The following is a 54,277-nucleotide window of genomic DNA, read 5'->3' on the forward strand; positions in this document are numbered from 1 at the left end:
CAAATGCCAGAACGGGCGCGAGGCTATCCGCGCCATCAAGACGCATAAGCCCGACCTCGTCTTCCTCGACATCCAGATGCCCGGCTTCGACGGCTTCTCGGTGGTGCAGGGGCTGATGGAGGTCGAACCGCCTTTGTTCGTGTTCGTCACCGCCTATTCCGACCATGCGCTGAAGGCCTTCGAGGCGCAGGCGGTTGATTATCTTATGAAGCCGGTCGAGGAATCCCGGCTGGCCGACACGCTCGACCGGGTGCGGCAGCGGCTGGCCGAGAAGCGCGGCATCGAGGAGGTCGACCGGCTGAAGGAAGTGCTGGCCGAGGTGGCGCCGGATTCAGTCGAGAACCTTGCCGACGGCGGCGACCAGGTTTCCGCCAACCGTTTCGAGAAGCTGATCAACATCAAGGATCGCGGCCAGATCTTCCGGGTCGATGTCGACACGATCGAGCGGATCGACGCGGCTGGCGATTACATGTGCATCTATACCGGCGACAACACGCTGATCCTGCGCGAGACGATGAAGGACCTGGAGAAGCGGCTCGACCCGCGCCGTTTCCAGCGCGTGCACCGGTCGACCATCGTCAATCTCGACCTGGTCAAGGAAGTGAAGCCGCACACCAATGGCGAATGCTTCCTGGTGCTTGGATCGGGCGCGCAGGTGAAGGTGTCGCGCTCCTATCGTGACGTGGTCGCGCGCTTCGTGCATTAAGCCGCGACGTCGCGCCCCGGGCCCGACGAAACCGGGGGGCACGCACGATGACGACGGATGAGCTTGGGGCGGAGATTCGCCGCCTTGGGCCGTGGCACCATGATATCGAGATTGCGCCGGGCATCCGCACCGGGGACCCGGCCTATTGCCCCGAACCGGACCCAGCGCTAGGCACGCCCAGCATCGTCGATCCCTACGCCAAATTTGCACGCGCGTTCGGCGACCTCTTTCCAGAGGGGCTGCAGGGCCGGTCATTTCTCGACTGCGCGTGCAATGCCGGCGGCTATCTGTTCGCGGCCAGGCAGATGGGGGCCGGGCGCTGCTTTGGCTTCGACGTGCGCGAGCACTGGATCCGCCAGGCGCATTTCCTGGCCGAACGCCTGCCGAGCGACGATATCGATGCGGGCGTATGCGCGCTGGCGGACGTGCCGGAGCTTGGCCTGAAACCGTTCGACGTGACGCTGTTCAGCGGCATCCTGTATCATCTGCCCGATCCGGTCGCCGGGCTGAAGATCGCGGCCGACCTGACCCGGGAATTGCTGATCGTCAACACCGAGACGTTTCCGGCGAAGCAGGACGGGCTGATCCTGAATCCGGAAAGCCGAACGCTGCTGATGTCCGGCGTCGACGGCCTCGCCTGGTATCCGACGGGAGAGACCGTCGTGCGCCAGATGCTCGCCTCGTGCGGCTTTCCTCACACCCGGCTGCGCTTCAACCATGCCACCGAGGGCAAGCGGAGGCGGATTGAAATCTGGGCCGCGCGCGATTCGGGAGTGTTCGCCCATTATGACGGCCTGTATCCGCGGACAGCGCCCAGCCGCCTGCGTCGATTGACGGCGAGGCTGCTCGGTCGCAGATAGGATAAAATAAAGACGGGTCGGGACGAGAGATGCAGGACAAGTTCAGAACCTTCGCGGCGTTGCATGTGCCTGGCGACCCGCTGATCCTCTACAATGCCTGGGACGCGGGCAGCGCGCGCGCGGTGGCGAGCGCCGGGGCCAAGGCGATCGCGACCGGTAGCTGGTCAGTCGCGGCGGCGCAGGCCTATGGCGACGGCGAGGGCTTGCCGCTCGAGATCGCGCTGGCCGGCGCGACCCGGATCGCGGGCGCGGTCGACCTGCCGGTCTCGATCGATTTCGAGGGAGGCTATGCCGTCGAACCCGAGGCGGTGGCGGCCAATGCCTCCAGGCTGGCGGCGACCGGCGCGATCGGGTGCAATTTCGAGGATCAGGTGGTCGGCGGCGAAGGCCTGCACCCGGTCGAATTCCAGGCCGCACGGATCGCGGCGATGCGTGCCGCGACCGGCCCGTCCTTCTTCATCAACGCCCGTACCGACATTTTCCTGCAGAACGCCCCGGCGACTCATGACGAGGAAATGGCCGACACCGCGATCGCGCGGGGCAAGGCTTATGCCGAGGCTGGCGCCAGCGGTTTCTTCGTGCCCGGCCTGGTCGACCTGACGTTGCTGGGCAGGGTCTGCCGCGAGGTGCCGCTGCCGGTCAATTTCATGGCCTTTCCAGGCGCACCGGGTGCCCGGGAGGTGGCTGGCGCTGGCGTCGCGCGGATCAGCCATGGGCCGAACCCCTATCGCACCGCTATGGCAGCGCTGACCGCGGCGGCGCAGGCGGCGTTCGACTGGCGCTGAGCGCGAGCCTTACGCTTCCGCCCCGTCCTCTTCGGCGGCATCATCAGCGCCGGGGGCGGGATTCTCGAACCAGGCCTCGACCGGGCCGCTGAGCTTGAGCGTGAGCGGCTGGCCGTGGCGATCGACCTTCTTGCCGAGCGCGACACGGATCCAGCCTTCGGAGATCGAATATTCCTCGACGTCGCGGCGTTCGGCACCCTTGAAGCGGATGCCGATCCCGCGCGACAGCGTCGCTTCGTCGAAATGCGGGCTGCGCGGGTTGGAGGACAGGCGGTCTGGCGGTGTATCGGTCATGAGGCGGGCTCATGACGCAAAATCGCGCGCGATGCCAGAGCGGCGATACGAAAACGGCGTGGACCGGGCCCACGCCGTCTCCTTCAGGCCGGTGCCGCGATCAATTGCAGACCCGGACCCGGACCGGGTATCCATAATAGCGGTCGTAGCGACGCTCGATCCAGCAGCGCTGGTAATTCGGCCGGTAGCGATAGGCGTAGTAACCGTCATTCGGGTAATAGCCGTGGCTGCGATAATAGCCGTCGTCATAATAGGGATCGTAACCGCGCTCACGATAATAGCGGTCGCGATCGCGGCCGTTGGACGCGATGGCCGCGCCGATCGCGAGACCGGCGATGCCGGCGACGATCGCGGTGCCAGCACCGTCGTCATGCCGATAATGGCGATAGCGTTGCGCGTCCGCGGGGACCGCGGTGGTCAGCGCTGTCGCGGCGAGCGCCACGCCGAGGCCGGCCTTCTTCACAAAATCGTTCATCTCGAACCTCCTCTTGTCAGCAAGCCCGTAGCCGCGCCGGGGGGATAACGCGGCAACGCTCCAGCTTGTTGCATCATGATCGAGTCGGTCTGAACTCGTGCGGAATGCGGCGTTTAACCGCCGTTCAGCGTGGCCCGGCTCAAGGGCGGCCGCTCAAGGTCGGGCGTTGAAACGTCCTTCGCACGAAGTAAAGTCGGGCTCACCCAAGGAGGCGATGATGGCGTACTGGCTGCTGAAATCCGAACCCGAAAGCTATAGCTGGGACGACCTGATCCGCGAGGGCGAGACCGAATGGACCGGCGTGCGCAATCCGGCCGCTGCGCTTCACCTGAAGGCAATGGCAGTGGGCGACCGCGGGCTGTTCTACCATTCAGGCAAGGAAAAGGCCGCAGTGGGCGTGATGGAGATCATCCGCACGGCGCAACAGGACGGCGACGAGCCGCGCTGGGTGTCGGTCGCGGTAAAGCCGGTCGAGGCGCTGGCGAAGCCAGTGACGCTGGCGGCCATGAAGGCGGAACCGAAGCTGGCGGGCATGGAAATGCTGCGTCAGTCCCGGCTGTCGGTCAGTCCCGTCAGCGATGCGCAATGGGCCGTGCTGATCGGGATGGGGAAGGCTTAACTGCTCTCGAGCGACGTCGGGGAGACAGTCCCTCTCCCCGACCCTCTCCCGCAAGCGGGAGAGGGGAGAAGAAGGATCAGGCCGCCTGCTTGGCGCGCGAGGCCTTCTTGCGCTCGTGCGGATCGAGATAGCGCTTGCGCAGCCGGATCGACTTGGGCGTCACCTCGACCATCTCGTCGTCGTCGATATAGGCGATGGCCTGCTCAAGCGTCATCTTCTTCGGCGGGGTCAGGCGGATCGCGTCGTCCTTGCCGCCCGAGGCGCGGAAGTTGGTGAGCTGCTTCGCCTTCATCGGATTGACCTCGAGGTCATCCGTCTTGGCGTTCTCGCCGACGATCATGCCCTCGTACAGCGCCTCGCCGTGGCCGACGAACAGGATACCGCGCTCCTCGAGCGGGCCGAGCGCGTAGCTGTTGGCTTCGCCCGAACCGTTCGAGATCAGCACGCCGTTCTTGCGGCCTTCGATATTGCCCTTGTGCGGGCCATATTTCTCGAACAGCCGGTTCATGATGCCCGTGCCGCGCGTATCCGACAGGAATTCGCCGTGATAGCCGATCATGCCGCGCGAGGGCGCGGAGAAGGTGATGCGGGTCTTGCCGCCGCCCGAGGGACGCATGTCGGTCATCTCGGCCTTGCGCAGGTTCATCTTCTCGACGACCGTGCCCGAATATTCCTCGTCAACGTCGATGATGACGGTTTCGTACGGCTCGGTCTTCTTGCCGTCCTCATCCTCGCCGAACAGCACGCGCGGGCGGCTGATACCAAGCTCGAAGCCCTCGCGGCGCATCGTCTCGATCAGCACGCCGAGCTGAAGCTCGCCGCGCCCGGCGACTTCATAGCTGTCGCGATCGGCGGCTTCGGTCACCTTGACCGCGACGTTGGATTCGGCCTCGCGGAACAGGCGGTCGCGGATCATGCGCGACGTTACCTTGGTGCCCTCGCGGCCCGCCATCGGCGAATCGTTCACCGCGAAACGCATCGACAGCGTCGGCGGATCGATCGGCTGGGCGTGGAGCGGCTCGCTGACCGTGATGTCGGCGATGGTGTCGGACACGGTCGCGACTGTCAGGCCGGCCAGCGAGATGATGTCGCCTGCCTTGGCTTCCTCGGCCGGGACACGCTCGAGCCCGCGGAAGGTCATGATCTTCGACGCGCGGCCCGCTTCGACGATCTTGCCGTCATTGTTCAGCGCGTGGATCGGCTGGTTGAGCTTCACCGTGCCGGAATTGACGCGGCCGGTGAGGATGCGGCCCAGGAAGTTGTCGCGATCGAGCAGGGTCACCAGGAAGGTGAAGGGCGCGTCGACATCGACGCTCGGTGCCGGGATGTGGCTGACGATCGTCTCGAACATCGGGGTCAGCGTGCCTTCGCGCGCATTCTCGTCAGTCGAGGCATAGCCGTTGCGGCCCGAGGCGTAGAGCACCGGGAAATCGAGCTGCTCGTCAGTCGCCTCGAGCGAGACGAACAGGTCGAACACTTCGTCGAGCACTTCCTGGATGCGCGCGTCGCTGCGGTCGACCTTGTTGACGACGACGATCGGGCGAAGGCCGAGCGCGAGCGCCTTGCCGGTGACGAACTTGGTCTGCGGCATCGCGCCTTCGGCCGAATCGACCAGCAGGATCACGCCATCGACCATCGAGAGGATGCGTTCCACCTCGCCGCCGAAATCGGCGTGACCGGGCGTGTCGACGATGTTGATGCGGGTCGCGACGCCGGCGCCGTCGATCCACTCGATCGAGGTCGGCTTGGCGAGGATGGTGATGCCGCGTTCTTTTTCGAGGTCGTTCGAATCCATCGCGCGCTCTTCGACACGCTGGTTATCGCGGAAGGTGCCGGACTGGCGGAAGAGCTGATCGACCAGGGTCGTCTTGCCGTGATCGACATGGGCGATGATCGCCACGTTGCGGAGGCTCATTGGGTCACTCGATATTTTATAGGGAATAGGTTGCGGGCGCCGATAGCGCAATTGCTGCGCCGCGGAAAGGGCGGATGTCACGCGAAGCAACAGACTGATCGCCACATCTGATGTCCAGGGCGCGCAGATTCGAGACAATCGCTGCAGATTCCTGCTTTCCGGCTGATTTCAGTGCCCCTATCGTCATCGCCGGACACATGCGGGGGCATGATGACATTACGGGGCCTGTTCCACCATTTGCTGGATGCGCGCGCGCGGGCCAGGGGATCCGTCCGGCCGCGACGGCTCGATGACCCGTCGGGGTGGCGGATGCTGGGCAAGGTGGCCAGGATCATGCTCGAGACGCGGGATGCCGACCATTCGCCGACCGATCCCTGCTGGCTGCTGGCGGATGCCGAGGACCGCATCCTGTTCGTGCTGCCGGCCGGCGTGATACCCGGGCACGAGCTGCTCCGCCAGATCGGCGACGGCCATGGTTTCGACAAGGCGGCAATCCGCCGTGCCATGCGATCGAAGCGCAACGCACGCTTCACCATATGGCAGCGCGACCGGATCACCGACAGGGCGGCGCCCGCCGGCTGAGACCGGCTTTGCATTTCGGGATTGTACGATGCGCCGTCACCGGGCAGATTGACAACGTTCGACAAACAGCAGCGCCCATCAAGGCGCGGTATCGGGAGAGATTCAATGAAGCGAAGCCTGATGGTCGCCTGCGCACTGGGACTGTCCATCGCCGGTTGCGGCAGCGACGCCACCGCAACGGCTGCCCCAACTCCCTCACCATCCCCTTCTTCGACACCGGCTCCGACACCTGCCGCATCCTATACACCCGTCGCGGCAGCAATTCCCACCGTCGGCATCGCGCTGCCGCTGGGCAAATGCGTCAACATGGGCAATCATCTCGAAGCACCGAACGAAGGTGACTGGGGTCGAGCGATCGCCGACGACGATTTCACCATCATCAAGGCAGCGGGATTCGCCAGCGTACGCCTGCCGGTCCGTTTCTCCGGTCATGCCGCCATCGCCGCGCCCTACACGATCGATGCAGCGTTCATGGCCCGGGTGCGGCATGTCGTCGGTCTCGCCACGACAGCGGGACTCAACGTGATCGTCGACCTGCACAATTACGACGAACTGATGGCTGCGCCCGACGCCAATGCGGCGCGCTTCGCCGGGCTATGGAAACAGATCGCCGCCGAATTCGCCACCGCACCGGCGACCGTCTGGTTCGAGCTGATCAACGAGCCGAATACCAACCTGACCAATGCGAAGCTGCCCGCGATCATCGGGCCTGCGCTTGCCCAGATCCGCGCGACCAACCCGGTCCGGCCGGTCATCATCGGCGGCGAAGGCTGGAGCAATATCAATTCGCTCGCAACCTTGCCGATGCCGGCCGACCCGAATGTCGTCCCGACCTTCCACTATTACGATCCGTTCGCCTTTACCCATCAGGGTGCCACATGGGTGACGCCGGCCCCGCCACTCGGGCGGGCCTTCGGCACCGCCGCCGACATTGCCGAGATCAATCGCAACCTGCAGACGGTGCGCGACTATATCGCGCGGACCGGGCGAGTGCCGTTCGTCGGTGAATATGGCGCGAATGACGTGGCCGGTGTGCCCGTGAACGAGCGGATCAACTATTACGGCACAATCTCAGCCGCCTATGCCTCGGTCGGCGTGCAGAGCTGCGCCTGGGGTTATGCCAATACGTTCCGGCTGCGCAACGGGGATCGCTGGATTCCAGGCGTGCTCGCGGCGATCCATACGACCACCACGCCGCGATAGAGGATCACACCGGTGCGAAATATCGCGCCGGCGTGATCCCGAACTGCGCCCGGAAGGCAGCGATGAAGGCGCTTGGCGCGGCATAGCCGGCGATGGCGGCAGCCTATTTGACGCTGGCCCCTGCGCCGAGACGTTCGAGCGAGGCGAGCAGCGCTCCCTGACGGCGCCAGCGGCCGAGGCTCATGCCCGTCTCGGCGACGAAGCGCCGCTCCAGCGCGCGGACGCTTAGGCCGATGGCGCGGGCGATCCCGGGGATTCGCGCCTCTGCCCCGCCCAGGAAGAGCCATTCAGCGGCCCGGCGAGTCGCGTCGGAACGCGGCTCCGGCAGGCTGAAGGGCGGGACCGGCGCACGACGCAGTTCATCGAGCAGCAGGATGGCGAGCGCGGATTCGATGGTGTCACGCCGGTCGGCCATGCCGATCGCGACGATACGCAGGATCAGCTCGCGCAACAGCGGAGAGACGGTGACGGCGGTGCACGCCTCCGGCAGATCCGGCATGCATCCCGGTGCGACATAGACCGTCCGGAACGCGCTGTGCCCGGACGCGCGGATCGCGTGGCGCACCCCGGCTGGCACCCAGACACCCCAGCTCGGCGGCACCACCCAGGAGCCGCCACCGGTCGCGATCATCAGGACGCCGCTGGTCGCGTGGATGAGTTGATGCCAGTCATGCGCATGCTCGCGGATCACCTGGCCAGGCGCGAGATCGGAGGCGCTGCTACGCACCACCAGATAGGGCTCGTCGGCCGCGGTACGACGCTTTTGCGACATTCATTGGCAGAATAGCGCTATTGCGGCTCACGCGCCAGCGACCCAGGATATGTGCATGCCAGCCAACCTCGCCTCCTTCGCCATCCATGTCGACGATCTGGATCATGCCCGCGCTTTCTACGAGGCCGTGTTCGGCTGGGAATTCGAACCCTGGGGTCCGCCGGACTTCTATCTGATCCATACCGGCAGCGAGGCGTCGCCTGGTGTCCAAGGACTGATGCATGCCCGGCATACGCCATGTACCGGCGAGGGCCTGAACGGGGTCGAGCCCACCTTCGCGGTCGACGATGTCGACGCGGTCGCCGCGCTGGTCGAGGCCAATGGCGGGACGATCACCTATGCCAAGGGCATCATTCCGACCGTCGGCGCGTTGATCCGGTTCCTTGATACCGAGGGTAACGATATCGGCGCGATGCAGTATCTGACGGTACCGCACACCTGATCCAGAGGTATCTGCCGGTCAGGCGGCAGTCCAATCCTCGATCGCCAGCCCTTCCACACGTTCGAATTCGCGACGGTTCGCCGTCACGACGATCAGATCGCGCGCGCGCGCTTGCCCTGCGATCAGGGTGTCGAGCGTTCCGATCGGCGTGCCCAGCCGCTTCAACGCCGCTCGAATATCGCCGGCGGCACGAGCGTCCGCCTCGTCGAACAGGAGAAGTGGAAAAGCGAGCCGTTCAAGCCTTTCCAGATTCGCCTCGACCCGCTGGCTGTTGAACGCCCCGAACATCAATTCGTGAAGGACGATGCTCGATATGAAGATCAAGCCTGGCTCCTGCGCCACGATCCGCGATCGCACCGCAGGGTCGCGCGCCATCAGCGCGATGACGATATTGCTGTCGAGCGAATAGCCCATCAGTCTAAGCGGACGTCATCGTCCAGCAGGTCCGCCTCCGATCCGGGGCGCGCCAATGCCGCCGTGACCGCGTCCTGATCGAGCGGTTCGAGTCGATCAAGCCACGCCCATCCATCCTCCTCGATCGGCTCGAGGATCAGCTTGCGACCCTCGCGACTGATATGGACCATCTTGCCCTCCAGACGGTATTCCTTGGGCAAGCGCACTGCCTGGCTGCGCCCGCTCCAGAAGATTTTCGCCATATCGGTCATCGGGCGTCGCCTCAGCCTGCTATATATCAATGATATATATCACACCCGCTCCAGCAACAAGTCTTCGGCGCGTGGCGCCCGAAAACGAGCTTTGCCACTTGTCGGCTCCATCCAGCATCAGTCACTCGACTCACCCGGGATCGATCGCGCACCATTTTTCCGCTACCCTGTCGCATCGTGACAAGTGTTATAGTTGAATGATACACTTGAAGCGCGTTCGAATCGCCGTCATCTAGGGCGGAGATTGCGTGGAGAGAGTGATGGCGACCCAGACTGAGACCGCGACCACCGATCTGGTGCTGACCCCGCCCGACCCGGTCCCCGCGGTCGCGCCGGAAAAGGCCGTGGGCCTGGTACCGGTCGACGATACCAAGCGCACCCAGCTTCAGGCACGGGTCGAGACCTTCATCGACGACCTAGTCGCGCAGGACGTGAATTCGCCCGAATTCGGCAAGCGGGTCGATGCGATCAGCGCCATGGGCCAGAAGGAGATCCGCGAGGCGGCCGGGCAATCGAACCGCTTCCTCGACCGGCCGGTCAAGGCGATGGACCAGGAATCAGGCGTGGGCGCCGACCTGGCCGAGTTACGGCGGACGATCGAGGATCTCGATCCGGGCAAGAAGGGCAACCTCCTCGCGCCCAAGAAGCTGTTCGGGATCATCCCGTTCGGCAATTCGATGCGCAATTATTTCGACGGCTATAAAAGCTCGCAGAACCATATCGCGTCGATCCTGAAGAGCCTTGGCAGCGGCAAGGACGAGCTGCTGATGGACAATGCGGCGATCGACGTCGAGCGTTCGAACCTGTGGACCGCGATGGGCCGGCTCGAACAGATGATCGTGCTGTCGAAGACGATGGACGAGCGGCTCGAGGAGAAAGCCAACGAGCTGGATCACACCGATCCGGCCAAGGCGAAGGCAATCCGCGAGACAGCGCTTTTCTATGTACGCCAGCGCACCCAGGACCTGCTGACCCAGATGGCGGTGACAGTGCAGGGCTATCTCGCGCTCGACCTCGTCAAGAAGAACAATGTCGAGCTGGTGAAGGGCGTCGACCGTGCCTCGACCACCACGGTCACCGCACTGCGCACCGCGGTGACGGTGGCGCAGGCGCTGACCAACCAGAAGCTGGTGCTCGAGCAGATCACCGCGCTGAACACCACGACCGCCAACATCATCGATTCGACCGGAAAGCTGCTGAAGAGCCAGACCGCGACGATCCACGAGCAGGCGGCAAGCGCCACCATCCCGATCGAAACGCTGCAGCGCGCCTTCCAGAATATCTATGATACGATGGACGCGATCGACACCTTCAAGCTGAAGGCGCTCGATTCGATGAAGACAACGGTCAACGTGCTGGGCAACGAGGTCGAGAAGTCGAAAGGCTATATCGCCCGGGCCGAGGGCGCGGCGCAGAATGCGGGCAGTGGGGGCGAAACCTTCAAGCTGGAAGCCGTGTAAATGACCGACGTCGATCGCCAGATCGCCAGGACGACGCAGTTCCTCAACGAACGGCGCGACCAGGCTATGATGCAGCGCAAGCGTCGGCGGCGCGGCACTGGCCTGGCCAAGCGGGCCGGGCTGATCGTCACCGCCGATCTGGCGATCATCATCGCAACGATCGTGTTCGGCTGGTTCACGCCGATCGGCATGGGCGGTGCCCTGCTGGTCTTCGCGCTGCTGGCGGCGGTGACGCTGCTGATCGCCTTCGTTTCGCTCGAGGCCCCGGTCAAGGCGGAGAAGCTGGTCGAGGTGCCGCTGAAGGCCTTGCCGCTCAAGACCGAGCAATGGCTCGAAACCCAGCGCCCCGCCCTTCCCGCACCGGCGCAGACGTTGGTCGACGGCATCGGCGTCCAGCTCGAAACGCTTGCGCCGCAACTCGCCGCGCTTGACGAACGCGAACCGGCGGCGGCGGAAATCCGCAAGCTGGTCGGCGAGCAGCTGCCCGAGCTGATCCGCGACTATGCCAAGGTGCCCCAACCTTTGCGCGGCGTGGAACGCAACGGCAAGACCCCCGACGCGCAACTCGCCGAAGGGCTGAAGGTGATCGAGCAGGAGATCGGCCAGATGTCGGCGCAACTCGCCGAAGGGGATCTCAACCTGCTCGCGACGCGGGGCCGATTCCTCGAGATCAAATATCGGGATGACGGGCTTCAAGGATAGCGGCCGACGGCGGCGACCGCATTCGACGATCCCCAGGCGTCGTCCGGCATGCATCCTTTGATAACCACCATCGTGCCATCATCGTCAGGGCGAAAGCCAGACGGGATGCGTAATGGAGACGCCGTCATACACCACCGGAGCCGCGAGGAGCAGCGCCATCGTCGAACCCGGTGCAGCGATGCGCAGGATCGGTGTCGTCTTCCCGCTGCTCTTCCTCGTCGCCCACGCCCTGTCGATCGCATTGGCCGGCAATCGCGCACAGCTATTTTCCCTCGTCTTCCTCATCCTGGCGCCGTTGCTGGCGGGGGCTGCCTGCCTGTACCGTGCGCGACGTGACCGCGCGACCGGCGGCTGGACGGCGCTCGGGTTCGCGATGCTGCTCTGGGCCGGCGGGATGGGCGCGAACATGGCGAGCGCGTTGCTGCTGCAGAACACGAGCGGGATCACCTTGCTGAGCATGCTCCTGTTCGTCCTGTACGGCGTGCCGATCCTCTTCACCGTCGCGAGCCCGGACCAGGAATCGTGGCATGTCCGCCTGGTCGACGGGGCGCTCGCGCTCACGCTCGGCTATCTGTTCTTCGTGTATACGCTCGAATTCGCAGGCCCGACCGGGGCGAACACCAACGGCGTGCTCAACCTGCGCCTGATGTTCGACATCGAGAATCTGTTCATCGCGGCCTTCGCCCTGATCCGCTTCCTGGCCTGCAGCGATCCGCCGCGACGCGCCTTCTTCCGGGCCGCGGCCCTGTTCGCCTGGGCATATCTCGCGGCCGCATTCTACATCAATCATTTCCAGATGGAGTCGGACTATGGGAGTCTGGTCGATCCGCTGATCGATCTGCCCTTCCTCCTGCTCATCGCGCTTGCCCTTCGGCACCATGCCCCGGATACGAGGCCAATGGCCGTCATGCGTACGCTCGAGCGGACCGTTCGCGCGGGCAGCCCCCTGATGCTCCCGGCGACGCTGCTCATGGTGTCGGCGCTGCTCGTCCCTGACCATCCGGCTCTGGCGATCGCGGGCTTCGTCGCAGCAACGCTTGGCTATGGCCTTCGCAACATACTGGTCCAGATGCGCGGCTTCGACGAGCGCGATGCGCTCGAGCGCCTGTCCAGACTTGACGCGCTGACCGGCCTGTCGAACCGGCGCGAATTCGACGAACGCCTTCGCCTCGAATGGGCACGCGCCGGGCGGGGCGGCACGGGACTGGCCCTGCTGATGATAGACATCGACCATTTCAAGCTGCTCAACGACAGCTTCGGCCATCCGGTCGGAGACCAGAGGCTCCGTGCTGTAGCGCAGGCGCTGGCCGGCTGCGCCATGCGCGGTTCCGACATGGTCGCCCGGTTCGGCGGGGAGGAGTTCGCCGTCATCCTTCCGTCGACCGACCCGTCAGAGGCGGCCGTGCTGGCGGAAAGGATGCGTATGGCGATAGAACAGCTCGATCTTGCCTCCCCGGCGCCGGGCGGCCGGGTTACCGTCAGCATCGGCATCGGTCATATCGGGAAGCTTCGCGGCGATGCCGCCGAGCGGCTGCTCGCGGCAGCCGATGCCGCGCTCTACGATGCGAAGCAGGGCGGGCGCAATCGCGTCATGGCCCGCCGCGCCGGCCCGGCAATACTGGCAACGGTCAATGGTCACGACGCTGATGTGTCAGCGTCGCGGTCCTCGACAAGGCTTACCGGTGGACCGGCCATGCGCGGCTGACATCCGTGCCCCTACCTGCCCGCCGGGCTTCGGCGTGCCCGGAAATGCCGTTCCGCCGAATGCAGGATGCCGATATCATGGCAGCCCGGCGCAACCGCGCTATATGCCCCGGCATGCTGGAACGCCGAACGGGGGGCAAATAGTGCGATGACAAGCGAGACGCCCCCGCTCCTCAAGGACATACTCGGACCGCAGGCGCTCGCCACGATCGCCGACGCCGGCGCGCTGGTTTCGCGGCGTTTCGATCGCGCCGCCTTTTTGCAGGCGGCATCGGACGGGCTCGATACCCTGTCGATCATGGAACGGGTGCGCCACATCGCCGACGCCCTCTCCACGGCGCTACCCGCCGACTATGGGCGTGCGATCGAGATCGTCCGTGCGATGGCACCACGGCTGACCCATGGTTTCCAGGCGGTCGCCGTGACCGAATTCGTCGCCCGGCATGGCCTGGCCGACGTCGAAACGTCGATGGATGCGCTGGCCGACCTGACCCGCTTCGGCACCGCCGAATTCGCGATCCGCCCCTTCCTGGCGCAGGACAGCGCGCGCACCCTCGCCGTCATGGCCCAATGGAGCCGCCATGACGACGAGCATGTCCGGCGGCTCGCCAGCGAAGGCAGCCGGCCGCGCCTGCCCTGGGCGGCGCCGGTGCCGGTACTCAAGGCCGATCCCACGCTGGCGGCGCCCATCCTGGAAGCGTTGAAGCGCGATCCGAGCGCCTATGTCCGCAAATCGGTCGCCAACCATCTGAACGACATCGCCAAGGATCGGCCGGACTGGCTGGTCGACCGGCTCACGCAGTGGCCGCGGGACGACGGCCGAACGGCATGGATCATCCGCCATGCGCTGCGCACGCTGATCAAGCAGGGAGACGCGCGCGCTCTGGCACTGATCGGCGTGGGACACGGCGCCGCGGCAGAGGTGCGGCGCTTTTCGGTCGTACCCCAGGCAGTGAAACTCGGCGATGCGATCGCGATCTCGGCGGACATTGTCTCGAACGCGCCCGGCACCGAGCGCCTGGTGGTCGATTACCGAATCCATTACGCGCGGGCCGCGAGAAAGAGCGCCGCCAAGGTATTCAAGCTCAGGACCTTCGATCTCGGGGCAGGCGAGGCAGTTACACTCGGCATCCGACAGACGATCAAGGATTTCAGCACGCGCCGGCATTACCCGGGCACCCATGCGGTGGAGCTGATCGTCAACGGGCAGACGATGGCGCGCGCGGCGTTCGATCTGCTGGAAGGCTGAGGCACGCGTGGCGAAGAAGAAATACCTGCTGACCGCGACCTTGCCGGACGGCTATGTCAAGACGATCGGGCCGACCGCGGTCGAGTTCACACATTACTGGCGGATCGTCGCTCATCTCGGCGGCGGCAGGACCGAGGTGTTCTGGGGCCATACCAAGTCGCTTGCCGAGGCGAGGAAGAAACGGACCGCAGCCCTCGACGCCGGGGTCAATCGCGGATGGGAGAGCCATGATTTCGACATCGTCGAGCTGATCAGAACGTCGCAATAGGGCTGCTGTCCCGACGATCGGTCCAGGGTAGAATTATTTTATCGCAAGCGCTCGTGCACGGTCGGCCAGGCGATCGACCGCGGCCGCGTGAATACCGGGAGTCGTTGCCAGCACGCCGAAGGCCTGGGCGCTGGGTGTGTTGAAGAAGAGCGGCTTGCCGAAGGCGTCGCTGACCGTCGCACCCGCCTCCGCCGCGATCAGGATCGCGGCGGCGATATCCCATTCATAGCCCCAGCGTAGCGTCGCGACCAGATCGGCCTCGCCGGCGGCGACCATCGCGATGCGCAGCGCGATCGAATTGGGCTTGGCGACCGCGACCAGGTCGCTGTCGACCCTGGGCAGGCTGTCGGTCGGCACGCGCGCACCGGCAAAGAGCGCGCGGTCTCCGGCATGGATCGGCAGGTCGTTGAGCGTCGCGCCCTCGCCTGCCACTGTCCGCCAGACTTCACCGCGCGCGGGCGCGTCGAGCACGCCGATCGACGGCTGGCCATTCTCGACCAGAGCGATCGAGACGGCCCAGCCCTCGCGCCCACGGATATAGTCACGGGTGCCGTCGATCGGATCGACCACCCAGAGCCGCGGCTGCGACAGCCGATCGGCATTGTCGACCGTTTCCTCCGACAGCCAGCCGGCATCGGGTAGCAATGCGGAGAGGCGCTGGTGGAGCAGCGCGTCGACCTCGAGATCGACGTCGCATACCGGGTTGCCTGGGCTCTTTTCCCATCGCCTGAAGTCAGTACGCCATTTGGCGAGGGCCAGCGCGCCCGCTTCGGCGGCGATCCCCGCGACTGCGTCGGCGAGGGTTTCAGCCACTCGCCACCGTCATGCCCTCGACGCGGAGCGTGGGCACGTTGGTACCGTAGCGGAAGATAAGGTCATTGGCCGGGGTGAGGTTGAGGAACATGTCCTTCAGATTGCCCGCGATGGTGAATTCGGCGACCGGCGTGGTGATCTCACCATCCTCGATCAGAAAACCGGCCGCACCGCGGCTATAGTCGCCGGTCACGCCGTTGACGCCCATGCCGATCAACTCAGTGACGAACACGCCGCGTTTGATATCGGCGATCAGCGTTTCGGGCGGCATCGCGCCGGCGCAGAGATGCATGTTGCTGGTCGAGACGCCGGGGCTGCCCCCCGCCCCGCGCGTTGCGTGACCGGTCGGCTCGAGGCCAAGCTGGCGCGCCGAAGCGCTGTCGAGCAGCCAGTTCTCCAGCATGCCGTGCGAAACGATCTCTACCGGCGAAACGGGCAGCCCCTCGCCATCGAACGGCCGCGAGCGCAGTCCCTGCGGACGATGCGGATCGTCGCAGACCGTGACGCCGCTCGGGAAGATCTGCGTGCCGAGCGATTCGAGGAGGAAGCTGGTCTTGCGCGAAATGGCCTGGCCCGAGATGGCACCGATCAGATGGCCGAGCAGGCTCGATCCGACGCGCGGGTCGAACACCACCGGCATCGCGCCGCTGGCGAGCCGGCCGGGGTTGAGCCGGGCGACAGCCCGTTCGCCGGCGCGTGTGCCGATCGTGACGGCATCCTCGAGCTTGTGACGGTGACGCGCTGAATGATGCGCATAGTCGCGGACCATGTCGCCGCCCGATCCGGCCAGCACGCTGGCCGACAGGCCATAGCCGGTCGCGGCATAGGCACCGGCAAACCCGTGGCTGGTGGCAAGCGCCCAGACGGCGCGGGACGCGCTGGCGCCGCCACCTTCGCTGTTGGAGACTCCGGCGACCGCGCGCGCCGCATCCTCGGCGGCCAGGGCAGCTTCCTTCAGCGCCTCGGGCGACACCACACCGCCATCGTCGAGATCGAGCTGCGGCGGCGCTCCATGGAGCAGGCGGCTTTCCGGGGCGAGCCCGGCCCAGGCATCCTCGGGCGCCTCGCGCGCCATCGCGACGGCGCGCTCGGCAAGCGTGGTGATCGCGGCGAGTGACAGGTCCGAGGTGGAGACGCTGGCCGAACGGCGGCCGACAAACACGCGCAGGCCAAGCTCGGCATTTTCCGAACGTCCGACATCCTCGAGCGCGCCGAGGCGGACCGACACATCGAGCGAGGTATCGTCAGCGAAGACGGCATCGGCGGCATCAGCTCCCGCGGCCTTGGCGCGGGCGACGATATCCTGAGCGCGGTCTCGCGCCTGATCTACGGTAAGCATGGCGCGGACTTAGGCACGCCGGGGCCGAACGTCAAAGCGCCGACGAGACTCCCACGACAAAACAGGCGCAGAACATCAGGAAGCCGGCGAAACGGTTCGAGCGGAACCGGGCCAGCGCGTTGTCGCCATCGTCCGGACCGAGCGTCGCGACCTGCCAGGCGAAGTGAAGCGCGACCGGGAAAAGCGCGACGAGCGCGAGCGGATCGGGGCGGACCTGCCAGAAGGCGGCGGCCCAGAAACCCAGCGCGACCAGATAAAGGATCGCAACCCCCTCGCGCACGCGGCTGCCCATCCGGCGCGCGGAGGAACGGATGCCGACCAGCGCGTCGCCCTCCTTGTCCTGAATGGCATAGATGGTGTCGTAGCCGACCACCCAGGCGATGGCGCCAGCATAGAGCAGGACCATCGCCAGGATGAGATTCCACCAGCGCATCTCGAACATCACGGCCTCGGCCGCCGCGAAGCCGACCACCGCACCCGAGCCAAACACAAGCCCGAGCCAGAGCTGAGGCCACCAGGTGATGCGCTTCATGAAAGGATAGATCGCGACCAGCGGCAGGGTGAGCAGCGCGAGGCCCTTGGCGTAGATGTTGATGTGCCACCACACCGCGAAGCCGATCGCCACCAGCGCGAACAGCCAGAGCCACGCAGCATGCACCGACACCTGGCCGCTGGCGAGAGGACGGTTGCGCGTGCGCTCGACGCTGGCGTCGAGCTTGCGGTCGGCGATGTCGTTATAGACGCAGCCCGCACCGCGCATCGCGATCGCCCCGGCCAGCAGCCAGAGCAGCAGCCACCAGTCGCCTTGCGCATTGCCCGACAGCGCCACGCCCCAGGCACAGGGCCAGTAGAGCAGCCACCAGCCGATCGGGCGGTCGAAGCGGGCGAGCAGCGCGTACGGGCGCGCAGCGGCCGGCAACAGGCCGACCAAGCCGCGATGCTCGGTGTCGGGGACGATCTCTGGCGCGGGGGTCATGGCCTTTCTGTAGCCTGACCGGCGGCGGCGGCAATGTCTGTCAGTGGCATTGTTGCGTGCTGCCAGTGACGATCTCCGCATCTTTGGACGAAAGCGGCTAGCTGACCGTCATGCCGGATTTATTCCGGCATCCACCGTTCCGCAAAAGAGATGCTGGCCGGTAACGCGGCACGGTGGTCCCCGGAACAAGTCCGGGGTGACGGAAGGACGCTCGAAGGCTAGGGATGCACCATGCCCGCTACCCCCGCCTGGCCGCCGCAATCGACCCCCCGGCTCTTCGTCGAGACGCCGCTGCACAAAGGCGTGCAGCTTCGCGTCGAGGGCGCGCCGGCTCATTATCTCCTGTCGGTGATGCGCACGAAGCCGGGCGATCCGGTGAAGCTGTTCGACGGCGAGAGCGGCGAATGGCTCGGCATCGCCACCGCGGTCAACAAGCGTGACCTGATGCTCGATGTAACCGAGCTCTTGCGCGAGCGCGAGGCAATTCCCGACCTGTGGCTATGCGCCGCGCCGCTGAAAAAGGGACGGATCGACTGGATGGCGGAAAAAGCCTGCGAGCTGGGCGTCGCACGGCTGGTGCCGGTCGTTACACGGCGCTCGGTAGTCGAGCGACCCAAGACCGAACGGCTGCGCGCCCATATGATCGAGGCGGCCGAGCAATGCGGGCGGACCGCGGTGCCCGAGCTGGCGGAGACGGTGAAGCTGCCGGCCTTGCTACGCGACTGGCCGGCGGAGCGGACACTGTTCTTTGCAGACGAGACGGGCGGCGTGCCCGCGCTTGAGGCGATGCGCGCGGCCAGAAGGCCGGCGGCGATCCTCATCGGCCCCGAGGGCGGCTTCGATGCGGAAGAACGCGAGGCGATTCGAGCGCTGCCCGGCGCGGTGGGGATCGGGCTGGGACCGCGAATCCTGCGGGCGGACACGGCTGCTGCGGCGGCGGTGAGCCTATGGATGGCGGCGGCGGGGGATTGGTGACTCGTTCGCCTTCTCCCCTATGGGGAGAGGGAGTGTCAGGCCCCTCTAGCGTCGCTCCCTTCCGCTCGCTACATGCGCGGCATGAGCACGAAGACCGTTTCGAAAAGCAACGCAGCGGTCATCGAGCACCGCGACCAACTCATCCAGAGCTTCGCCAAGGGCGAGAAGCCCGTCGACCGCTGGCGGATCGGCACCGAACATGAGAAGTTCGTCTATTCCCTCTCCGATCATCATGCGCCGAGCTATGACGAACCGGGCGGCATCCGCGATCTGCTCGGCGGGCTGACCGAGTTCGGCTGGCATCCGGTCGAGGAGGGCGGCAAGGTGATCGCGCTCGCCGGTGCCGATGGCGCGATCAGCCTGGAGCCGGCGGGCCAGTTCGAGCTGTCGGGTGCGCCGCTCGACAATCTGCACGAGACCTGCGCCGAAACCGGGCGGCACCTGGAACAGGTCAAGGCGATCGGCGACAAGTTCGGCATCGGTTTCCTCGGCCTCGGCATGTGGCCCGACAAAACACGCGCCGAGTTGCCGATCATGCCGAAGGGCCGGTACGCCATCATGCTGCGCCACATGCCGCGCGTCGGCACGATGGGCCTCGACATGATGCTCCGCACCTGCACGATCCAGGTCAATCTCGATTACGAGACCGAAGCCGACATGGCGAAGAAGTTCCGTGTCGGGCTCGCGCTTCAGCCGCTGGCGACCGCGCTGTTCGCCAACTCGCCCTTCACCGAGGGCAAGCCCAACGGCATGCTGAGCTATCGCAGCCATATCTGGTCCGACACCGATCCGGCGCGCACGGGCATGCTGCCCTTCGTGTTCGAGGACGGATTCGGCTATGATCGCTATGCCGACTATGCGCTCGATGTGCCGATGTACTTCGTCTATCGCGACGGCCGCTATATCGACGCGGCGGGCCTCAGCTTCCGCGATTTCCTGAAGGGCGAGCTGTCGGTGCTGCCCGGCGAGCTGCCAACGCTCGACGACTGGAATGATCACCTTTCGACCGCCTTTCCCGAGGTACGGCTGAAGACCTTCCTCGAGATGCGCGGCGCTGATGGCGGGCCATGGGGCCGGATCTGCGCCCTGCCTGCGCTCTGGGTCGGGCTCCTCTACGACGGAACGGCGCTCGATGCCGCATGGGACGTGGTGAAGCGCTGGACCATCGAGGAGCGACAGGCGCTGCGCGATTCGGTCCCCAGGCTGGCGCTCGACGCGCCGATCCCGGGCGGCGGCACGCTGCGCGATATCGCGGGCGAGGTGCTCGACATCGCCAATGCCGGGCTTGCCGCACGGGCGCGCTTCGACGCATCCGGCAGCAACGAGACCGGCTTCCTCGATCCGCTGCGTGAGATCGTGCGGTCGGGCAAGGTGCCGGCGCAGGTATTGCTGGACAAATATCATGGCGCCTGGGGCGGCGACGTCTCCAGGGTGTATGACGAGATGCGGTTCTAGCTCGTGAACCCATGACCGGGACTGGCCGCTATCGCCCAAGTTGCGGACGTTTGCGCCATCTGGGATGGTGACGCGGATGACGGCTACCGATCACGAATGGAGTCTATGCAATCCCGGACCGGGCACACTTCTAGTTTGGCTTGAGCCATGGTGTGACGAGTTCGAGGTCCCGGTCCGATCTACCATCACCCTGAAAACCCTAGGCGATGAGCAGCGTGGACTAGGAGAGATAGAGTGGAGTCCGGACAATCTTATCGTCTGGGCGATCGGCCCTATGGTGACTGTGTTCATCGATGATGTGCTTCAGAAATCCGGTTCGGCGATAATCCCAATTCCCGACGGCTTGACCAAGGGTATACTCAATGTCGTCTTTACCGATCAGCCCGCTGCACGCCTTGGCGGCAGGCCATCACATACAGCCGGCCCGACCTCTTGGTGGCGGCGGGCAAAAGGCCTGTTAGGTCGCTAATGGATGGGCGGCCCCTCTTTTCAGATTTTCGGCAATGTGCGCTTCCCACCAGTTCCTGCCGTTCGCGGTGTATCAGTCGACGACGTAGCCCTTTCCGGCCCCGCACCAGAACCACCATTTTTTGAAAAAAATTTCGCGACCATGTCGATTCCGGCGCGGCTCGTTCGACGCGTGTGCAGAGTGTATCTTCGACGGGATGGATCATCCCGGGATCGCTCCCAAGGAGATTATTGATGCGTGTGATGGTGATCATGAAGGCGAGCGCCGAAACCGAAGCCGGCGTGATGCCGAGCGAGCAACTGCTGACCGAGATGACGGCCTTTAACGAGGAACTGATGAAGGCAGGCCTGCTGCTGGCGGGCGAAGGCCTGCATCCGTCCTCGAAGGGTGCCCGGGTGAAGTTCGAAGGTGGCAAGACCAGCGTGCTCAACGGGCCGTTCGCCGAGACCAAGGAACTGATCGCCGGCTTCTGGCTGTTGCAGGTCAAGTCGATGGACGAGGCGATCGAGTGGATTCGCCGCGTGCCCAACACTGACGGCGCGCACCACGAGATCGAGATCCGGCGCGTGTTCGATGCCGAGGATTTCGGCGAGGCGCTCACCCCCGAACTGCGCGAGCGCGAAGAGGCAATGCGTGCCCAGGGCGGCGATTACGGCCAGGAGCGGGGATGATTGCCTCCGCCGTTCCCGCGTCTAGAATATGGAAGTGGGAACGGCGGAAGCCTTGCGGGCGGCGGAAACGGTCTGGCGGATCGAGTCCGCCAGGCTGATCGCCGGGCTCGCCCGGCTGACACGCGACCTGTCGCTGGCCGAGGAACTGGCGCAGGAAGCACTTGAAGCGGCACTGCGGCAATGGCCGTCCGACGGCGTGCCACGCAACCCCGGCGCCTGGCTGATGGCGGCGGGCAAGCGCCGGGCGATCGACGGTTTCCGCAGATCCCGCATGATCGACGAAAAGCATCGCGCGCTGGCCAGGGAGGCCGATCCGGTCGACGCCTCGGTCGAGGACGGGATCGTTGAGGCGATCGACGACGACATCGGCGACGAACTGCTCGCGCTGATCTTCACCGCCTGTCATCCGGTGCTGTCGACCGAAGCACGCGTCGCGCTGACCCTCAGGCTGATCGGCGGTCTTTCGACCGGGGAAATCGCCAGCGCTTTCCTGACGTCCGAACCGACCATTGCGCAGCGCATCGTGCGGGCCAAGCGGATATTGGCCGGGGCGGATGTCGCCTATGAAGTGCCACGCGGGGCGGAACGCGGTGCGCGGCTCTCCTCGGTGCTTGAGGTCCTCTACCTGATCTTCAGCGAAGGCTATGCACCGGCCACCGAGGACGCGTGGACCCGCCCCGCCCTGTGTGAGGAAGCGATGCGGCTGGGCCGGATCCTGGCCGCGCTCGCGCCGAAGGATGCCGAAGTACATGGCCTGCTCGCGCTGATGGAGTTGCAAGCATCCCGCCTGCCGACCCGGATCGGCCGCGACGGCGCGCCGGTATTGCTGTTGGACCAGGATCGGGCGCGCTGGGATCGGGTACTGATCCAGCACGGGTTGAAGGCCCTCGCCCTCGCCGAGCGCCTGCAATCACCGGCCGGCCCTTACACGCTGCAGGCGAGCATCGCCGCCTGCCATGCCCGGGCGCCGACAGCCGAGGCGACCGACTGGGCAGGAATCGCGGCGCGGTATGACGATCTCTATCAGGCAATGCCCTCGCCTGTCGTGGACCTCAATCGGGCCGTCGCGAAGGCGATGGCGTTCGGGCCGGCGGTCGGGCTGGCACTGGTCGACGGCATTCTCGCCGGCGGCGCGCTCGACACCTATCACCTCGTTTATAGCGTCCGGGCCGAGTTCCTGAGCAAGTTGGGGCGTGCCGGGGAAGCGCGGGATGCGTGGCTGAAGGGCGCAGCGCTCGCGCGCAATGAACGGGAAAGGACGCTGATGGAAGAGCGCGCTGCAACGCTCGCCTGATTCAATTTCGCCGTCCCTCTTCCGGGAAAGGGGGCGTCTCAATCGCGCGCCGAAGCCTGCCTGCCCAGCATCCAAGCGATGAAGCGCGGTACCATGGCATTGCGCGCCATCCAGTCGGAATAGTCGCGATAGGCCGGATCGAGGCCGAGGTGACGCTCCTCCGTCTTCGCCCGCCAGTAATAAACCCCGCTGACCGCGCACATCAGCAGCACGGCGCGGGCAGCGTCGACGAAACTGCCCGTGGTCAGGAAAGGGATGGTCGAGATCCACCAGAACAGGTTCTTCGACAGATAGGCCGGGTGGCGCGAAAAGGCATAGGGACCATGAGTCAGGATGCCGCGATGAGTCAGGTTGGAGAAGCGGAAGCCGAAGGCGATCGTCGCCCAGGCGTAGATGGCGGTGAGCCCGACCAGGATCGCCCCGACCAGCGACAGCAACACCGGATGGCCCTGGAACCAGTGAGTCCAGTCAGCCGTGCCGACATGATAGTCGAGCGGGCCGCCATCGCTCATCAGGATGAAGGGCGGGTAGCAGATCAGCGCCGCCATCCAGCCCGCCGCATAGGGGTTGGCAGTGCGGATGTGCGAATCGAGCGGGCGTAGTGCAACGATATAGCCGACGGTCGCGAAAGCGACGTCGATGGTGAACATGAAGGTGATCAGCCAGTTCGCCAGCGCGACGGGATCGTGGAGCAGCCGGCTTGTGTCGGCGCGGATGAATTCGCCGAAGCCGCCGGGCACGATCGCGACCATGAAGGCGGTGAAGAACGCCTTCACGCCCCAGCTGCGCAGATGATTGTAGATCGCCTCCCGATCGATCGGCTCGTTCAGGCCCATCAGCCAGGCACCGAGTGACCAGCAGCCGTCCTTCGGCTCCACCGCGTAGCGATCCAGCCAGATGATATAGGGAATCGAGGCGACGAAGAGCATCGGCGCGGCCACGCCGAAACACCCCATGGCAAAGGCGAAATCGCCCTCCCAGTAGAAGCGCCCGGTGCCATAGATCAGCGCAATGCCGGCCCAGGTGAGCCACAGGCCCGCAAGCTTGGTCAGGCTGACATCGATCGTCTCGCGCCACGGCTTCGCGGTCGACCAGTCGAGCCCGGTGGTGGGATTGCGGTGGACCTTGTCGACGAACACCGACCACAGGATCATCGGCAGCGCGCAGGCAGCGACATTGACCAGGGCTGCATAAGGCCCGTCCATGCCGATCCAGCGCGCGATACCGACCCAGGTGAGCAGCCCGGCCAGGCCAGCCAGTCCTACACCGGTGCTGACGGCGGATCCGGGCCGCGAATCGGCCTTGGCGGCAGTCACGAGAGACGCGTCATGGAACATCGCGCGGGAATAGCGCGGGAATGGTAAGCAAGCCGTGAAGGATAGCCCGCGCGCGGCCGCTTGTCGCTTTCGGCACCAATCGCGAACGGCGCGGGTTGCGTGGATCGACGCTTGCCGGTAATTCGCCCCTCAGCGCGGGTATAGCACAATGGTAGTGCAGCAGCCTTCCAAGCTGAATACACGGGTTCGATTCCCGTTACCCGCTCCAAGCCTTCACGAGGATGCGCATCGCATGGCCGCCACCACGCTTGCCGAGGCGAGGGCCGCGATCGTCGCGGTCGGGCGCTGGCTCGACGGCAAGGGCTGGGCGCCGGCGACCGCCGGCAATTACTCGATGCGGCTTGACGACGGGACCTTCGCGGTGACCGTGTCGGGCCGGCACAAGGGCCGCCTTACCGAAGATGACGTGATGCGGGTCGATGCCGGCGGCAGGTCGCTCGACGGCAAGAAGCCGTCTGCCGAGACCGCGCTGCACCTCGCGCTCTACCGCGAGTTTCCGGGTGCGGGCGCTGTGCTGCACAGCCATTCGCCCGCCGCCGTGGGGTTGAGCCGGGCGTTTCCCGATGCCTCCTACAAGCTCGCTGGACATGAGATGCTGAAGGCGCTGCCCGGCATCGTCACGCACGAGACAAGTGTCGGCCTGCCCATCGTCGACAACAGCCAGGACATGGCGGTGATCGATGCTGCGATAGCACCGCGATTGCTGGCACCCGAGGCAGTGCCGGCCTATCTTATCCGTGGCCACGGCCTTTACGGCTGGGGCCGCGACATGGCCGAGGCTGAACGGGTGATCGAGGCGGTCGAATGGATGATCGCCGCCGAACTGGCCGAGGCGGGTTTCCGAAAAGGGAGCGAGGCATGAGCCATTTGCAGGTTTTCGACGAAAGCGACGCGACCGCGCCGCTGCTCGATACGTCTGACGGCGAGGCGATCGCCGCCGAGCTGGCGACGATCGGCGTCAAGTTCGAGCGCTGGCCGACACGCCCCCTGCCCGATGTGGCGGCGATCCTCGACGTCTATGCCCCGGAGATCAAACGACTGAAGGCCGAGGCCGGCTATCAATCGGTCGATGTGGTGGCGCTCGCCCCGGATCATCCCGATCGCGCCATGCTGCGCGGCAAATTCCTGTCCGAACATACGCATGGTGAGGACGAAGTGCGCTTCTTCGTCGACGGCGAAGGGCTGTTCACGCTCCATGAAAGCGGGCGCGTGTTCAACATGCTGTGCACCACCGGCGACCTGATCTCCGTGCCGGCCGGCATGAAGCACTGGTTCGACATGGGCCCGACACCGCGCTTCACCGCAATCCGGCTGTTCGTGAACCCGGACGGCTGGGTGGCGCGCTTTACGGGCGATATGATCGCCGATCGCTTTCCGCGCCACGAACCGGCCTCCCAAGAACAAATGCCCGCCTGAATGCCCCACGCCATCCTGACCGACATCGAGGGTACGACCTCAAGCATCGCCTTCGTGACGGAGACTCTGTTCCCCTATGCTCGCGAGCGGCTGCCGGCGTTCGTCGCGGCGCATCCGGACGAGACTGCGCCGATCCTGGCCGATGTCGCGGCGGCCGAGCCGGGCGATCCGGTCGCGACGCTCACACGCTGGATCGACGAGGATCGCAAGGCGACCCCGCTCAAGACGCTGCAGGGAATGATCTGGGAGGACGGGTATCGCGAGGGCGCGTTCACCGGGCACATTTATGCCGATGCCGTGGCGGCGTTGCGACGGTGGCACGCGGCGGGAATCGCACTTTACGTCTTCTCGTCAGGATCGGTTGCGGCGCAGAAACTGCTGTTCGGGCATAGCGATGCGGGCGACCTGACGCCACTTTTCTCGGGCTATTTCGACACGACGACCGGGCCGAAGCGAGAAGCGGTGTCCTACACGGCGATCGCCAAGGCTATCGGGCTCGATCCAGCGGACATCCTGTTCCTGTCGGACACGCCGCAGGAAATCGCCGCCGCCCGTGCGGCCGACATGCAGACCCTGCTGATCGACCGCGACGGTGGCACCGGCGACATTACGACCTTCGGGGATATCGCAGCATGAAGCTCGACGGCACGCACCAGCGATCGATCAGGCGCACCCAGGATGGACGCGGCGCCTGCATCATGGACCAGCGCGAGCTGCCGTGGAAAATCATGTGGGTCGAACTGCGCAGCACCGCCGAGGCCGAACGGGCGATCCGCGAGATGTGGACGCGCGGGGCGCCGCTGATCGGCGCGACCGCCGCTTATGGCCTCGCGATGGCACTGGCCGAGGATGGATCGGACGAGGCGCTCGATTCAGCTTATGCAACCTTGCTCGCCGCGCGACCGACGGCGGTCAACCTGCGCTGGGCGCTCGACAAGGTTGCGGAGGCGGTGCGCCCGCTGCCCCCGGCTGGGCGATCCGCCGCGGCCTTCGCCCGGGCGGATGCGATCTGCGACGAGGATGTCGAGCTCAACCGGGCGATCGGCGAGCACGGGCTCGACCTGTTCCGCGCGCTCCATGCGAAGAATCCGGACCGGCCGCTCAACATCCTGACTCACTGCAATGCAGGCTGGCTCGCAACGGTCGATTACGGCACCGCGACCGCGCCGATCTATCTGGCGCACGACGCGGGCATCCCGGTGCATGTCTGGGTCGACGAGACGCGGCCACGCAACCAGGGCGCGCTGCTGACGGCCTTCGAGCTGGCCGGGCACGGCGTACCCCACACGGTGATCGCCGATAATGCCGGTGGACATCTGATGATGCAGGGCCAAGTCGATGCGGTGATCGTCGGGACTGACCGGGTCACCGCCAATGGCGATGTGTGCAACAAGATCGGGACGTATCTGAAAGCGCTGGCGGCGAAGGACAATGACGTGCCCTTCTACGTCGCGCTGCCTTACACGACATTCGATGCCGACACGGCGACGGGTGCTGATGTGCCGATCGAGGAGCGAAGCGGGGATGAGGTCACGCATGTCGTCGGCGAAGGCGGGAGCATTCGGGTGACGGCTTCGAGAGCGGCCAATCCGGCGTTCGATGTGACGCCGGCGCGGCTCGTGACCGGGTATCTGACCGAGCGGGGCCTGGTGGAGAAGGTCTGACGATTAATGTCACACTCTCCAACAAAAGCGCGGCTCCTTATATACTTACAAGATATTGATATATAAAGATATTGTAAGAATCATCTAAAGTTCGTCACTGCCCGGAATGGCGCAGGGGCATGACAAAAGTGCCCTGACTTCGGCCGTTCAGGGCCGCCTCGCCATCCGCTCAAGCGCTGCATCAAGCGTGGCATCCTGCTTGGCGAAGCACAGCCGCACCACGCTCGTCACCGGGTGCCTTGCGTAGAAGGCGGAGAAGGGCACTGACACCACCCCGGCCTCTTCGATCAGCCAGTTGCAGAACTGGACATCGTCCATATTCACGCCCGAGCGCGGCAGGTCGATTGCCAGGAAATAGGTCGCGGCACTCGGCAATACCGCATAGCCGAGCTTCTCAAGCCCCGCTGCCAGCCGGTCGCGCGAACGCTGGTAACCGGCGCGCATGCCGGTGAAATAGGCCACGTCCTTGCCCAGCCCAAAGGCAGCGCCGGCCTGAAGATTGGGCGGGGTGGTGAAGGTCAGGAACTGGTGCGCCTTGGCGAGAATCTGGGCGATCGGCGGGGCGGCGCACATCCAGCCGACCTTCCAGCCGGTCAGCGAGAAGATCTTGCCGGCCGAACCGATCTTCACCGTCCGCTCCCGCATGCCAGGCAGGGCGATCAGCGGGCGGTGCGTGGCGCCATCGAACACGACATGTTCCCACACCTCGTCGCAGACCGCGATCGCATCGTGGCTGACGCAGAAATCGGCGAGCAGCATCAGCTCAGCGTCCGTCATCATCGTGCCGGTCGGGTTGAGCGGGTTGTTCAGGATCAGCAACCTCGTGCGATCGCTTGCGACGGCCGCCAGCGCTTCGGCAGTGATGCGCCATTCGGGCGGCTCAAGCCTGACCAGCTTCGCTACGCCACCGGCGCGTTCGACCAGCGGTAGATAGGCGTCGTAGAGCGGCTGAAACATCACCACTTCGTCGCCCGGGGTGACCAGCGCGAAGATCGCCGCGGCCAGCGCTTCGGTCGCGCCCGAGGTGACGATCACCTCCTTCGGCGCGAGATCGAGCCCCTGATGCACGCGGTAGTGATCGACGACAGCCTGGCGCAACGCCGCGGTACCGGCCATCGGCGGATATTGGTTCGACTCTTCGAGCAGGGCTCGGGAAGCCTCGGCGAGGACGTCCTCCGGGCCGCGGCCATCGGGAAAGCCCTGACCGAGGTTGATCGCGCCGGTTTCCCGCGCGCGGGCCGACATGGCCTCGAAGATAGTGGTGCCGAGAGACGCATAGATCGGGTTCATCGCGCCTCCATGCCGCACCATGACGCGACGCGCCAGCTTTTGCCCCGTACCGGGATGCAAGACGCTTGATCGCAAGGCAAAATCGCCGTCGAAAGGTTGCAGCGCACATATCGATCGACCACAATGCGCGGAGCGTCGCCGCGACCGGCATCCGGGTCCGCGACATGTCAGGGGTGCGGATTTGTTTTCCTATCTGGTTTCGGGGCTTAGCGTTTCCAGCGAGGTTGCCCTACCGGGCCTGATCGCACTGGAAGCAGGGGATTCGCAGGGCGCCGACGTCACGATCCGCGCAGGCGCGGTGCCCAGGGCGCTCGACGATGCAGAGACTGACGGGCCCAACTGGCAGATCGCCCCGAATCGGTTCCTGTTCGAAATCCCCGACGTGATACGCATGCTGCTGACGGGCGGCCGCGAGATCTTGTTCGAGCCCGAAACAGGCACCAGCCCCGAAGAGGCGGCGATCTTCCTCAGCGGAACCGGTTTTGGCATCCTCCTCCACCAGCGGGGGCGCGTGGTGCTACACGCAAGCGCGGTACGGGTGCGGGACAGCGCGATATTGTTCTGCGGCCCTTCGGGCGCCGGGAAATCCACCCTGGCGGCCGCGTTGGTCGATGCCGGATACGACCTCGTCACGGACGATTTCTGCGGCGTGTCGATCCACGCCGACGGCGTGCCCTGGGTCGAGCCCGACGGACGCCAGTTGAAGCTGTGGCAGAATTCGATCGACCGGCTCGCGCTGATCGAGCGTCGTGCAGCGCCGGTACGCCCCGAACTCCAGAAATATTATGTCGAGCCGCGGGCCGCCACCGCCGCCGCGCTGCCGCTCGCGGCAATCTATGTGCTGCGCGAGGCGCGACCGCCGCACGCGCCGGGGATCGAGCGGCCCAACATCGTCGATGGCGGGCTGATGATACGCAACAATGCCTATCGTCCCGGGATGGTGCGACGCATGGGGCAGGCCGATCTCTATTTCCGCGCTGCCGCCGCGATCGCCCAACGCGCGGGCATATTCACCCTGAGCCGGGAACTCGACTTCAAGCGTTTCCCCGAGGTGATCCGCTGGCTGGAAGCGCATTGGCGCGATCTCGGCCTGATGGAACCCGCGACTTGAAGCGGATCATCTGGCTCGCCTCCTATCCGAAATCGGGCAACACCTGGTTCCGGATGCTGGTGGCGAACCTGCGACAGGACGAGCCAGCCGACATCAACGACCTGCCCGAACGGGAAGGCATTTCCAGCGCGCGAGGCCGCTTCGACGATATTATGCTGTTCCCGTCGGGCCTGTTGACCCATGAGGAAAGCGACCGCTTGCGGCCCCGCGTTTATGAAGCGATCGCCCGGGAAACCAATGACGAGGCAGAAGAAAACGAGACGCGCATCGGTGATGTACGTTTTGTGAAGACTCACGATGCCTGGACCTACACCAGGGACGGCCAGCCTTTGCTGGGTGGCAGCAAGGGCGCCCAAGGTGCGATCGTGATCGTACGGGACCCCCGCGACGTCGCGCCGAGCCTCGCCCATCATGGCAGGCAGCCGATCGATCAGTCGATCGATTTCATGAACGACACCGAAGCGCATTTCTGTGGCCAGCGGGACCGGCAACCAAAGCAGCTTCGCCAGCTCATGCCACGGTGGGACGGCCATATTGCAAGCTGGCTCGACCAGACTGATATCCCGATCCATCTCGTTCGTTATGAGGACATGCAGGCCGATACGGCAGGCGTGCTCCAGCGAGCGCTGGCCTTTGCGGGCATCAGGGTAACGCCCGACGAGGCCACGCAAGCCGCCCGCTTTGCCGATTTCAGCGAATTGCGAAAACAGGAAGCTGAGCGAGGCTTTAGAGAAGCCGTTACGGAGCAACGAGGTAGCGGCTTTTTTCGTCGTGGTATATCGGGGGCATGGCTCGACGAACTCAGCAGCGCGCAGGTCGCCCGAATAGAGGGACACCATGCAGCGATGATGGCTCGGCTGGGCTATGACACGGTGATCGCCCCCGACGAAAGGATTGCGAGTTGATCGAGCGCAACGGAGACTGGCTCAGTGCCCGGGTGGGCGACGAGATCATGATGATGAGTCCCGAGCACGGCAAATATATCGGCATGAACGAGGTGGGTGCGCGCATCTGGGAACTGATCGAGACACCGCGGGATGCCGCCACGCTCTATGCCGAGTTGCAGCGAGAATTCGACGTGTCGCCTATGGATTGCGAGACCGAAGTGAATATCTTCCTGGCGGAGATGGAGAAGCATGGCGCAATCAGCCGCTCATAGGCTTCGCACCGCCCTCTTGATGGGCCCGCGCCGGCAACTGCTCGTCGCCGAGGCGTGCATCAGCATGCTCGTCGCGCGGGTCTCGCTTGCCATTTTCCCGTTCCGTCGGGTTGCGAAGAGCTTCGGCGTGATGGTGCCGCCGAACGACCCCAGGGTGCTCGCCTATGCTGACGGCGCGACCGAGGAGCAGGCGCGGACAGCGCGAATGGTCAGCTGGGCGGTGCGCGTGAGCGCGCCCCATATGCCATTCCGATCGGTGTGCCTGCAGCAGGCGATGGCAGCCCATGCCATGCTCAAGCGCCGTCGCATCGTGAGCATCATGCACTTCGGCGCGGGCAAGGGTGAAGGAAAACCGATCGATGCCCATGCCTGGCTCGATGCGGCCGGCGTGAAGGTGACGGGCTACCCGGTGGCGCCGACGCTCGCGGAGCTGGGTTGCTTCGTTTGAACCGTCTCTCGCCAGATTGCACAGATCTGGTGATATTCTGGCCTGCACCGGCGCCGGTGATCCGAGGCAATCTTGATTGTGCACCGTCGATCGGGCATTCCCACGCTCCGTGGCGCTATCAATTGCTGCGCTTGAAGGGGGGAATGAATGCTCGACAGGATATTGACGTATGAGGATTTCGAGCCTCACGTGGGGACCGATTTCACCGTCCTCCATGCCGGCGACACCCCGATCATTCTCAATCTGCTCGAAGCCACCGCATTGAAGAAATTCGGCGGCGAGGATAGCCGTGCGCCCTTCGGACTGCTGTTTCAGTCATCCTACCAGGACGTGATACCGCAGCAGCTCTTCACACTGCAGCACGACGCTATGGGGAAACTAGGGATATTCCTCGTACCGACCGCGCAGAACGCCACCGGCACCCAATATTACGCAACGTTCAACTGATTGCGGCCTGGGCACCTTCTACCGGGCAATCCATTTCGAGATAAACCTCGCCGTCGTCGATCTCGACGAAACCAAGCCGACGATAAAGATGTAGCGCCGGATTGAATTTCTCGACGAAGATGCCCAGGCCCTTGCCACGAGCATGCGCGAATTCAATCAGAGCCTTGAGGATGAGGGTGCCCGCACCCTTGCCGCGCTCTTCGAGTAGCAGGACGATATCGGTGATGTGCACCTGCGTGACCCGCTCTTCGAGATAGAGCCTGCCGACCGGCACGCCGTCACGCTCGATCAGGCGATATTCGCAGTTCGGGATGAAATTCCTGTAGTGCGTGCGCTGCGCCTGGAATTGCTGGCTGACGAAAGCAAGCTTCTGCTCAGCGCTCCAGCCAGGAATTTGCGCCAGTTCCTCTTCACGAGTCGACGCGTAAAGCCGCAAGGCTACCGGGGTGTCGTCCTCGGTCTCGGCACGAAGCGTATAACCCAGAGAAAGTAGCGCCGCCGGCAATTGAAATGCCGGCGGCGTAAATATTGTCGTCACGAATTGAACCCCATCAGGGCCGCGGCTTCAGTTCCGCGGCGGGAAGATACCCTGGGTTGCGACACAGAAGTTGAGCGTCAAATATGGCTGAACGTTGCTATGCGGCTGGCTTCCGCCAGCAGGTCCTATTGCAAGCGGCGACATGTTGACCGGAGGGGTCGCGGTTTCGCCCCAGGCGTTGCCGGGACCGGACAAGGACAACAGCGCCGTCGCATTGGGGGTATTGTTCAACTGCGCGGGGGTCGCAATCGCGACAACCGCTGCGTTCACCAAGTGATTATGCGCGGGCATTTCGGTATTCAGTATCGTCACCGACGTTTCGCCCACCGTCTCGCCGAGGACGCGCGGGGTAAGGCCCGGACCATTGCCATTTCCCATCCCGGCGGTGCCATTCAGGTTCGGCAACGCAAAATTGGTCGTGCCGTTGCCGCCATAACTGGTTCCCAGAATCGAGAACAACGCTGTATTTTGGGAAATAGGTATGAGTTGCCCACTCGCCAACAAATAGCCGCGCGGTGGAAAATTGAAGCCGAAAACCCTGACTTCGCCAACAAAAGGTGCGGTCACGATCGATCTCCGATACTAGTTGCGGCTGGGAAAAACACCTTGCAGCGCAATGATGTAATTGAGACAAAGGCTCGGCATGATGTTATCATGCGGCTGATTGCCGCCCTGACTGCCGATCGTGGTCGGCGCAAGCGTCGAGGGGGTCAGCGGATTCGGACCGGGCTGCACATAATAGGTTGCCGTGGTATTCGGATTGCCCTGATCCGGCGACGCCGGGAAGGAGGTCGACACGGGAGTCGGCTGGTTGCCTTTTACTGTCGATGCGAACATCGCATGATTGTGCGCGGGCATCTGGCTGATCGAGAGGACAACACTCTCGGTTCCGCTAGCCTGCCCCACGACATAAGGAGAGAGCCCAGGGCCCTGGCCCTGGCCGATCGGGATACGGCCTTGCAGATCGGGAAGGCCGAAGGTGGTCTGACCATCGCCGCCGAAAGTGGTGCCGACCAAGACGTAGAGCGCATCATTCTGCGCGATGGCCAGCAGCTGGCCGCGACAAAAGGCCCAACCGCGCGGGTTGAAATTGCCTGCGAATATCCTGACTTCACCGAGATATGGGTTGGACATACTATCCTCCGTGCCGATCGGCCGCGTTTCGTTTGACTAGTTGCGCGACGGGAACCGGCCCTGCAACGCGATGCTGTAATTGATGGTCAGATACGGCTGCATGTTGGAGTGCGGCGCATTACCCCCCTGGTTCGCGATTGCGTTGGGCGAGAGCTGCGTCAATTGCGTCTGGACCGCCGCGGCGTAGAAGTCGACAATGGTTGACGTATCGGCCGCGATGGTATGCCCGGCAGGACCACGCTTCGTCGCCGTCGCGGAGGTACCGACCAGCTGATGGGTATGCTGTGGAATCTGGGTGATCAGCAGTTGAACCGTTTCGGTGCCGCTCGTCTGCCCCATTGTATAGCTACCACCGAAAGGCGCCTGCCCCTGGCCGAGCGGTGTGCGCCCCCGCAAATCCGGCAGCGCGAAGGTCTGGACGCCATTGCCGCCATAAGTCGTGCCCAGCAACGAGAAGAGCGCCTGATTCTGCTGGATCGACAGGAGCTGGCCTTGGGCAAGCGCCCATCCGTGAATACTGAAGTCCCACGGGAAGATCCTGATTTCACCGATAAAGGGTTGTGTCATGGCAGCCTCTCAACTTCAGGACGGGAGGCGCCACCGCTAAAACACCCGCCCCCCAGGTGTTGACCGTGAAGACTGTACCCACGTGGGAGGAAGACACAATAGGCTATGACATCGACCGTGCGACTTCCTTGACCAAGCTGCAAACAAAATATTGAATCTACAGCGCAAAAATTATCCACACCAAACCGGTTGCGATTCCTTTGCGCATTTCGAACCGTCGCGGTTAGGAAGCTCGGCACGTCCGGTTGCGCGGGCGTTGACGTTCTGCCATATTATTCCACAAATCCGGGGACTGGCGCAGAGCGCCGCGTTGGGGGACCGCAAGAGATGACATCCACTGACCATAACGCCGCGACGTCGGACGGCTGCGCTGGTGAGATTCGGGATTCCCAGACACGCAAGGCTTGGTCGACGCCACAAGTCATAGTGTCCGTGATGCGGAACAGCGAAAACAACAATAACAGCAACAATTCGGACGTCACCAGCACGGGTATCCAGTTCGGTAATTCCTGAAGCAGTCTTCAAGAGAGATCGAAACGGTCAGGCCCGCGCGGTTAATCGTTGCTGCGATCAAACCATGCGATAAATCGGGCCGCCGCGATCCTCAGGGCGGCCTGTTGCAGATCGAGATGATCTTTGCGGTGGGTCTGCTCGACGCTGGCGATGATTTTATCCAGCACATCGAAATCTAGGTAGCGCGATATTCGCCCGTCGCGATCGAGTGCCCGCGCCGCAGCGAGTGCCGCCGTGGCTGATGCCTTGCCCATTCTGAATTTGTCGGGATCTTCCAGACTATTGCCCAGCGTATGGGACAGCAACGATGCCGGCAGGCGATCGGCAAAGGCCTGGCGCGCGAGATAGCGCTCCAGTCCGCCCTGAAACTGCAGCCTCTCGGGAATCGCCAGACCCAGTTCGACCACGCGCTTGTCGTGGAAGGGGCGCGAGAATTCCAGACCAAGAGCGCCGGCGAGAATGCGCTGCGCGGGCGGACCCGCAGCGGTGTTCCGCAACAATTGGTGATGGCGCGCCTCCCAGCGGCTTTCCGTCTGATATTGCCGATGCAGCCGGGCGGGATCGACCGCACCCCGTGAAATCAATGCACGGGCGAAGCGAGGCGCGACGCCATTTCTCCACCAGAACGGCCTGAAGCCGCGCCGCACCTTGAAGAATACCGACAGCGCCCAGAGTGGGAGCAGCCCGGGCAATACATCGCGGCGTACGACATGATGGATACGGTGCCGCGTCTTGCGCATGCGTAGACGGAATTCACGGACGAAGAGTCGGACGTTGCCGCGCAGCAATATCCGGCCGAGCATGCCGTTCGACCGCATGTTGACCGTATAATCACCGCCATGGCCGTCCATGACCAGTCGGGCACCCGCCGACGCCGCGATCCGGTACATCCCCCGGCGCACATATTGCGTCCCGATCGGATTGTGGGTGGCGGCAAAGGATGTCTCGATATCGTCGAAGGCGTGGTCGTCTCCGCGCGTGTAATAATGCAAATCCATGAACGGGTACGGCCTGAAGGCCTCGACAGCGGCACGCGCGTTGTTGGCGAAGGGGAAGGATTCCCCTTCAGCGAGCACTGACGAAATGGCGATAAGCCTGCCCCCCTGCGTCGCCACGATCGGTCCGGCCAGCGCAGCAATAGTGCCGCTGTCGAAGCCGCCGCTGAAGCACAGGGCGGGCGGCTTGATCAGCCGCCTGACCCGACAGGCGACGGCTTCTTCCAGCGTCGACCGGTACGTCTCCAGGAAATAGGCATCATCCCGGCCGAGATGCCCGACGCCAGCGCACGGCGACCAGTAGCGATGCGAAGACACCGTGCCGCGATCGTCGAACCGCAACACCGTGGCATTGGGCAGGATCGTGATCTCCTCGAACCATGATTGTCCAGGGATTCGATCGACCGCCATCATCAGGCGGCGCCCCAGCGCATCTTCCGACAGGCGGCGCGGCACGCCCTCGACCGCCCAGAGCGCCTGTACATCAGTCGCGAAAACCAGAGCCGTGTCGCCCTGGTGATAAAACAGCCCGCGCTGCCCCATATGATCGCGGCCGAGCAGCAGAACGCGCGACCGCGCGTTCCAGATCGCGAAGGTGAAATCGCCGAGCAGATGCTCGGCAAAGCCGTCACCCCAATGGCGATAGGCAGCGAGAAGGACAGCGCTGTCGGGCATGTCGCGCAATGTCGCTTCGGCTATGCCGATCTTGGCGGCCAGCGCCTCGCGATTGTCGATCCGGGCATCCGCGACCAATGTCAGTTCACCGTCCTGGATCGGCTGCGCCTCGAACCAGTCCTCCCGATTCACCCGCAACAGGCAATGGCCAAGCGCCACCGGCCCCTCCACCACTGTGCGACGGCCGTCCGGTCCATGATGCGCCAGCACGTTCGCCATGCGATTCACGTCGCGCGACGAAGCGGGTTCGCCATCGAACCGGAGGATGCCGAAGAGCGCGCTCATTTTGCGCCGGCGCGGCGAAGCCCTTCGAGGTGCCGATAGGGTTCGTCCATGTACAGCGCGGCGATGGCGCGAAGACCGTCCTTCGCTTCCTGTTGCTTGTCCCCGCTGTCGTGCACGAACCTTTCGTTCGGCGCCTTGGCATTGCGACCCGACGCTGTCGCGAGCGCAGCCAGTGCTTCCTCATCCGGTGCCATGCCGAAATGCGGGAGAATGCGCGTCTCCATCGCTTCCGGAAGCTCCGAATAATTGACGAGCATGCCGCCGCCCAGGCCGAGATGCTCGATCACGGCTTCAGCGGTTCGCCCCAGCGCACGGGCCGCATAGTGATCCGGCGGCATCGCCATGCTTTCATCGATGCCATAGGGGTCGAAGGACATCGCCCCGAATACTGTCTGCGCCCCGGCCATGCGCGCGTGCGACACGAGGATCTCGACCGGGTCCCGGTACAGGAAAATCCAGGGCGTTTCCGGAAAAGCCTGTCGGAACAGCGGCAGGGCGAGCGTATGCCAACTGTCGAGCTTGACGATATAGTGACCCGCTCCGCCCATCCGGTCCCGACCCAGCGCCCCGACCACCGCGCGGACCAGCCTCAGCCTTTCGTCGATCGGCAGATCAGTCCGCACGGTCGCAAGCTGAACGATCGTATCGATCGGCACCGCTTCGGATACGACGACGTTCCGCGCATCGGCAGCAGCCATCTGCGAAACCAGGGTCGATCCGCAGCGCGACTGGTGAAAGACGAAGCCGGCGGGAACAGGCGGATTCTCGCCGACCGAATTGAGCAGCGTCGACAATGGCGTGCGCGGCCGGAGCAGACGATTGAGCGGGCGATGGCGCGCACGGCGTAGCGAATCCTCGAAAAAGGAATCGACCAGAGGCAACCCGCTGAAATGCGCCCAATCCACCGCGAGTTCGCCGGAACTGGGCACAATAGCGACCGGCAACCAATCCCCGTCCGGCGCGGTGCGACTGGTGACCGGCGCGCCGCTGAAACGCCAGATACCGAGCGGATCGGGAGTCAGCCCTGCATTCGCCTCGTCAGCGGTCATCGCGATGCCAGCATCCGCCGCGGCGGAGAGCAGCGCTTCGACAAAGACTCCCTGGTCGACAATCATGCTCAATCGTTGCTGCAGCGCAGGATCGGCCATCACCAGGGCGCGGAAGCGGTCGATCGGTGCGGCCGCGTGAAGAAGGCTTGAGTCTGTCATGAAGGACCGCGAACGATTTCTTTCCAACCGCCCCCGCGGTCGATAGGCTAAACCGGAAAACGGGCGTCGCGCCCGCGTCGGATACCTTGCCTATCATGCTCGTAACGCAGCGCCAATCGCCCTTCATCTTCGCTGATCGTTTGCGCCTTCCGGTCGCGTTCGACCCCGCCGGCCTGCGCGACGACCTCGAGAGGATCGCCAACGCGACCTGGGTCGATCATTTCGTGAAGCAGAATTACGAGGGCGACTGGAGCGTGCTACCCCTACGCTACAGCGCCGGCGCGACTCATCCGATCATGCAGGCCTATTCCGACCCGACGGTCACGGCATTCGACGAAAGCCCGCTTCTCGACCATGCCCCCCATATCCGCGGGGCGATGGCCTGGTTCCAATGCCCGCTCCAGACCGTGCGGCTGATGCGCCTGACCCCGGGGTCGATCATCAAGGAGCATTTCGATCACGATCTCGCCGCCGAATGGGGCACAGCGCGGATTCATATCCCGATCACGACGAACCCGCAGGTCGAGTTCATGGTCAACCGCGAACCCGTGGCCATGGATCCGGGAAGCGTCTGGTATCTGCGCCTGTCGGACCCGCACAGCGTGGCCAATCGCGGCACTACCGACCGGGTCCATCTGGTGATCGACTGCACCGCCAACGACTGGCTGACGGAACAGCTCGCCGCAGGGACCTGAGTTGGTTCAGACCGGCCAGAGCGAGACGACGCACAGGATGAAGGCGCCGATGGCGAGGGAGGCGAGCAACGCCCTGCCCCATCTCGGCCGGACCGCTGTCCCTTCAGGGCGCACGAGCGGAACGACGACCGGTGCGGGATTGAGCGCCTCGCTGAGCTGATAGAAAGTGATCGGGGTCACGAACTCGCAGCCATAGCCATTGGGGCCTCGCCGGGCGACGACGGCGGCGTTGACCCGCGTGCCCGCAATGCCGATCCAGATCATCGCTTCGGCATCCAGTGCCTCGGACGTCTCCATGCGGAAACCCGTCATCGACAGATCGTAGATCAGGACGTCGAGAGGCAAGCCGTCGTCGGACGCGCGCAACGTCGCATCGACCAGCACCGGATACCGGGGGGCACCGCGTCGTTCTTCAGGATCGGAACGGTAAACGCGCGCAATCAGGGCCATCTTCACTCCGACACCAGGGCAGGCGCCGAGAATCGGTGGATTAGATTACCAAAAGCTTAGTAGCGCCTTCTTCAGCCGGCATTTCCGGCAGCCGCGCCCCATTTATTTCAACCGCAGGGTAAGCCCGGCGACCGCAAGATCCACGGTGTCGACCGCCGCCGCGACGCGCTGGTTGATTTCGCCGGCCAGGTCGCGGAACCGCCGTGCCAGCGCATTGTCGGGCACGATGCCCAGGCCGACTTCGTTCGAGACGAGGATGATGCGCGCCGGGCTCGAGGCGATCGCCGACAGCAAGGCGTCGGTGCGGGATTGCCCGTCTTCCCCGGCGAGGAGCAGGTTCGAGGCCCAGAGAGTCAGGCAGTCGACCAGCAACACCGTCCCGACAACTCCCGCCGCCCCGATCGCCCCGGCGAGATCGATCGGCGCCTCGACCGTGCGCCAGCGTGGCCCCCGGTCAGCGCGGTGACGCGCGATCTTCGCGGTCATTTCAGCATCGAACGCCTGGGCCGTCGCGATGAAGACGAGATCGCCCTCAAGCGATTCAGCCGCCGCCTGAGCGTGACGGCTCTTGCCCGAACGCGCGCCGCCCAGCACGAACAGACTCCGGCCAAAAGCTTGCACCAACCGCTCTCCCATGCGCGAGCTCTTGTCCCGCCCGCCCGGATTGGCGAAGGCAGGCCCCGGAGCGCAAGGAAAAAGGGACCCGGATTGAAAGCGTGGACAGAACATGGCGGACGGATCGACTCGGCAAGGGCGGCGTATCGCGACGCGCCCGCGCCCTGGGTCGACCTCTCGACCGGCATCAACCCGCGCCCCTGGTCCGGAATTGACCTGGCGAGCATCGACCTCGCCGCCCTGCCCTCTCCATCCGATCTCGGCGACCTCGAACAGGCCGCGGCAGCGATGTTCGATTGCCGGACGGGCGAGATAGCGGCGCTGCCCGGCACCGAAGTGGGGCTGCGCGTCGTGGGCGATCTGGACCTGCCACGACCCTATCGGCACCTCACCCCGAGCTATCGCACTCACGCCGAGATGCTTCCCGGATCAGCGCCCATCACGATCGACATGCTCGATGCCGAGGCTGCGCGCGGTGGCACCATCATCCTCGCCAACCCGAACAATCCAGACGGGCGCGTCATCGCCTCGGCGACGCTTCTGGCGATCGCCCGCGCGCTTCGGGAACGCGGCGGGTGGCTGATCGTCGACGAAGCCTTTGCCGACGCGGTGCCGGAAGCAAATCTGCTCCCGATGCTCGCTCCGGACGATCCGGTCATCATCTTCAGGTCGTTCGGCAAGTTCTTCGGCCTGGCCGGGCTGCGGCTCGGCTTCGTCGCTGGCCCCGGGATGCAACTCGCCGCCATCAGGCGACGGCTGGGAAGCTGGCCGGTATCGGCGCCCGCACTTGCGGTCGGCACGGCGGCGTATCGGGACAAGGACTGGATCGCGGCGACCCGTGCAGCCCTTACCCTGGAGGCGTTTCATCTCGACCGGATGCTGGCGAGGCACGGGTTGACGGCATCGGGCGATTGCCCCCTGTTTCGGCTCGTCGAGACTGACAATGCCGCAGCGATGTTCGACCGGCTCGCCCGCGCCGGCATCCTGACACGCCCGTTCGATCATGCGCCCCGCTGGCTTCGCTTCGGCCTGCCCGCCGACGCCACCGTGCTGGAGCGGCTCGATCGGGCGCTCGGCGATGGCTGAGCCGGTAGCCCTTGCGGCGCTTCTCCTCGACGCCGGCATTGGCTGGCCGGGCACGCTGTACCGGCGGATCGGACATCCGGTCGGCGGCTTCGCGCAAATCATCGGCTGGTGCGAACGGCACTGGAACGCCCCTTCGGCATCCCCGGTACGCCGGCGCCTCCTCGGGCTGGCGACGCTGTTGATCGTCGCCGGCACCGCTTTCGGCATCGCCCTGGCGGCCACGGCGCTGGTGCGGTTCTTGATGGGCGATCTCGCCTGGATCGGTCTGGCCGCCCTTGCCTTTCCCGGGCTCGCCCAGCGCAGCCTGCACGATCATGTGGCGCCGGTGGCGACCGCGCTCGCGACGCGCGACCTGCCGCGTGCCCGCGCCGCGGTCGCCATGATCGTCGGCCGGGATGTCGAGACGCTCGATGGCGCGGGCATCGCCCGGGCAGCGATCGAAAGCCTCGCCGAGAGCTTTTGCGATGGTATCGTCGCACCGCTCTTCTGGCTGCTGGTGCTCGGCGTACCTGGGCTATGGGCGTATAAGGCGATCAACACCGCCGACAGCCTGATCGGGCATCGCGAGGAGCGCTGGCGCGCCTTTGGCTGGGCTTCGGCCCGGACCGACGATGTGGCCAATCTGGTTCCGGCGCGGCTTGCCGGCCTGCTGCTGTGCCTTGCCGGGGGTGGTGGCCTGACGACAATGTTTCGCGACGCCCGCAAGCACGCATCGCCCAACGCCGGCTGGCCCGAGGCTGCCATGGCCGGCGCGCTTGACCTTCGCTTGGCCGGCCCGGTCGCCTATGATGGCGTGATGCTCGACAAGGACTGGATCGGCTCGGGCCGCAGCGAGGCGACCGCGAACGACCTTCAGCGCGCGCTCACCACCTACCGTATTGCATGTCTCCTGCTGTGGCTGGTCGCCGGGGGCGTCGCATGGGTGCTGTGATGCTGCAGGGCACCGGCTCCGATGTCGGCAAGTCAGTGCTGGTCGCCGGCCTCTGCCGGGCCCTTGCCAATCGCGGTCTCGCCGTGCGCCCGTTCAAGTCGCAGAACATGTCGAACAATGCCGCCGTCACCGCGGACGGCGGCGAGATCGGGCGGGCCCAGGCGACCCAGGCTTTTGCCTGCCGGGCAGAGCCGACCGTCGATATGAATCCCGTATTGCTCAAGCCGCAGGGCGACCGGACCTCGCAGCTCGTCGTGCGGGGCCGAGTCCGCGGCATTTTGCGCGCGGCACAGTGGCGGGAAGGTCGCGAGGGGCTGCTGATCGAGGCGCTGGAGAGCTATCGGCGGTTACGCGGTGAGGCGGATATCGTCGTCGTCGAAGGCGCGGGATCACCGGCCGAGATCAACCTGCGCGACGGCGATATCGCCAATATGGGCTTCGCGCGAGCCGCCAGGGTACCGGTGATCCTGATCGGCGACATCGACCGGGGCGGCGTGATCGCATCACTGGTCGGCACGCGTGCGGTGATCGATCCGGCTGACGCAGCGATGATCCATGGCTTCATCGTCAACAAGTTCCGCGGCGACCCCCGCCTGTTCGACGACGGCTATCGCGCGATCGGGGAGCGTGCCGGCTGGCGCGGCTATGGGGTCGTGCCATGGCTCGCCGAAGCGGTCCGCTTGCCGAGCGAGGATGCCGTCATTCTCGAACGCCGCGGCACGAACGCCGAAGGTCGAACCATGATCGCCTGCCCGATCACACCGCGAATCTCCAATTTCGACGATCTCGATCCGCTGCGGCTGGAACCGGATGTCGATCTCGTCATGGTGCCGCCCGGCACGCCGATCCCCGCCGAGGCATCGCTGATCGTCCTGGCCGGTTCGAAGGCAACAATCCCCGATCTGGCTTTCCTCCGCGCCGAAGGCTGGGACATCGATATCCTGGCGCACCACCGACGCGGCCGCCCCGTACTGGGCTTGTGCGGCGGCTATCAGATGCTGGGCCGGAGTGTTGGCGATCCCGCCGGGATCGAGGGACCAGCCGGAACCGTCCCCGGTCTCGGCCTGCTCGACGTCACGACCACCCTGTCGCCACAAAAGAGGCTCGAACGAGTCACCGGCACCGCGCTGGGCGCGCGGTTCGACGGCTATGAGATGCATATGGGCGAAACCATGGGACCGGATGCGGAACGGCCGGTCGGGCAGTTCGATGATGGCCGCCCCGATGGCGCCACCTCGCCCGACGGCCTGGTGTCGGGCAGCTACGTTCATGGCCTGCTCGCCGATGCTCGCCAGCGACGTGCGTGGCTGGCACGGATCGGGGTCCACGGATCGGGGCCGGACCATCGCGCTTCGATCGATGCCGCGCTCGACGCGATCGCCGCGACGCTGGAGAAGCATCTCGATATCGACGCGATCATCGCGCTGTCAAAAACGGCCGGCGATCACCAGGACACTTAGGAGAGCGGTTTCCACCAGTTCGATGCCGGCGCCATGGCAGTCGCCGGTCACGCCACCGATCCGGCGCTTCAGCCACAAGCCCCAGCCAAGGATCAGCAGCGGCGTCGCTGCAAGGGCAGGCGCGAAGACAACGACACCGCATAGAAGCAGGGCCCAACCAATCAGATCCCTCGTCCGTACCGCCCCGGCGACGACAGCCCCCAGCCCGGCCTTGAGCGGCGGCAGCCAGCGCGCCCAGGCAAGCGGCCCGATCCGCGCCGCGAACGGGATCAAGGCCACCGCCCCCCAGCCATATCCGGTTATGCCGTGGAGCAGGACGAGCTTGGCCAGCAATTGCAGGACGATCGCAACAACGCCGAAGCTGCCGATATGGGGATCTGCCATGACCGCGAGCAGCCGCTCGCGATCCCGGTGCGCGGCACCACAAGCGTCAGCGAGATCGGCAAGGCCATCGAGATGGAGCGCGCCCGTGACCGCGACCCACACCAGCAGGGCGGCAAGGGCGCCCAACCAGGGATCGATCATCCCCCCTGCCCAACCAGCCAGCGCGACAAGGCCACCAACCACCAACCCGACCAGCGGATAGCAGCGGATCGCCGCCGCGAAGTCGTCGCCGTCCGTCGCTATCTGGGGCATGGGCAGCCGGGTCAGGAAGCCGAACGCGACGATCAGGCGCTTCATGTCTCCCGGTACTTCACGTCCAGAGGCCAACGATCTGGGCCGATGGCGCCGGTCCCGGCCAGACGCGCAGCGACAGGACCGCCGCATAGGGCAGGTCGAATGCCCAGAGTTGCGGCAGGCCGAATCCGCACAGGATCGCAAGCGCGGCGCGGATCGCGCCGCCATGAGTCACGACCAGGGTCGATCCGCCGGGCAAATCGGCAATGGCCGAGGTCACTCGGGCCTGGAGTTCCGACCATCGCTCTCCCCCCGGCGGCGGATAGCTATCCGGGTCGTCCCAGAAGCGCCCGAGCGCTGCTGCATCGATGTTCGACGCCGCCATGCCGTCCCACGTGCCGAAATCCAGCTCGCGCCAGCGTGGATCACCGATCACCGCCGAGCCGTCACCGGCAATCGCGTCGGCACAGGCGGCGGCCCTTCTCAAGTCCGACGACAGGACATGATCCACCATCAGGCCGGTCGCCTGCTCGACACAGGCAGCGATGCCCGTCGGGGTGGCGGGGCTGTCGGTACGGCCCAGCATCCGCCCGGTCAGCTCTGGTTCGCCATGGCGCATCAGGTGGAGGAGAAAGGGCTCGCTCACGCCCCGGACACACCGGCCTCGGCAAAGGTCGCCATCCGGTCATGCGCGGCAAGCGCCGCCCGGATCACCCCGGTCGCGACCGCCGCGCCGCTCGCCTCGCCAAGCCGCATGCCGAGGACCAGCAACGGATCAAGACCGAGCCGATCGAGCAACCGCCCATGTCCCGGCTCCGCCGATCGATGCCCCGCGATGCAATGCGCGACGATCCCGGGATATGCGGCGGCAAGCGGAGCGACACCAGAGCAGCAGATGAATCCGTCAAGCACGACCGGCACCCTTGCGTGCCGGGCCGCGATAACGGCACCGGCGATCGCAACGATCTCGCGCCCGCCGACGCGTCGCAGCGTCTCGAACGGCGTGACCGGCGCACTGGCGTGACAAGCGAGCCCCCCCGCGACGACCGCAATCTTGCGCCCGATCCCCGCAGCATCAACGCCGGTGCCGGGCCCGACCCAATCGATCGGGTCGCCGCCGAAGCTTCGGGCGCTGAGCGCCGCGGCGGCGGTCGAGTTGCCGATCCCCATTTCGCCAAGCACCAGCATGTCGAGGCCACCGGTGACGACCGCAGCGCCGGCGTTCAGCGCCGCGAGGCAGTCAGACTCGGACATGGCCGACCCGACCGTGAAATCATCGGTCGGCCGGTCGAGATCGAGCGGCACCACGACCAGATCGAGCCCCGCGGCACCGGACAAGGCGTTGATCGCCGCGCCGCCAGCCTCGAAATTATGAACCATTTGGGCGGTCACCGCCGCCGGAAAGGCGCTGACGCCATGCACGACGACGCCGTGATTGCCGGCGAAGACCGCCGCGCGGGCCTGTTCGATCCGTGGCCGCTCGCACCCCTGCCAGCTGGCCAGGAAGATGGCGATGTCCTCGAGCCGGCCGAGCGATCCGGGAGGCTTGGTGAGCTGCCCCTGACGTGCCGCTGCCGCGGCGCGCGCCGATTCATCCGGTCCCGGCAGCGTCGCCAGCGCCTCCTCGAAGGCGGGAACGGAATCGAACATCGTCATTCAACCAGGGCTCCGGCGGGCGGCGTGCGCGTGATGAAATGGCCCTTCACGCCCTGGGGCCATTCCCGGAACGGCACCTGCCCGAATTCGCTCCGCGCATAGAGCGCCGCATAATCCAGAATGGCACGCGCCGCTTCCTCTCCCGGCTCGAACCGGCCCAGCACATAGCCGACCTTGCCCGGCGCCCGAAGATGGACGGTACAGAAGTCGCTGCAGGCGAACAGGCACGGCATTTCCTGGACGGCGACGCCGGCATAGGCCGGATCGCTGGCCTTCATCGCCCGGAGCGCCGTCACGAGGCGCTCCCCGCCGCGCCGACCCTCATCATCGGTGCGGGATTCGACCGAGTGGCGGCAGGTATTGCAGGCGACCACCGCTGGTCCGTCATCGGCGGGCTTCAGCATGTCGTGAGAACCCCCGTCATGCGGCGGCCCTCTGGACAGAGGGTGCGGCGGGGACGCCAAGCGCAACCAGCGCCCGATAAAGGATGAGCAATCCAATCAGGATAGCGCCGTTGCGCAAAAACTGGTTCACCATGATCGACGGAGACAATGCGGTCACCGCGCCGCCAAGCCCGAGCGACCACAGGAAAACAATCGCCTTGAACGCGACGAAGCCGGCGACATAGGCGAAAGCGAGCCGGACAGGGACAGCCGACGAAAGCCGGCCAGCGATGCTGTCCGCCACAAGCGCCGACGCAACCGCGGCGGTGCCGAGCGCGACAGCCCAGCCAAGGGTGGTCGCATCATGCGGATAATGGAGCATGCCGAACCCGACCACCTGGCTCACGGCCCAGGCAGCGAGCATCAGCAGCACGCCGTCGCGACGATGCATATGGACCGCCGCCAGCGCCGCGAGTGCCGGGAACGGCGTGGCGCAGGCAAGCACCAAGGTCGTGACGGTGCTCGCCGCGGTCAGCAGCAGGATCCACAAGGCCGATGCCCCGCGTGCCGGCATCTCGTTCGTCATGCCCATGTTCCTCCCCTTGCCGCCATCAGAACCGCCCCCTGAAGCCCGCATAGACGCTGCGGCCCAGCGTGTTGTAGCGATAGGCCGTCATATAGTGCTCGTCGAACAGGTTCTCGACCCGCGCGAACAGGCGGACCTCCTTCGAGATGGGTAGCTCGGCGCGAAGGTCGACCAGCGTGTAGGGCGCAAGCCGTGTGGTATTGGCTGCGTTATCGAAGGTCTGGCCCGACCAGCGGACGGCGACCCCGGCCGATGGCCCCGACGGTAGCGAATAGCTGACCGAGGCATTGGCACTGTTGCGCGGACGGCGCGGCAACCATTTGCCCAGGGTCGCGCCGGGTGACCTGTCCTCCGCCACGGTCCAGCTGTAATTGCCGTCGACCGAGAGCCCGCCGAGCTTCACGGCGGCGGCTGCCTCGATCCCATGGGCCTCGGCCCGGGACACGTTCTGGTAGAAGCCCGCACGGCGGTTGGTCGTGCCGGGCGCGAAGCAGAGAGGGTTGGTCGCGGTCGCGCCGCAGCTCGAAAAGATGATCTGGTTGGTCGTTCGCCGCTCGAAATAAGTCGCCCCGATGGAAAGTGCCCCATCCAGCAGATGCTGCTCGGCGCCAGCTTCCCAGCCATGGGCCTGCTCCGGGCTCAGCGCCTGGTTCCCATATTCGGAGAAGAGCTGGTACAAAGTCGGCGCCTTGAAGCCCTCGCCATAGCTTGCGCGCAGCACGGTGCCGGTCGGCAAGGCCCAGGCGGCACCGCCAGCGAACAAGGTCCTTGCGCCGTAGCGGCTGTGATCGTCGTGACGGATACCGCCGTTGACCGTCAGGCCCGGCAGGATCTGCCCGCTAAGCTGGCCGTAGATGCCGGTGATCTCGGCAGTGCCGCGAGCCGGCGGCGGAACCGGCGTGGTCAGCGCGGCCGGCGGCGAGACGCTGCGGAAGCGCGATCGTTCATTCTCGATTCCGAACACCGCATCCCAGCCTTTGGCGATGGCGAGGCTGCCCTGATACTCGATCCGCTGGTTGCGACCCGCCGCATCGAAGGTCTGCGTCCGCGCCCGTCTCGGATCGTAATTGTCGCGGTTGGTGTCGGTATAGCCATAGCCGATACGGTTGCGTAGCCGCCCGTCGAACAGATCGACATTCAGGCCGGCATAGCCGACGAATTCCCGGTTCAGCCCATATTCCGGCGTGTCGCCGCTGGTCGAATCGAGATCGGTCCTGCCCGACGAATAATAGCCGCGAACGTCGGCGCTGATGCCGTGGGCGAGGTCGAGCACGGCGCGACCGGTGACGCTGCGGTTGGTATAGCCGTCGCGCTCAACGCCGCCAAACGCCGGCGCGATCACCGAGATGCCGTCGGTGCTGAAGGCCTGGCCGCCCACGCGCCAGGCAAGCGGCCCCGTCTTGCCACCGATGCCCGCCCGCGCGCTGACCGTCTTGCGCGATCCGGCCTCCACGTCGAAGCTGCCCTCAAGCGGCTTCTCCGGCAGCGGCGTCACGATGTTGACCACGCCGCCGATCGCCTGGCTGCCCCACAGGATCGACTGCGGCCCGCGCAGGATCTCGATTCGGCTTGCATCGCCGACCAGCAGGTTCGCGAAATTATAGCCGCCACCCGCCGACGACGGATCGTTGAGCTTCACGCCGTCGATGACCACGACGGTCTGGTCGGTCTCGGCGCCGCGAATGCGGAGCTGGGTCGCGGTTCCGTAGCCACCATTGCGCGAGAAGCTCACCCCCGGCGTGCGCAGCAGCAGGTCCGACACGGCGATGTCCTGAGACCGGTCGATCGTCGCCTTGTCGAGCACGGTGACTGACGAGGCGACCTGGTCGATCGGGGTCGGCGTGCGGGTGGCGGTGACGATGACCTCACTGGCCTTCGGATCGGCGGCGGCATCGGGTGACGGCGCTTCCTGGGCGAAGGCGGGTACGGCAACGAGAAGGCTGAGACAAAAACCGGTTTTGAACAAGATGGACTCCCAGGACATACGGGACCCGCATTCCCGGGGAACCGAGGACACGCGCCCTCGATCCCGCGAACGCGGGTCGGCTATGTCGTCACTCGGGATTTCCCCGTCCGTTCGGCGCACCCTGGCCGGACGAAAGACGACCGCGACGGGCAGGTCTCCTGGCTTGCGGGTCAATGCCGGTTCGGACCGCCTTCTCAGGACGGAATGTCCCAATGGCGTGTGGTCGATGGCTCGCCGCTCACAGTTGCAGGGGCAGCCGGGGTCTTGAACCCCGTTCCCGTTTTCATCCCCGTCTCCGGGGAACCTGTCGCGAGCGGAGCGATACGCCCGCCCCGGCCCGCAGGTCAATCGCTGCATTGCAGCGGAACGACGAGCGCGGTGTCACCCGCCGAGCCGAACCAGGCCTGGATACGATAGACCTGTTGCAACCGCGCTGGTGTCAGAACCCTGGCGGGCACATCGTCGGCAACGAGCCGCCCACGATCGAGCAGCAGGAGCCGGTCGCAATAGCGCATCGCCATGCCCAGATCGTGCAGCACGGCAAGGACCAGCGTACCACGCCGCGCTTCCGCGCGGAGCAGTTCCATGACCTCGAGCTGATGGGCCGGATCGAGCGATGCCAGCGGCTCGTCGACGACCAGCACCGGTGCCTCCACCGCCAGCGCGCGGGCAAGCAGCACGCGGGCGCGCTCGCCGCCGGACAGCTCGGTCGCGGTCCTGCCGGAAAGCTGCGCGACATCGGCCGTCGCCATGGCGCGATCCACCGAATCGCGATCGGCCGCTGACAGTGTCGAGAAGGGCGCGAGATGCGGCAGCCGGCCGAGCGCCACCAACCGCTCGACCGTCAGCGGCCAGTGAAGCGTCTGTCCCTGGGGGAGGTAGGCGATGCGGCGGGCGACATCGGCGCGCCGAATCGACGGGAGCGGAACATCGTCAAGCTCGATCGTCCCGGTCGACGGGATCAGGCCGAGAAGCGCCCTGACCAGGCTGGACTTTCCGGCGCCGTTGGGTCCGACGATACCGACCAGCGCGCCACCGGCGAGGCTGGTCGACACGTCGTCGACCACGACCTGTCCGCCAAGGCGTGCCGACAGAGTGCGTGCGGTGATCGTCACCATATCCGGCGCTCCCGCAGCAGATGCACGATGAACACCGGTACGCCGAGGAATGCCGTGACGACGCCGAGGCGCAATTCAGTGCTGGTCGGCAGCAGCCTGACCGCGACATCAGCCAGCGTCAGCAACGCAGCGCCTGCCAGTGCCGACGGCAGGAGGATCGCCGACGGGCTGCGATCAGTGAAAGGCCGGATGAGATGCGGCACGATGAGCCCGACAAAGCCGATCGCGCCGGACACGGCGACGGCGCCGCCAACGCCGATCGCGACCCCGATCAGCAGGCGCAACCTCGTCCGTTTCAGGTCGACGCCGAGTGCGGTCGCTCCATCTTCTCCCAAGGTCAGAGCGTCGAGCGCCCGCCCGTCCCAGGCAAGCAGGACCATCCCCGTCACGATGCAAGGGAGCGCGAGCCAGACATGGCGGAACGAACGATCCTCAAGCGAGCCGAGCAGCCAGGTCGCGATCTCCGTCGCGGCGAAGGGATTGGCGGAGAGATTGAGCGCGAGGCTGATCCCGGCCCCGGCCAGCGTCGCGACGGCGATGCCGGCGAGGATCAGCGTCAAAGGGCTTTCGGCGCGGCCGGCCAGCAGGAACAACAGGCCGAGCGCAGCAAGCGCGCCCAGGATCGCCAGAACCGGCAGCATCGCCGGATTCAATTCGGCCAGCCCGAAATACAGGGCGATGACCGCCCCGAGCGCTGCCCCGTTCGAGGCGCCGAGTACGGACGGCTCGGCAAGCGGGTTGCGCAGATATCCCTGCAGCGCGGCGCCAGCGAGCCCGAGCATTCCCCCGACGGCGAGGCCGAGCACCACACGCGGCAGCCGAAGCTGGAACAGGATGTCGCGGATCAGCGGATCGCCCCGGCCAAGCACCGCATCGGCCATCGCGCCCGCACCGATACGGGCCGGCCCGACCGACAGCGACGCTATTCCCGCCAGGATCGCCGCCAGCAGCAACACGGCCACGAGCGGGGTCCTCGCGCCGGCTACACGCATGAAGGCTGACCGCCGGAACGGGCGGCATCGGATGTCGTCACGGCAGACCTCGTCAAGATCGGTCCGGCCCGTCACGATTGTGTCCCGGGCGCGTTACGGGCATCCCTAGCCACGCCGATCTTCAATAGAAAGCGACAAGCGTCCCTTGCGTACCATTCGTGCCTTCCTCGCCCTCGTCGCGCTCGGGCTTCTCGCGGCCAGCCTGCCTGCAGCGCCCCCCGCCGCGGCGCCGAAGCGGATCGTGTCGCTCAACCTGTGCGCCGACCAATATCTGATCGCCCTCGCTGATCCGGGCCAGATCGCAGGCCTGTCGCAATTCGCCCGCGACCCGGCCCTGTCCTATTATGCCGACCGAGCCCGGTCCTTCCCCACCGCCTCGCGCAGCGCCGAGCGAATCCTGCTGCTCAAGCCCGACCTCGTGGTCGGCGCCCCGTTCCGGCAGCGCGAGGCGCTTGTCTCGCTCAAGGCGCGCGGCGTGCCGATGGTCGACCTGCCCAGGAAGGACGATCTCGCGGGCATCGAGGAAACGATCACCCTGATGGCGGAAAAGGTCGGCCATCCGGAACGGGGCCGGGCGCTGATCGCGTCGATCCGTGCGCGGATCGCCGGGATCGGGCCCGCCCCCGGCAAGGGCCGGGTCGCCGCCTATTACCAGCGGCAGGGCTTCCTCACCGGGACCGGAACCCTGGTCGATGACATGATGACCCGGCTCGGGCTGGTCAACCTGGCGCGCCGGCTCGACCTGCCGCCGCTGTCGCGGCTGTCGATCGAGCAGATGGCGATCGCCCATCCGGATTTCCTGGTCCTCGAAAGCGCGACGGCGCAGGTCACCGACCGGGGCACCGAGATGCTCCACCATCCCTTGCTCGAACGGACGATCGCACCGGCGCATCGCCTCTATATTCCGCAAGCGCTGACCGTCTGTGGCGGCCCGAGCTATCCGGCCGCGCTTGAACTACTGGCGGCTCGGCTGCGCAACGCCGACAGGACCGAGCGGTCGGGGATCGCGGCACACTGAGGTCGGGCGGCGACCGAGCCCCTATCGCTCGACGACATGCCCGCGCCAGTCGCCGCGATCCTGCCAGCCGCGTCGCTCCAGTTCGGGGACGGCGGAGGGCGCGTCTGGAAAGCCAAGGCAGAGGATGGCAACGAAGCTCCATCCGGCGGGCACGTCGAGCAGCGCCGCCACGGCATCCGGATCGACGATCGATACCCAGCCGAGGCCGACGCCACGAGCCCGCGCCGCCAGCCACAGGGTCTGGATCGCCATCACCGTCGAATAGAGCAATGCCTCGGGCATAGTGGCGATGCCGAGGCCATGCCCGGCATCGGGCGCTGATTCGGAAAAAACACCGAGGATCTCGGGCGCCTCGCGCAGGCCATGGAGCTTCAGCGCGAGATAGGCCGCGCGGCGCTCCTCCTCATAGCCGGCGGCAGTCCTTGCAACCTCGGCATCGGCATGATCGGCCAGCGAGGCGCGGAGCCCCGGCGACAGCACCCGGACGAACCGCCAGGGCTGGGAATTGCCGACCGAAGGCGAGAGCTGGGCAAGCGACAGCAGCGTGTCCATCATGCCCTCCGGCAGTGGATCGCGCCGGAAATGACGGACATCGCGCCGCCAGGCGAGCAGCGTGTCGAGCTGCCCGACAAAGGCGGGATCGAACCGGCCGGGAGGCGACGTCGTCAGAACTCGATGCCCGGTTGCGCCTTCACGCCCTGCTCCCGGAACGGGTGCTTCACGAGCGTCATCTCGGTCACCAGGTCGGCTGCCTCGACCAGGCGCTCGGGCGCGTTGCGGCCGGTGACGATGACATGAGTCATCTCCGGCTTCGCTGCGAGCACCGCGAGCACCTCGTCCAGCGGCAGATAATCGTAGCGCAGGACGATGTTGAGCTCGTCGGCCAGCACCATGCCGTAGGACGGATCCTCGATCATGCGCTTCACCTCGTCCCATGCCTTGCGGGCAGAGGCGATGTCCTGGGTGCGGTCCTGCGTGTCCCAGGTGAAGCCGTCGCCCATCGGCTTGAATTCGACCTGGTCGGGAAAGGCGTCGAACACGGTCTTCTCGCCCGTCGTCATGGCGCCCTTGACGAACTGGACCACGCCGACCTTCTTGCCATGCCCGATCGCGCGCACGACCATGCCGAGTGCCGCGGTGGTCTTGCCCTTGCCCTTGCCGGTATGGACGATCAGCAGGCCCTTCTCGATCGTCTTCGCGGCCACGATCTTGTCGTGCGCCGCCTGCTTCTTCTTCATCTTCTCGGCATGCCGCTCGTCAGTTCGCTCGATCATGATCGCTCCTGAAGCTCGGCGAGCAACACGCCCGCGCTGTTCGATTTCGGTTTCCATAGCCCACGTTCGAGCGCTTCGGCGAGCCGCCCCGCCGTCTCGCGCAATGCCGCCGGATTCGCCTCGGCCATGAACGCCCTGACTGCCTCGTCCTCGATGAAGGCGGCGTGGACCGCATCGAAATGATGGTTCTTGACCGCATCGGTGGTCGCGGCGAAGGCGAAGAGATAGTCGACGCTCGCGGCGATCTCGAACGCGCCCTTATAGCCGTGCCGCATCACGCCCGCGATCCATTTCGGGTTGGTGACGCGCGCGCGGACCACCCGGCCGATCTCGTCCTCGAGCGTACGGATCACCGGCCGCTCGGGGCGGCTATGGTCGTTGTGGTAGGACAAGGGTTTCCTGCCCGAGAGATGCTCGACCGCGGCGGCGATGCCGCCTTCGAACTGGTAATAGTCGTCGCTGTCGAGCAGGTCGTGCTCGCGATTGTCCTGATTCTGCACCACCGCATCAGCCTGGGCGAGGCGCGTGGAGAAAAGCGCGCGCTCGGCATCGCCCTCGACCCCCGCGCCATAAGCGTAGCTGCCCCAGGTCAGATAAACGTCGGCGAGATCGGCCCGGTCGTGCCAGAGCTTCTCGTCGATCATCGCCTGGAGCCCGGCGCCATAGGCACCCGGCTTCGAACCGAAGACGCGGGCACCGGCCCGGCGCGCCGCCGATGCGGGGTTCTCGCCCCGATCGACCAACGCCGCCGCCTCGGCACGCGCGCGGGCGGCGGCGGGATTGTCCCGCTCGTCCTCGTCGAGCGCCATCACCGCCCGCGCCGCCGAATCGAGCAGGTCGATCTGCTCCGGAAAGGCGTCGCGAAAGAAGCCCGAGACACGGAAGGTCACATCGACACGCGGGCGGCGCAGCTCCGCAAGCGTGATCATCTCGAACCCGACGACCCGGCCGGACGTCCATTCCCAGCGCGGCCTGACCCCCATCAGCGCGAGCGCCTGGGCGATGTCGTCGCCGCCGGTGCGCATATTGGCGGTGCCCCAAGCGGACAGCGCCATGGCTGCCGGATAGGTGCCCTCGCGCTGGAAATAGTCCTTCACCAGCAATTCAGCCGAGCGCTGCCCTAGATCCCAGGCGGTTGCCGTCGGGACCGATCGGGTATCGACCGAATAGAAATTGCGCCCGGTCGGCAGCACATCTGGCCGCCCGCGCGTCGGCGCGCCGGACGGCCCCGGCACGACGAAGCGCCCGTCCAGCCCCGCGAGCAGCGCCGTCTGTTCGGCAAGGCCGCAGGCATCGACGCGCCGGGAAAGATCGTCATGGATCGCGGCAAGCACCGCCGCGCTTTTCGGGCCTAGCATGCCGGCCCGATCGGGCGCCGACACCAGATCTGACGCCAGAAGCTCGAGCCGTTCGACGGTGTCGCCGATAGTCCGCCACGGATCGTCGGAAAGGGTGGCGAGCATTTGTGGCCTTGCCTGATCCCAGCGGTCGCCCATCCGGCAATCGAGCGGGTCGAAGACGAGGCCGAGATCGTCCGCCATCGCCCGCAGCAAGGATGCCTGTCCGGGTACGTCATAGCCGCGCGGCGTTCGGGCGAGCGCGACCAGCAGGTCGGTCCGCAGCCTGCCTTCGGGCGAGCGGGTGAAGATATGCAGCCCGTCGCGGATCTGCATTTCCTTGAGGTCGCAGAGATAATTGTCGAGGGCAGCGAGCGCATCGTCGGAATCACCGACCATGCCCGCATCAGCATCGAGCCCCTGCGAGCGTGCAAGATCGATAATCTCGCTGCGCAGCCGCTCGATCCGGCGCGGGTCCATGCCAGCCGCGAGATAATATTCGTCGACCAGTGCCTCAAGCTGGCGAAGCGGACCATAGCTTTCCGCGCGAGTCAGCGGCGGAGTGAGATGATCGACGATCACCGCGCCGATCCGCCGCTTGGCCTGTGTCCC

Annotated in this window: 60 protein-coding genes, 1 tRNA gene and 1 riboswitch (2 of these 62 running past the window's edge); of the genes, 31 read left to right on the forward strand and 30 right to left on the reverse strand. The window is 65.6% G+C overall.

The features are described 5' to 3' along the window. The 3 genes in view from NDN01_RS15765 to NDN01_RS15775 are tightly spaced (at most 47 nt apart) and all read left to right on the forward strand, a layout consistent with a single transcriptional unit that may run on beyond the window. A protein-coding gene (locus NDN01_RS15765) for a LytR/AlgR family response regulator transcription factor (protein WP_272622710.1) crosses the window boundary here: on the forward strand, positions 1–706 show its 3' portion. Its footprint begins 95 nt before the window's first position; the window shows 706 of its 801 coding nt (coding positions 96–801); its start codon lies beyond the left edge, outside the window; its stop codon occupies positions 704–706. 47 nt (positions 707–753) lie between these two features. Beyond that, entirely contained in the window at positions 754–1,566 is an 813-nt protein-coding gene (locus tag NDN01_RS15770) for a class I SAM-dependent methyltransferase (RefSeq protein WP_272622711.1), read from the forward strand. Positions 1,567–1,595: 29 nt separating this feature from the next. After that, positions 1,596–2,351: an isocitrate lyase/PEP mutase family protein gene (locus NDN01_RS15775; protein ID WP_272622712.1), complete on the forward strand. Its 756-nt coding sequence runs from the start codon at positions 1,596–1,598 to the stop codon at positions 2,349–2,351. Between the two features lie 9 nt (positions 2,352–2,360). Here NDN01_RS15775 and NDN01_RS15780 read toward each other — a convergent pair whose 3' ends face one another. Further along, on the reverse strand, positions 2,361–2,645 hold the full coding sequence (locus NDN01_RS15780; protein WP_272622713.1) for a DUF3297 family protein: 285 nt from the start codon (positions 2,643–2,645) through the stop codon (positions 2,361–2,363). A 100-nt stretch (positions 2,646–2,745) separates the two neighbouring features. Further along, positions 2,746–3,120 (reverse strand): hypothetical protein, encoded by a 375-nt coding sequence (locus NDN01_RS15785; protein WP_272622714.1) that lies wholly within the window; start codon positions 3,118–3,120, stop codon positions 2,746–2,748. Positions 3,121–3,337: 217 nt separating this feature from the next. Between NDN01_RS15785 and NDN01_RS15790 the strand changes: the two genes are divergently transcribed. Continuing rightward, on the forward strand, positions 3,338–3,739 hold the full coding sequence (locus tag NDN01_RS15790; RefSeq protein ID WP_272628250.1) for an EVE domain-containing protein: 402 nt from the start codon (positions 3,338–3,340) through the stop codon (positions 3,737–3,739). 76 nt (positions 3,740–3,815) lie between these two features. Here NDN01_RS15790 and typA read toward each other — a convergent pair whose 3' ends face one another. Beyond that, positions 3,816–5,654 (reverse strand): translational GTPase TypA, encoded by a 1,839-nt coding sequence (gene typA, locus NDN01_RS15795; RefSeq protein ID WP_272622715.1) that lies wholly within the window; start codon positions 5,652–5,654, stop codon positions 3,816–3,818. Positions 5,655–5,861: 207 nt separating this feature from the next. On the opposite strand from typA, the gene NDN01_RS15800 reads away from it, so the two are divergent. Together NDN01_RS15800 and NDN01_RS15805 are read left to right on the forward strand one after the other, a co-directional pair. Beyond that, positions 5,862–6,236, forward strand: coding sequence for a hypothetical protein (locus tag NDN01_RS15800; RefSeq protein WP_272622716.1), 375 nt, complete (start codon positions 5,862–5,864; stop codon positions 6,234–6,236). 105 nt (positions 6,237–6,341) lie between these two features. Beyond that, positions 6,342–7,439, forward strand: coding sequence for a glycoside hydrolase family 5 protein (locus NDN01_RS15805; protein WP_272622717.1), 1,098 nt, complete (start codon positions 6,342–6,344; stop codon positions 7,437–7,439). Between the two features lie 103 nt (positions 7,440–7,542). On the opposite strand, the gene NDN01_RS15810 is transcribed toward NDN01_RS15805, so the two are convergent. Continuing rightward, on the reverse strand, positions 7,543–8,211 hold the full coding sequence (locus tag NDN01_RS15810) for an AraC family transcriptional regulator (protein ID WP_272622718.1): 669 nt from the start codon (positions 8,209–8,211) through the stop codon (positions 7,543–7,545). 55 nt (positions 8,212–8,266) lie between these two features. Here NDN01_RS15810 and NDN01_RS15815 point away from each other — a divergent pair, with 55 nt between their 5' ends. Beyond that, complete coding sequence (locus NDN01_RS15815) at positions 8,267–8,653, forward strand: VOC family protein (RefSeq protein ID WP_272622719.1); 387 nt, start codon at positions 8,267–8,269, stop codon at positions 8,651–8,653. 18 nt (positions 8,654–8,671) lie between these two features. On the opposite strand, the gene NDN01_RS15820 is transcribed toward NDN01_RS15815, so the two are convergent. Continuing rightward, positions 8,672–9,067 carry a type II toxin-antitoxin system VapC family toxin gene (locus NDN01_RS15820; protein WP_272622720.1) on the reverse strand — a complete coding sequence of 132 codons (396 nt, stop codon included), beginning with the start codon at positions 9,065–9,067 and terminating at the stop codon, positions 8,672–8,674. Beyond that, positions 9,067–9,318: an antitoxin gene (locus tag NDN01_RS15825; protein ID WP_272622721.1), complete on the reverse strand. Its 252-nt coding sequence runs from the start codon at positions 9,316–9,318 to the stop codon at positions 9,067–9,069. The genes NDN01_RS15820 and NDN01_RS15825 overlap by 1 nt, the downstream gene beginning before the upstream one ends. 260 nt (positions 9,319–9,578) lie before the next feature. On the opposite strand from NDN01_RS15825, the gene NDN01_RS15830 reads away from it, so the two are divergent. The 5 genes from NDN01_RS15830 to NDN01_RS15850 all read left to right on the forward strand — a co-directional run bounded on the left by NDN01_RS15830 (position 9,579) and on the right by NDN01_RS15850 (position 14,701). Beyond that, positions 9,579–10,778 (forward strand): toxic anion resistance protein, encoded by a 1,200-nt coding sequence (locus tag NDN01_RS15830; RefSeq protein WP_272622722.1) that lies wholly within the window; start codon positions 9,579–9,581, stop codon positions 10,776–10,778. Continuing rightward, on the forward strand, positions 10,779–11,480 hold the full coding sequence (locus NDN01_RS15835) for a hypothetical protein (RefSeq protein ID WP_272622723.1): 702 nt from the start codon (positions 10,779–10,781) through the stop codon (positions 11,478–11,480). It begins immediately after the preceding gene. 112 nt (positions 11,481–11,592) lie between these two features. Next, complete coding sequence (locus NDN01_RS15840) at positions 11,593–13,185, forward strand: GGDEF domain-containing protein (protein ID WP_272622724.1); 1,593 nt, start codon at positions 11,593–11,595, stop codon at positions 13,183–13,185. Between the two features lie 147 nt (positions 13,186–13,332). Further along, a complete protein-coding gene (locus NDN01_RS15845) occupies positions 13,333–14,433 on the forward strand; it encodes a DNA alkylation repair protein (protein WP_272622725.1) in 1,101 nt (366 codons plus the stop codon). A gap of 7 nt (positions 14,434–14,440) precedes the next feature. After that, a complete protein-coding gene (locus NDN01_RS15850) occupies positions 14,441–14,701 on the forward strand; it encodes a hypothetical protein (protein ID WP_272622726.1) in 261 nt (86 codons plus the stop codon). A 33-nt stretch (positions 14,702–14,734) separates the two neighbouring features. On the opposite strand, the gene NDN01_RS15855 is transcribed toward NDN01_RS15850, so the two are convergent. Genes NDN01_RS15855 through ubiA form a run of 3 tightly spaced genes read right to left on the reverse strand, consistent with a single transcriptional unit; the run spans position 14,735 to position 17,829 of the window. Continuing rightward, a complete protein-coding gene (locus NDN01_RS15855) occupies positions 14,735–15,514 on the reverse strand; it encodes a 3'(2'),5'-bisphosphate nucleotidase CysQ (RefSeq protein WP_272622727.1) in 780 nt (259 codons plus the stop codon). Next, positions 15,507–16,853, reverse strand: coding sequence for a TldD/PmbA family protein (locus tag NDN01_RS15860; RefSeq protein WP_272622728.1), 1,347 nt, complete (start codon positions 16,851–16,853; stop codon positions 15,507–15,509). Before NDN01_RS15860 ends, NDN01_RS15855 begins: the two co-directional genes overlap by 8 nt. 31 nt (positions 16,854–16,884) lie before the next feature. Next, positions 16,885–17,829 carry a 4-hydroxybenzoate octaprenyltransferase gene (gene ubiA / locus NDN01_RS15865; RefSeq protein WP_272622729.1) on the reverse strand — a complete coding sequence of 315 codons (945 nt, stop codon included), beginning with the start codon at positions 17,827–17,829 and terminating at the stop codon, positions 16,885–16,887. Positions 17,830–18,060: 231 nt separating this feature from the next. Here ubiA and NDN01_RS15870 point away from each other — a divergent pair, with 231 nt between their 5' ends. From NDN01_RS15870 to NDN01_RS15885, 4 genes are all read left to right on the forward strand, one after another. Next, entirely contained in the window at positions 18,061–18,804 is a 744-nt protein-coding gene (locus tag NDN01_RS15870) for a 16S rRNA (uracil(1498)-N(3))-methyltransferase (protein ID WP_272622730.1), read from the forward strand. Between the two features lie 81 nt (positions 18,805–18,885). Then, the gene (locus NDN01_RS15875; protein WP_272622731.1) at positions 18,886–20,259 is read left to right on the forward strand and encodes a glutamate--cysteine ligase; all 1,374 of its coding nucleotides are present in this window, start codon (positions 18,886–18,888) and stop codon (positions 20,257–20,259) included. Positions 20,260–20,961: 702 nt separating this feature from the next. Continuing rightward, on the forward strand, positions 20,962–21,399 hold the full coding sequence (locus tag NDN01_RS15880; protein WP_272622732.1) for a YciI family protein: 438 nt from the start codon (positions 20,962–20,964) through the stop codon (positions 21,397–21,399). A gap of 34 nt (positions 21,400–21,433) precedes the next feature. Continuing rightward, complete coding sequence (locus NDN01_RS15885) at positions 21,434–22,693, forward strand: RNA polymerase sigma factor (RefSeq protein WP_272622733.1); 1,260 nt, start codon at positions 21,434–21,436, stop codon at positions 22,691–22,693. Between the two features lie 38 nt (positions 22,694–22,731). Here the strand turns inward: NDN01_RS15885 and NDN01_RS15890 are convergent, their stop codons facing one another. Beyond that, positions 22,732–24,030 (reverse strand): methyltransferase family protein, encoded by a 1,299-nt coding sequence (locus NDN01_RS15890; RefSeq protein ID WP_272622734.1) that lies wholly within the window; start codon positions 24,028–24,030, stop codon positions 22,732–22,734. A gap of 134 nt (positions 24,031–24,164) precedes the next feature. Between NDN01_RS15890 and NDN01_RS15895 the strand changes: the two genes are divergently transcribed. The 5 genes from NDN01_RS15895 (at position 24,165) to mtnA (ending at position 27,110) form a co-directional block, all read left to right on the forward strand. After that, positions 24,165–24,238: transfer RNA gene (locus NDN01_RS15895), tRNA-Gly, on the forward strand. Positions 24,239–24,262: 24 nt separating this feature from the next. Continuing rightward, positions 24,263–24,892, forward strand: a complete 630-nt coding sequence (locus NDN01_RS15900; RefSeq protein WP_272622735.1) for a methylthioribulose 1-phosphate dehydratase — start codon at positions 24,263–24,265, stop codon at positions 24,890–24,892. Then, the gene (locus tag NDN01_RS15905; RefSeq protein WP_272622736.1) at positions 24,889–25,446 is read left to right on the forward strand and encodes a 1,2-dihydroxy-3-keto-5-methylthiopentene dioxygenase; all 558 of its coding nucleotides are present in this window, start codon (positions 24,889–24,891) and stop codon (positions 25,444–25,446) included. The genes NDN01_RS15900 and NDN01_RS15905 overlap by 4 nt, the downstream gene beginning before the upstream one ends. After that, entirely contained in the window at positions 25,447–26,082 is a 636-nt protein-coding gene (mtnC, locus tag NDN01_RS15910; RefSeq protein WP_272622737.1) for an acireductone synthase, read from the forward strand. It abuts the gene before it with no gap. Further along, the gene (gene mtnA / locus NDN01_RS15915; RefSeq protein WP_272622738.1) at positions 26,079–27,110 is read left to right on the forward strand and encodes an S-methyl-5-thioribose-1-phosphate isomerase; all 1,032 of its coding nucleotides are present in this window, start codon (positions 26,079–26,081) and stop codon (positions 27,108–27,110) included. Before mtnC ends, mtnA begins: the two co-directional genes overlap by 4 nt. Before the next feature lie 147 nt (positions 27,111–27,257). Here mtnA and NDN01_RS15920 read toward each other — a convergent pair whose 3' ends face one another. Then, positions 27,258–28,400, reverse strand: coding sequence for an aminotransferase (locus tag NDN01_RS15920; protein ID WP_272622739.1), 1,143 nt, complete (start codon positions 28,398–28,400; stop codon positions 27,258–27,260). Between the two features lie 181 nt (positions 28,401–28,581). Between NDN01_RS15920 and NDN01_RS15925 the strand changes: the two genes are divergently transcribed. The 5 genes from NDN01_RS15925 to NDN01_RS15945 all read left to right on the forward strand — a co-directional run bounded on the left by NDN01_RS15925 (position 28,582) and on the right by NDN01_RS15945 (position 31,565). Continuing rightward, positions 28,582–29,511 carry an HPr kinase/phosphorylase gene (locus tag NDN01_RS15925; RefSeq protein ID WP_272622740.1) on the forward strand — a complete coding sequence of 310 codons (930 nt, stop codon included), beginning with the start codon at positions 28,582–28,584 and terminating at the stop codon, positions 29,509–29,511. A gap of 53 nt (positions 29,512–29,564) precedes the next feature. Then, positions 29,565–30,416, forward strand: a complete 852-nt coding sequence (locus tag NDN01_RS15930; RefSeq protein ID WP_443025128.1) for a sulfotransferase domain-containing protein — start codon at positions 29,565–29,567, stop codon at positions 30,414–30,416. Then, positions 30,413–30,670 carry a PqqD family protein gene (locus NDN01_RS15935; protein ID WP_272622742.1) on the forward strand — a complete coding sequence of 86 codons (258 nt, stop codon included), beginning with the start codon at positions 30,413–30,415 and terminating at the stop codon, positions 30,668–30,670. Before NDN01_RS15930 ends, NDN01_RS15935 begins: the two co-directional genes overlap by 4 nt. A 19-nt stretch (positions 30,671–30,689) precedes the next feature. Then, on the forward strand, positions 30,690–31,118 hold the full coding sequence (locus NDN01_RS15940) for a lasso peptide biosynthesis B2 protein (RefSeq protein ID WP_272622743.1): 429 nt from the start codon (positions 30,690–30,692) through the stop codon (positions 31,116–31,118). 147 nt (positions 31,119–31,265) lie between these two features. Continuing rightward, a complete protein-coding gene (locus NDN01_RS15945; RefSeq protein ID WP_272622744.1) occupies positions 31,266–31,565 on the forward strand; it encodes a DUF6916 family protein in 300 nt (99 codons plus the stop codon). On the opposite strand, the gene NDN01_RS15950 is transcribed toward NDN01_RS15945, so the two are convergent. The 6 genes from NDN01_RS15950 to NDN01_RS15975 all read right to left on the reverse strand — a co-directional run bounded on the left by NDN01_RS15950 (position 31,558) and on the right by NDN01_RS15975 (position 37,480). Continuing rightward, on the reverse strand, positions 31,558–32,103 hold the full coding sequence (locus NDN01_RS15950; RefSeq protein ID WP_272622745.1) for a GNAT family N-acetyltransferase: 546 nt from the start codon (positions 32,101–32,103) through the stop codon (positions 31,558–31,560). The two genes, NDN01_RS15945 and NDN01_RS15950, sit on opposite strands and share 8 nt — an antisense overlap. 27 nt (positions 32,104–32,130) lie before the next feature. Further along, complete coding sequence (locus NDN01_RS15955; RefSeq protein ID WP_272622746.1) at positions 32,131–32,670, reverse strand: phage tail protein; 540 nt, start codon at positions 32,668–32,670, stop codon at positions 32,131–32,133. Between the two features lie 15 nt (positions 32,671–32,685). Then, the gene (locus tag NDN01_RS15960; protein ID WP_272622747.1) at positions 32,686–33,237 is read right to left on the reverse strand and encodes a phage tail protein; all 552 of its coding nucleotides are present in this window, start codon (positions 33,235–33,237) and stop codon (positions 32,686–32,688) included. Between the two features lie 36 nt (positions 33,238–33,273). After that, positions 33,274–33,804: a phage tail protein gene (locus tag NDN01_RS15965; protein ID WP_272622748.1), complete on the reverse strand. Its 531-nt coding sequence runs from the start codon at positions 33,802–33,804 to the stop codon at positions 33,274–33,276. 554 nt (positions 33,805–34,358) lie between these two features. Further along, positions 34,359–36,272 (reverse strand): asparagine synthase-related protein, encoded by a 1,914-nt coding sequence (locus NDN01_RS15970; protein WP_272622749.1) that lies wholly within the window; start codon positions 36,270–36,272, stop codon positions 34,359–34,361. After that, positions 36,269–37,480: a hypothetical protein gene (locus NDN01_RS15975; protein ID WP_272622750.1), complete on the reverse strand. Its 1,212-nt coding sequence runs from the start codon at positions 37,478–37,480 to the stop codon at positions 36,269–36,271. The genes NDN01_RS15970 and NDN01_RS15975 overlap by 4 nt, the downstream gene beginning before the upstream one ends. A gap of 95 nt (positions 37,481–37,575) precedes the next feature. Between NDN01_RS15975 and NDN01_RS15980 the strand changes: the two genes are divergently transcribed. Continuing rightward, positions 37,576–38,175 (forward strand): aspartyl/asparaginyl beta-hydroxylase domain-containing protein, encoded by a 600-nt coding sequence (locus tag NDN01_RS15980; protein ID WP_272622751.1) that lies wholly within the window; start codon positions 37,576–37,578, stop codon positions 38,173–38,175. Positions 38,176–38,181: 6 nt separating this feature from the next. Here NDN01_RS15980 and NDN01_RS15985 read toward each other — a convergent pair whose 3' ends face one another. Both NDN01_RS15985 and cobU read right to left on the reverse strand, forming a co-directional pair. Next, the gene (locus tag NDN01_RS15985) at positions 38,182–38,625 is read right to left on the reverse strand and encodes a PilZ domain-containing protein (RefSeq protein WP_272622752.1); all 444 of its coding nucleotides are present in this window, start codon (positions 38,623–38,625) and stop codon (positions 38,182–38,184) included. Between the two features lie 102 nt (positions 38,626–38,727). After that, positions 38,728–39,261, reverse strand: a complete 534-nt coding sequence (cobU, locus tag NDN01_RS15990) for a bifunctional adenosylcobinamide kinase/adenosylcobinamide-phosphate guanylyltransferase (RefSeq protein ID WP_272622753.1) — start codon at positions 39,259–39,261, stop codon at positions 38,728–38,730. Between the two features lie 72 nt (positions 39,262–39,333). Between cobU and NDN01_RS15995 the strand changes: the two genes are divergently transcribed. Genes NDN01_RS15995 through NDN01_RS16005 form a run of 3 tightly spaced genes read left to right on the forward strand, consistent with a single transcriptional unit; the run spans position 39,334 to position 42,717 of the window. Then, positions 39,334–40,326 (forward strand): threonine-phosphate decarboxylase, encoded by a 993-nt coding sequence (locus NDN01_RS15995; RefSeq protein ID WP_272622754.1) that lies wholly within the window; start codon positions 39,334–39,336, stop codon positions 40,324–40,326. Then, positions 40,319–41,257: an adenosylcobinamide-phosphate synthase CbiB gene (gene cbiB, locus NDN01_RS16000; RefSeq protein ID WP_272622755.1), complete on the forward strand. Its 939-nt coding sequence runs from the start codon at positions 40,319–40,321 to the stop codon at positions 41,255–41,257. Before NDN01_RS15995 ends, cbiB begins: the two co-directional genes overlap by 8 nt. Continuing rightward, positions 41,245–42,717 carry a cobyric acid synthase gene (locus tag NDN01_RS16005; RefSeq protein WP_272622756.1) on the forward strand — a complete coding sequence of 491 codons (1,473 nt, stop codon included), beginning with the start codon at positions 41,245–41,247 and terminating at the stop codon, positions 42,715–42,717. Before cbiB ends, NDN01_RS16005 begins: the two co-directional genes overlap by 13 nt. On the opposite strand, the gene cobS is transcribed toward NDN01_RS16005, so the two are convergent. The 8 genes from cobS to NDN01_RS16045 all read right to left on the reverse strand — a co-directional run bounded on the left by cobS (position 42,685) and on the right by NDN01_RS16045 (position 50,036). Further along, positions 42,685–43,398 carry an adenosylcobinamide-GDP ribazoletransferase gene (cobS, locus tag NDN01_RS16010; RefSeq protein WP_272622757.1) on the reverse strand — a complete coding sequence of 238 codons (714 nt, stop codon included), beginning with the start codon at positions 43,396–43,398 and terminating at the stop codon, positions 42,685–42,687. The two genes, NDN01_RS16005 and cobS, sit on opposite strands and share 33 nt — an antisense overlap. Positions 43,399–43,411: 13 nt before the next feature. Beyond that, positions 43,412–43,954, reverse strand: coding sequence for a histidine phosphatase family protein (locus NDN01_RS16015; RefSeq protein ID WP_272628252.1), 543 nt, complete (start codon positions 43,952–43,954; stop codon positions 43,412–43,414). A gap of 23 nt (positions 43,955–43,977) precedes the next feature. Next, the gene (gene cobT, locus NDN01_RS16020) at positions 43,978–44,991 is read right to left on the reverse strand and encodes a nicotinate-nucleotide--dimethylbenzimidazole phosphoribosyltransferase (protein ID WP_272622758.1); all 1,014 of its coding nucleotides are present in this window, start codon (positions 44,989–44,991) and stop codon (positions 43,978–43,980) included. After that, a complete protein-coding gene (locus NDN01_RS16025; protein ID WP_272622759.1) occupies positions 44,988–45,395 on the reverse strand; it encodes a DUF1636 domain-containing protein in 408 nt (135 codons plus the stop codon). Before NDN01_RS16025 ends, cobT begins: the two co-directional genes overlap by 4 nt. Before the next feature lie 16 nt (positions 45,396–45,411). Further along, on the reverse strand, positions 45,412–45,960 hold the full coding sequence (locus NDN01_RS16030) for a hypothetical protein (protein WP_272622760.1): 549 nt from the start codon (positions 45,958–45,960) through the stop codon (positions 45,412–45,414). A gap of 25 nt (positions 45,961–45,985) precedes the next feature. After that, entirely contained in the window at positions 45,986–47,944 is a 1,959-nt protein-coding gene (locus NDN01_RS16035) for a TonB-dependent receptor plug domain-containing protein (protein ID WP_443025129.1), read from the reverse strand. A 113-nt stretch (positions 47,945–48,057) separates the two neighbouring features. Further along, positions 48,058–48,249, reverse strand: a riboswitch (cobalamin riboswitch). Positions 48,250–48,270: 21 nt separating this feature from the next. After that, a complete protein-coding gene (locus tag NDN01_RS16040; RefSeq protein WP_272622762.1) occupies positions 48,271–49,044 on the reverse strand; it encodes an ABC transporter ATP-binding protein in 774 nt (257 codons plus the stop codon). Further along, positions 49,038–50,036, reverse strand: coding sequence for a FecCD family ABC transporter permease (locus NDN01_RS16045; protein WP_272628254.1), 999 nt, complete (start codon positions 50,034–50,036; stop codon positions 49,038–49,040). The genes NDN01_RS16040 and NDN01_RS16045 overlap by 7 nt, the downstream gene beginning before the upstream one ends. Before the next feature lie 145 nt (positions 50,037–50,181). On the opposite strand from NDN01_RS16045, the gene NDN01_RS16050 reads away from it, so the two are divergent. After that, the gene (locus NDN01_RS16050; protein WP_272622763.1) at positions 50,182–51,054 is read left to right on the forward strand and encodes an ABC transporter substrate-binding protein; all 873 of its coding nucleotides are present in this window, start codon (positions 50,182–50,184) and stop codon (positions 51,052–51,054) included. Between the two features lie 21 nt (positions 51,055–51,075). Here NDN01_RS16050 and bluB read toward each other — a convergent pair whose 3' ends face one another. The 3 genes in view from bluB to cobN are tightly spaced (each overlapping or abutting the next) and all read right to left on the reverse strand, a layout consistent with a single transcriptional unit that may run on beyond the window. Then, on the reverse strand, positions 51,076–51,723 hold the full coding sequence (bluB, locus tag NDN01_RS16055) for a 5,6-dimethylbenzimidazole synthase (protein ID WP_272628256.1): 648 nt from the start codon (positions 51,721–51,723) through the stop codon (positions 51,076–51,078). After that, on the reverse strand, positions 51,720–52,328 hold the full coding sequence (cobO, locus tag NDN01_RS16060; RefSeq protein ID WP_272622764.1) for a cob(I)yrinic acid a,c-diamide adenosyltransferase: 609 nt from the start codon (positions 52,326–52,328) through the stop codon (positions 51,720–51,722). The genes bluB and cobO overlap by 4 nt, the downstream gene beginning before the upstream one ends. Next, on the reverse strand, positions 52,325–54,277 hold the 3' portion of the coding sequence (cobN, locus tag NDN01_RS16065; RefSeq protein ID WP_272622765.1) for a cobaltochelatase subunit CobN. Its footprint extends 1,782 nt past the window's final position; 1,953 of the gene's 3,735 nt are visible here — the last part of the coding sequence; its start codon lies off the right edge, out of view — the gene reads right to left on this strand; it ends in the stop codon at positions 52,325–52,327. The genes cobO and cobN overlap by 4 nt, the downstream gene beginning before the upstream one ends.

The organism is Sphingomonas sp. QA11 (genome assembly GCF_028473665.1).
Lineage (GTDB): Bacteria > Pseudomonadota > Alphaproteobacteria > Sphingomonadales > Sphingomonadaceae > Sphingomonas > Sphingomonas phytovorans.

Excerpts from the sequence above, each read along its gene's own strand:
- NDN01_RS15770 (WP_272622711.1), top strand. The coding sequence starts at position 754 with ATGACGACGGATGAGCTTGGGGCGGAGATTCGCCGCCTTGGGCCGTGG.
- NDN01_RS15775 (WP_272622712.1), top strand. The coding sequence starts at position 1,596 with ATGCAGGACAAGTTCAGAACCTTCGCGGCGTTGCATGTGCCTGGCGAC.
- NDN01_RS15780 (WP_272622713.1), bottom strand. The coding sequence starts at position 2,645 with ATGACCGATACACCGCCAGACCGCCTGTCCTCCAACCCGCGCAGCCCG.
- NDN01_RS15785 (WP_272622714.1), bottom strand. The coding sequence starts at position 3,120 with ATGAACGATTTTGTGAAGAAGGCCGGCCTCGGCGTGGCGCTCGCCGCG.
- NDN01_RS15790 (WP_272628250.1), top strand. The coding sequence starts at position 3,338 with ATGGCGTACTGGCTGCTGAAATCCGAACCCGAAAGCTATAGCTGGGAC.
- typA (WP_272622715.1), bottom strand. The coding sequence starts at position 5,654 with ATGAGCCTCCGCAACGTGGCGATCATCGCCCATGTCGATCACGGCAAG.
- NDN01_RS15800 (WP_272622716.1), top strand. The coding sequence starts at position 5,862 with ATGATGACATTACGGGGCCTGTTCCACCATTTGCTGGATGCGCGCGCG.
- NDN01_RS15805 (WP_272622717.1), top strand. The coding sequence starts at position 6,342 with ATGAAGCGAAGCCTGATGGTCGCCTGCGCACTGGGACTGTCCATCGCC.
- NDN01_RS15810 (WP_272622718.1), bottom strand. The coding sequence starts at position 8,211 with ATGTCGCAAAAGCGTCGTACCGCGGCCGACGAGCCCTATCTGGTGGTG.
- NDN01_RS15815 (WP_272622719.1), top strand. The coding sequence starts at position 8,267 with ATGCCAGCCAACCTCGCCTCCTTCGCCATCCATGTCGACGATCTGGAT.
- NDN01_RS15820 (WP_272622720.1), bottom strand. The coding sequence starts at position 9,067 with ATGGGCTATTCGCTCGACAGCAATATCGTCATCGCGCTGATGGCGCGC.
- NDN01_RS15825 (WP_272622721.1), bottom strand. The coding sequence starts at position 9,318 with ATGACCGATATGGCGAAAATCTTCTGGAGCGGGCGCAGCCAGGCAGTG.
- NDN01_RS15830 (WP_272622722.1), top strand. The coding sequence starts at position 9,579 with ATGGCGACCCAGACTGAGACCGCGACCACCGATCTGGTGCTGACCCCG.
- NDN01_RS15835 (WP_272622723.1), top strand. The coding sequence starts at position 10,779 with ATGACCGACGTCGATCGCCAGATCGCCAGGACGACGCAGTTCCTCAAC.
- NDN01_RS15840 (WP_272622724.1), top strand. The coding sequence starts at position 11,593 with ATGGAGACGCCGTCATACACCACCGGAGCCGCGAGGAGCAGCGCCATC.
- NDN01_RS15845 (WP_272622725.1), top strand. The coding sequence starts at position 13,333 with ATGACAAGCGAGACGCCCCCGCTCCTCAAGGACATACTCGGACCGCAG.
- NDN01_RS15860 (WP_272622728.1), bottom strand. The coding sequence starts at position 16,853 with ATGCTTACCGTAGATCAGGCGCGAGACCGCGCTCAGGATATCGTCGCC.
- ubiA (WP_272622729.1), bottom strand. The coding sequence starts at position 17,829 with ATGACCCCCGCGCCAGAGATCGTCCCCGACACCGAGCATCGCGGCTTG.
- NDN01_RS15870 (WP_272622730.1), top strand. The coding sequence starts at position 18,061 with ATGCCCGCTACCCCCGCCTGGCCGCCGCAATCGACCCCCCGGCTCTTC.
- NDN01_RS15875 (WP_272622731.1), top strand. The coding sequence starts at position 18,886 with ATGAGCACGAAGACCGTTTCGAAAAGCAACGCAGCGGTCATCGAGCAC.
- NDN01_RS15880 (WP_272622732.1), top strand. The coding sequence starts at position 20,962 with ATGCGTGTGATGGTGATCATGAAGGCGAGCGCCGAAACCGAAGCCGGC.
- NDN01_RS15890 (WP_272622734.1), bottom strand. The coding sequence starts at position 24,030 with ATGTTCCATGACGCGTCTCTCGTGACTGCCGCCAAGGCCGATTCGCGG.
- NDN01_RS15900 (WP_272622735.1), top strand. The coding sequence starts at position 24,263 with ATGGCCGCCACCACGCTTGCCGAGGCGAGGGCCGCGATCGTCGCGGTC.
- NDN01_RS15905 (WP_272622736.1), top strand. The coding sequence starts at position 24,889 with ATGAGCCATTTGCAGGTTTTCGACGAAAGCGACGCGACCGCGCCGCTG.
- mtnC (WP_272622737.1), top strand. The coding sequence starts at position 25,447 with ATGCCCCACGCCATCCTGACCGACATCGAGGGTACGACCTCAAGCATC.
- mtnA (WP_272622738.1), top strand. The coding sequence starts at position 26,079 with ATGAAGCTCGACGGCACGCACCAGCGATCGATCAGGCGCACCCAGGAT.
- NDN01_RS15920 (WP_272622739.1), bottom strand. The coding sequence starts at position 28,400 with ATGAACCCGATCTATGCGTCTCTCGGCACCACTATCTTCGAGGCCATG.
- NDN01_RS15930 (WP_443025128.1), top strand. The coding sequence starts at position 29,565 with ATGCTGGTGGCGAACCTGCGACAGGACGAGCCAGCCGACATCAACGAC.
- NDN01_RS15940 (WP_272622743.1), top strand. The coding sequence starts at position 30,690 with ATGGGCCCGCGCCGGCAACTGCTCGTCGCCGAGGCGTGCATCAGCATG.
- NDN01_RS15945 (WP_272622744.1), top strand. The coding sequence starts at position 31,266 with ATGCTCGACAGGATATTGACGTATGAGGATTTCGAGCCTCACGTGGGG.
- NDN01_RS15960 (WP_272622747.1), bottom strand. The coding sequence starts at position 33,237 with ATGTCCAACCCATATCTCGGTGAAGTCAGGATATTCGCAGGCAATTTC.
- NDN01_RS15965 (WP_272622748.1), bottom strand. The coding sequence starts at position 33,804 with ATGACACAACCCTTTATCGGTGAAATCAGGATCTTCCCGTGGGACTTC.
- NDN01_RS15970 (WP_272622749.1), bottom strand. The coding sequence starts at position 36,272 with ATGAGCGCGCTCTTCGGCATCCTCCGGTTCGATGGCGAACCCGCTTCG.
- NDN01_RS15975 (WP_272622750.1), bottom strand. The coding sequence starts at position 37,480 with ATGACAGACTCAAGCCTTCTTCACGCGGCCGCACCGATCGACCGCTTC.
- NDN01_RS15980 (WP_272622751.1), top strand. The coding sequence starts at position 37,576 with ATGCTCGTAACGCAGCGCCAATCGCCCTTCATCTTCGCTGATCGTTTG.
- NDN01_RS15985 (WP_272622752.1), bottom strand. The coding sequence starts at position 38,625 with ATGGCCCTGATTGCGCGCGTTTACCGTTCCGATCCTGAAGAACGACGC.
- cobU (WP_272622753.1), bottom strand. The coding sequence starts at position 39,261 with ATGGGAGAGCGGTTGGTGCAAGCTTTTGGCCGGAGTCTGTTCGTGCTG.
- cbiB (WP_272622755.1), top strand. The coding sequence starts at position 40,319 with ATGGCTGAGCCGGTAGCCCTTGCGGCGCTTCTCCTCGACGCCGGCATT.
- NDN01_RS16005 (WP_272622756.1), top strand. The coding sequence starts at position 41,245 with ATGGGTGCTGTGATGCTGCAGGGCACCGGCTCCGATGTCGGCAAGTCA.
- cobS (WP_272622757.1), bottom strand. The coding sequence starts at position 43,398 with ATGAAGCGCCTGATCGTCGCGTTCGGCTTCCTGACCCGGCTGCCCATG.
- NDN01_RS16015 (WP_272628252.1), bottom strand. The coding sequence starts at position 43,954 with ATGCGCCATGGCGAACCAGAGCTGACCGGGCGGATGCTGGGCCGTACC.
- cobT (WP_272622758.1), bottom strand. The coding sequence starts at position 44,991 with ATGACGATGTTCGATTCCGTTCCCGCCTTCGAGGAGGCGCTGGCGACG.
- NDN01_RS16025 (WP_272622759.1), bottom strand. The coding sequence starts at position 45,395 with ATGCTGAAGCCCGCCGATGACGGACCAGCGGTGGTCGCCTGCAATACC.
- NDN01_RS16030 (WP_272622760.1), bottom strand. The coding sequence starts at position 45,960 with ATGACGAACGAGATGCCGGCACGCGGGGCATCGGCCTTGTGGATCCTG.
- NDN01_RS16035 (WP_443025129.1), bottom strand. The coding sequence starts at position 47,944 with ATGTCCTGGGAGTCCATCTTGTTCAAAACCGGTTTTTGTCTCAGCCTT.
- NDN01_RS16040 (WP_272622762.1), bottom strand. The coding sequence starts at position 49,044 with ATGGTGACGATCACCGCACGCACTCTGTCGGCACGCCTTGGCGGACAG.
- NDN01_RS16045 (WP_272628254.1), bottom strand. The coding sequence starts at position 50,036 with ATGCGTGTAGCCGGCGCGAGGACCCCGCTCGTGGCCGTGTTGCTGCTG.
- cobO (WP_272622764.1), bottom strand. The coding sequence starts at position 52,328 with ATGATCGAGCGAACTGACGAGCGGCATGCCGAGAAGATGAAGAAGAAG.